Raw genomic sequence first — 56,724 nt, 5'->3', positions numbered from 1 at the left:
AAGGGAATATTGCGCCAGTTCGCGATCCTTGTCGCTGAGTTCTTCAATCAGTTGCCGCAGGGCCTTGAGGGGGGCTTGGGGTTTGTCGGCGATCGTGTCTTTGTCCATCTGAATCGACACTTGCATCACGATGTTGCGCTCGCATTCCGTGACCCACAGGGGCTGACCGATCGGGCGGCAACCTTGGGCCACAATCGGCTCAATCACCACATCGCCGCTGAGGGCCACCCCCACCGCGCCCGATCGATAGGCCCGATAGTCCGCAAAGAGTTGCTTGGTTTCCCGAAAGGAGTCCCCGCTGGCCAAGCCGCCCACGGTCACGGAGCCGGGATAGGCATAGTCCAGCCCTTGCAGCAGGTCGTTCATTTGCACCAACCCCGGATCCGCAAAGACCAAAAAGTTAGGGTTCGTGGCGGGATCTGCCCCGATCGCCTCAATCCAGGGTTGGGGCGGCCCATCCAAATCGGGCAGGGCCTCGCGATCGATGTGAAAGGTTTGGATGGTGACGTTGGGTAACCGAGCGGCCATCACGCAGAGGGCCGGATCATCTTCCACCTCTTCCACCTGTTGCGGATCCAGGTTGCCCACAACGCCGCTGCCCCCACAGCCCGCCATGGCCCGAGCAGGCAGGCGATCGCGCAGCAGGGGCATCAGCCGCGCATATTCGCTGCTGAAGGCCGATGAAATGAAGACCAGCAACAAATCTGGCGGTTGCCCCAAGGTGGCCAAAACACGCTGGCTGACCTCATCAATGGCCGCTTCTAGGGATGGTTGCTTGGAAACGGCGCTGACCCATTTCATTTGGTCACTCATGGGGGTTGTCCTCCTGCGGGCGCGGGTCGATCGCTCGGATCGAGTCGGATCAAGATCCTAACCCGGGAGCCTCTGGCCAAGGGCGATCGTGCAGCGAACTGTTGCAAATGAAGTGAGGAGCCGTTTGGATTTACACGGAGGTGGTTTCCCGGACTAATTTGTCCCAACCCAACTCCTTCAGTGCGCCGTTACGACGCAAGGGGCGCGTCACCAATTCCAAAATGTCGCGAGTGCTGCCAAAGCCGTGAATTTGGGCAAAGGTAAACTCCACCGACCACTTGGTATTAATGCCGCGTGCTTCCAAGGGATTGGCGTGGGCCATGCCGGTAATCACCAAATCCGGCTGCAAATCATAGATGCGCTGAATTTGATTGTAGTTGTCCGGCTTTTCAACAATCCGGGGCAATTTCACCCCCATTTCCTGACAGGTTTTGGTTAACAAATCCAGCTCGGCTCCTTGGTAGCGCTTGTCCATGTAGGGAATGCCAATTTCCGGCACGGTTGCTCCACAACGAATCAGGAACCGCGCCATGGAAACTTCGAGCAAATTGTCACCCATGAAGAAAATCGACTTGCCCCGAATCAGTTGCACATAGTCTTCCACGCTCTGCCAAATTTGTGCTTCCCGCTCGGCCAGTCCTTGGGGTTCAATGCCCAACACTGCACAGATTTTTTCGATCCAAGCGCGAGTGCCATCGGGCCCGATCGGGAAGGGTGCGCCAATCAATTTGCACTTGCGCCGCCGCATGAAGGCCGTGGCGGTGCGCGAGAGGAATGGATTCACCCCGGATGCGTAGTAGCCTTCGGCGAGGGCGGGCAATTCTGTGTAGCGTTTGGCGGGCAACCAGCCGGCTAATTTAATTCCTTGGCGCTTCAGCTCGAGGGTCAATTGCGTGACGATCGGGTCAGGCACTGAGCCAAACAACACCAGCGGTTGATGGTTCACATAGCCCGCTTCGTCTTCTTGGATTTCTTCTTTCTTTTTGCCAAAGTTCAGCAACTTTTGAATGGCGTTGCGATCGTCTGCGGCGGCGGGGGTTTGTTGGGTGGCATCGGGGCAGCGCTGCACCATGGCTGCCAGCACCGTATCTTCCCCTTGGGTAAAGGCATAATCCAGCCCATTGGCGCGGGCCACCACGATCGGGATGCCGATTTCTGCTTCTAGTTTGGGGGCAATTCCTTCCAGATCCATCTTGATGATTTCGGTGGTGCAAGTGCCGATCCAAACAATCACCGACGGGTTGCGATCGCGCTTGATATCTTCACAGAGTCGTTTCAGTTCTGCATAGTCATTCAACTGAGCAGAAATATCCCCTTCCTCGAGTTCCGCCATGGCATAGCGTGGCTCGGCAAAAATCATCACACCCATGGCATTTTGCAAGAAATAGCCACAGGTTTTCGTGCCAATCACTAAGAAGAAACTATCTTCGATTTTTTGATAGAGCCAAGCGACGCAACTGATCGGGCAAAAGGTGTGATAATTGCCCGTTTCGCAGTCGAATTGGAGGGCGGGGGTGTTGGGTTCGATCGTGGCAGTCATCGGCTGTTCCTCACAGGTAAAACGGTTGAGTTTTGGGGGATGAATCGTAGGGATTGTCGTCATTTTTTGGATGCAAGCTGAAACAGTTGCTTTTCCATGCCCCAATCCTCGTAACAAGATGCTCAAGCCCCTTGTCCCCACGATCCGCTAACGGTGGAATCAGGGGTTTGGGCGATTGACGACGAGCCTTACGTTCCTACTTGGATGTTTGGTTGAAATGAAACCCGCTACCCTGACCGCGATCGAACCCTGAATTTCGCGGAATTTCGCTGAACTTAAAAGGTCGATCGCTCCCAAATGGGAATCAGCTCAGCATCGCGGGTGCGGCCATTGCAGTCGGTTTCCTCAAGCTGTTCGATCGGGGGTTGGGCAAACTCGATCGGCGCAGGATCGCTGGCGGGTAACAGGATGGCGGGACGGTTGCGGCGTTCGCGGGCGGCGGCCTTGGCGGCTAGCTCCAATTCCCGATCGGGGTCAAAGTCCAGCCCCAGCGCTTCGATTACCCGATCGGGATCGCTGCTGAGATCCACCAACAGCGGCATCAACTCCGTCACTCGTGGTTCCAGCACCGTCGCCGTCGCCAACAAAAAACTCGACAGGGGGCGGCGGTGGCCCAACTCGCTTTCTGTCCAAATGGCCATGCGGGCTAACCAGGAACGGTTATCGCGGTAATAGTCCAGCCACTTTTGACGGAGCGATCGGCGCAACTGTTCAACGTTCATAGGGCGGAAGATCGGTGGACTTTGGAGATATCAAACCTCGATCGAGCCTACCTGATTAATCCCTATCCGGGCGCAGCGGTTGCAGGGGAATTGTGGGGCCTTGGGCGGAGGGCGCACAGCGGTGCGCCCCTACGTTTTGCCTTGGTTTTGTCGATCGCCCAACCGATCGCCCGTCGCTGGGGGCAAGGGGCTTAAGCCCCTTGTCTGGACTGGGGTTTCGCCCTTACACCATCATCAATTCGGGTTCGGGTTCCGTTGTCTTTGGTGCTTGCGGATTCAGATAGAAGTCCGACAGCATCGAGAACAACTCCCGATCGGGTGATCCATCGGGAACCACGCCTTCCGGCATCGCCAACAGTTGATCGGCAATGTTCAGGTAATAGTCACAAACCGGCAGCAACGACGGGTCAGACTCCGCCATCTCAAACAGCGTTTTGCCCTTCACCCGCGACACGCGAATATCTTCAATCAGCGGCAAAATCTCCAGCACCGGCATCGGCACGGCGCTGACATATTTATCAATCAGATCCCGCTTGGAAGTCCGGTTGCCAATCAAGCCCGCCAGCCGCAGCTTGTGCGTCCGCGCCTTTTCGCGCACCGAAGCCGCAATCCGATTGGCCGCAAACAGCGCATCAAACCCGTTGTCCGTGACGATCACGCAGTAGTCCGCATAGTTCAAGGGAGCCGCAAAGCCGCCGCAAACCACATCGCCCAACACGTCGAACAAAATCACGTCGTACTCATCAAAGGCGTTCAGCTCCCGCAGCAGCTTCACCGTTTCGCCCACCACGTAGCCCCCGCAGCCCGCGCCGGCCGGCGGCCCGCCCGCTTCCACGCAATGCACGCCGCCATAGCCCTTGTGGATCACGTCATCGGGCCAAACGTCTTCGTAGTGATAGCTCTTGGCTTGCAGGGTGTCGATGATCGTGGGGATCAGGTAGCCCGTGAGCGTGAAGGTGCTGTCGTGTTTCGGATCGCAGCCAATTTGCAGCACTTTTTTGCCACGACGGGCGAGGGCTACGGAGATGTTGCAACTGGTGGTGGATTTGCCGATGCCACCTTTGCCATAGACAGCGAGTTTCACGGGGGGAGTCCTCTGGGGAAATCTGGTTGGAACAGGACTGGAGCAGGAATGCAACGGGGATTTAGTCTCGGTCAAGCTCAATCAATCTCGGTCAACCTCGATCAAGCTCAGTCAGGCGGGGTTAATCTCGCTTAGTCTTCGCCAATCTCGGTGAGCTGCCCGAGTCCTGAACCGGCAGACCGAGGGCGATCGAAATGAGCGAGATGGCAAAAATCAAAACCGGAGCATTGAAGCCTGAGCAGAGGGGCCGATCAGGAATGGGATTAATCGCGAATGAAGCTCAGCGGTAACGAAAATCGGGAATGCAGCCAAAAAACTGAGTTGGGGGTGGGCAGCCCTGGAGCGATCGCGGTTGGTTGCCCCACCGATGGCATTATCAGCAGATTTTTCCCGAAAGGAAAGCAAGGCTAATTTTGTCCGGCCGCGTCAGCAGTCTAAGGGCTGACCCTAAATTCAAAAAATGGTTTTAAAGCTGATTAAAATTAAATAAATGCGTTTTTAAGCCAAATTAGTCAAGTTTAGGGTCTAATTTATATAAAAATAAAAACAAAACCAAAACACAACTTCCTAGACCAGCCCAGCCCTTAACTCAAAGCCTGCTCGACTCCCTCATCAGTTTGGGCTTTCCCAAAGGCGGATCCGAGGGCGATCGCACCCCAAAACAGCCGGGCGATCGGGAAATTTGGCGCTGTTTGTTAAGAATTCAATCAAAGCGGGGAGGGTTGGCAGAAAACCAGGCGACGGGATTGATCGATCAGCTCACCCTTAGCAGCGATCCCCGATCGGGAGTTGCACCCACTCGTCAAGGAAGCCAGAATCGATCGGCCGCTGGCGAGTGGTTTGTGGCAAATTGGTGGCAGCATCGAGCCAGTTGTGTTACGCCATCTGGTGTTGCCCAATGGTGCAACGGCCCAAAACGCCTGCTGTTTTTGAAGTCTCTCCGAGTCCTGTTGTTGCCGAGGGTTGCCCGTTATGTCTTTTGAGGTGTTGTTGATCCTGATCCTGGCGCTGATTTTTCTGTTGCAGTGGCTTGATGGACTTGATCGCGATCGACGCAAGGCAATTGAAGTGCGCCAAAAGGCTGAAGCGGATCTCCTCAATATGTTGATGTTGCGTAAATCCTTGGCAGATTTGCTGAAAAAATTGGCGGCGAACCCTGGCGACATGGGCTTGCAACAACAGGTTTTGGCCTCGATGCGAGTGCAGGAGGATGCCAAAGGAACTGGCCTGGGTTATGGCTCCCTGTTGGCGCTTTTTGAGGCGAATTCCGGTGATAAAACCCTGCGCAAAACGGTGCTAGAGGCGGGCCGGATTCACTACGGCAAGATTGCGGGCGGGGTGGCTTCGTTGGATGATGAACGCCGAGTCATGAACGATATTGCCGTTCGATCGTAGGAATGATCGCACGGGTGCTGAAGGTTTCTCCTCCGGGCGATCGCGGGGTGAGTTTTCCCCTTGGAGGTCAAGGCTTTTGGCAGTAATGTTTTTAAAGCTAGTAGGGTGGGCATCGCCCACCACCCTCTAGTCCAAGTAGTATCCAGCCCCAAAGTCACAACTCCCCTCTCCCCAGTAGTGACCGGATTCATTGGGCGATGCGTCGTAGGTGGGCACTGCCCACCCTACAGGCTGAACTCATTCTTGGAACTGCCTCGGGCATCAGCCTCGAAAGTTTTGTTTGGGAAACTGTTTCTTTGATTCGCAAGCCGGGAAACCTAGTCTGAGCTGTTTATGGTTTTGTCAAACCCTGCCCTTAAATTGCCCGCTGCGATCGCCCTTGTCTGCGTCTTGACCGGTTGCGCCCAAAGCAAAGTGGCCCAATGCAAACAATTGGTGACCATTGCCAACTTGGCCAACGAAACGGCCCGGGAAGCCGCCACCGGTAAACCGGAGGCCATGCGCCGTGCTGCTGAATCGTTCGATCGAGCTGCCCAGGATTTGGGCAAGTTGCCGCTCAGTGACACGCAATTAAAAGACCATCGATCGCGCTTGGCGGATATCTACACCGACACCAGCCGCAGCACCCGTGAATTTTTGAACGCCATTCAGCAAAAGGATCGCAACCTGGCTGAAATTGCGGTGCAATCGCTGGAACAGTCCGCCAACAATGAGCGCAACCTGATCCAAACCATTAATCAAACCTGTCAGGTGGCTGAATCTGCCGCCAGCAATCCGACCCAGCCGAGTCCCCCAGCGCCGTGAGATCCGTTCACCGCTGATTACTGCTGATTACCGCTAATTCCCGCTGAGACAACCCACAGAGCGCGGTTTTCTGGAGGTCGATCGCGAGACTCATGGCCCCGCGATCGACCTTTGCATTAAAACCAGTCGTCCTCATCGTCCCAATTGTCGTTGTAGGTCGATCGCCGATCGCGCGGTTGGTTGCTGCCGCCCATGTTGTTGTTGCGGGCTTCCCGTCGATCGCCCGATCGCCCTGACCCATCCCGAGGGGCGGGCCGGCTGGGGCGATCGGCTGGATTCCCATAGCCGCCGCCATAGCCCAAATCGTAGGGATCGCGCGATGCCGGGCGGCTCGGTTCCCGACGGCGATCGCCCTGGCCATTCGGTTCATTCCAACCCCGATCGCCTCGGCCCAGGTCGCCGCCTCGGCCCAAGTCGCCGCCCCGGCCGTAATCATTGCGGCCATAGTCGTTGCGTCCGTAATCATTCCGACCGTAGTTGTAGTCACGATCGTAGCGATCGCCGCCACCTAACACCGCGTCGCGTCCATCCTGGAAGGTGCGCCGGATCGACCCAAAGAAGTTGTCGTCATCTTCTTCGGCATAGCGATCGCGCACGTCCCGATTCAGGTTGTAGATCGCGTCTTGCAAGTCAGCCTGGGTGCGATCGATCTCGATGTCGTCGCTGGCGGCGATCGCCTCGCGCAGGGCCTTGACGGTTTTCTCGATCGCCCGCCGATGCACCTCCACAAACTGCATCCCAAAATCGAGGGTCGCCTCCCGCAGTTGCCGTTCCGCTTGGAAAGTGAGGGCTTCGGCGCGGTTGCGTTTGTCCACCCGATCGCGCTGCGATCGATCCTGGTCGGCAAACTGCTGGGCCTCCTCGATCGCCTGGCGCACCTCCGCCTCATTCAGGGTCGAAGCATCCTGGATAATCACACTTTGCTCGCGGCCCGTGGTCATATCCAGCGCCGTCACCTGCAAAATACCGTTCGCATCGATGTCAAAGGCCACCCGCACTTGGGGCACACCACGCGGCGCGGGCGGCAAGCCCTTGAGGATAAATTTTCCGAGGGATTTGTTGTTGGCCGCCATTTCCCGCTCCCCTTGCAGGATATGGATTTCCACCTGGGTTTGGTTGTTTTCGCTGGTGGAAAACATGTCCGATCGCCGCACGGGAATTGTCGTGTTGCGCGGAATCAGCTTTTTCATCACGCCGCCCGAGGTTTCCAATCCTAAGGACAGGGGCGTAACATCCAGCAGCAAAATATCTTTTACTTCGCCGCCCAGGATGCCCGCCTGGATTGCCGCGCCCACGGCCACCACCTCATCGGGGTTGACGTTTTGGCTCGGTTCCTTGCCCACGAGCGATCGCACCACGTCCTGCACAAAGGGAATTCGTGTGGAGCCGCCCACCAACACCACTTCATCGATCTGCGATGGCCGCAACCCCGCATCCATAAAGGCCCGCTTCAGGGGCGCGCGAATCCGTTCGATCAAGTCCGTGCAAAGGCCCTCAAACTGCGATCGGGTCAGGCGCGTTTCCAAATGCTTGGGCCCGTCTTCCGTGGCGGTGATGAAGGGCAAGTTAATTTCCGTCGCGCCCACGCCGGACAGCTCAATTTTGGCCTTTTCCGCCGCTTCCGTCAGCCGTTGCAGGGATTGGCGATCGCGCCGCAAGTCCAGCCCCTCGGTTTCTAGGAACTGCTCCGCCAGCCAATCCACAATTTTGCGATCGAAATCATTCCCGCCCAACTGCGTGTCGCCGCTGGTGGCCTTCACCTCAAAGACCCCATCGCCCACTTCCAGCAGGGACACATCAAACGTGCCGCCCCCGAGGTCAAACACCAACACCGTTTGGCTACTGGCCCGATCGAGACCATAGGCCAACGCCGCCGCCGTCGGTTCATTAATAATCCGCTTCACATCCAGCCCGGCAATCCGCCCCGCATCGCGCGTGGCCTGCCGCTGGGAATCGTTGAAATAGGCCGGAACCGTAATCACCGCGCCGGTCACGGGCTGACCCAAATAGCGCTCGGCTTCGTCGGCCAGCTTCCGCAAAATCATCGCTGACAGTTCTTCCGCCGGAAAGTCGCGCTGCAACTTGGGGCACACCACCCGCACATTCCCCTCCTCATTGCGCCGAATCGTGTAGGGCACGCGCTTTGAAGAAGGCGACAGCTCATCGTATTTGCGGCCAATGAACCGCTTCAGTCCATAAAAGGTGTTTTGCGGATTCAACACCGTTTGGCGGCGAGCCAGTTGCCCCACCACCTTTTCGCCATCTTTGTTGAACCCAACGACGGACGGGGTGGTTCTCATCCCTTCGGCATTGGCAATGACGACGGGTTTCCCGCCTTCCATGACGGCCACGACGGAGTTGGTCGTACCGAGATCGATGCCAACGACTTTTCCCATTGCTTGGTTGCTTGTCTCTTGTTGCGGCTGCGAGTGGCTGAGGGGGCGATCGGGAGGGCCGTTCAGCCGAGTTGGATGAATGAACCAGCCCAATGACTGGCGCTTGAGATTGAGGGGCCCAGACAAGGGGCTTAAGCCCCTTGCCCCCCGGATCTCAAGGAATTTGCGGGGGACAGACTCAGCGCCCGATCGCGCGTTAAGAATCTTGTCGGCTTCATTCTATCCTGTGGCTTCCCATCCACCGAACCGAGGCACGATCGAAACCGGGATCAACCTTGGCCAAAATCCTTTGCCAGAATGGAGAATGTTAGGCCGCAATGCCAGGAGCGTCGCCCCATGCTGCCATCCTTCCTAGAATCATTGCCCAACGCTGACGAACTCCCCGATTCTTGCGATATTCCCGTGGATAACGAAGACCAGAATTTTATTCCCAACGTCCTCTTGTTCCTGCTGGAATACATTTGGAAGCATCGGGAAGACTGGTTTTTTGCGGTTGATATGGGGGTTTACCACGCCACGGGGCCTCATCCGAAAGTGCCGGTGATTCCCGATGGCTTTTTGAGCCTGGGGGTCGATCGCCGCAAGAATGGTAAGCCGCGCCGTAGCTACATCACCTGGACGGAAAACAACATCCCACCGATTTTGACTTTGGAGGTGGTTTCCTACACACCGGGTGAAGAGTATGACGAAAAAATGGCAATTTACGCCCGACTGGGGGTGTTGTATTACGTGATCTACAATCCCGAATTTTGGCGGCGGGATGGTCACTTGCCCTTAGAGGTTTACAAGCTGGTGGAGGGAACCTATCAACTTCAGGTGGGTGAACCTTGCTGGATGCCGGAAATTGGCTTGGGAATTGGGCGCGATCGGCTGGTGGATGACCCGTTCGATCGGGAAGTCCTGACTTGGTGCGACGCTCAGGGCCGACGCTATCGCAGCGAGGCGGAGGTGGAGCGCGATCGAGCCGCCGCCGAACGCCAACGGGCCGCAACCGAGGCCCAGCGAGCTGACGAGGCCCAGCAACGGGCCGATCGCTTGGCGGAGCGGCTGCGGGAGTTGGGCATTGATCCGGAGGCGGGGGAAGCCGTTGATTAGCCCAAGAGGCGTGAATTTTCTTAAGGGATGGGAAATTCGCGGGGGCAACTGGCTAGACTGAGCGAGAACGGTTTTGAGAGCCAGGGGCACCATGAGTGCGTTTGATTTTCAGCGATCGGGCGATCGCCCCCCCAGATTCAGCAAAGCGCCCAAGCCTCGGGAGTTGGGGTGGTCGGTGTTGGCTCCCTTGGATGATCGCGATCAGCACCCCTGTCCCATTTGTCGCCACGGACAAATTCAGCCGATGCCGATGATGGAGGATGCCTGGGCCTGCGATTTTTGTCGGCATCTGTTCACGCTGGATTTGCAATCTCGGATTTTGCGGGTGGAAGACAGCACCCAGCCCTTGCAGTGGCGTTGGTTGGGGCGATCGTGGCAACCGGTGCGCTACAGCAATGAAGCGCTCACACCGACCATTTGGCTGCTGGCCGTGATTTTGGCGATCGGGCCGGTGGGGTTGATTGGTTTGTCGCAATACCTCTTTCCCCCTTTACCCAGCTCCCGATCGGTGGGATTTGGCCAAGGGTGGTTAATTTCAGCGGCGATCGGGCATTTCATTTTGGCCGCCTGGTTGGTGCTGGAACATTACCAGTGGCCGCTCTATGTGTCGTTGAAGTTGCGCTGGCAAGATTGGCGATCGAACCGCTGATTATCCCAACTGATCATCTCGATTTGACTCGATTTGACTTGATCTGAGTTGATCTGAATCATGCGGATCAAATCGGCGCGATCGGCTGAAGCGCAATCCATGGGCGCGATTAACCAGGCTGGCCCCACCCACGACCTAGGCCACCAATGAACCTTGACAGGTTTGGTCTGCCAATTCCCGTTCCCACTGCTGGGCCTCTTGAATCGCCTGGGCTACCACCGCTTGGCAACTGTGGCCCGTTTCCACCTGCTGGAGCCACTGCTGGGCGGCATTGCCTTCCCGCAAAATGCGCTGCAAGGGTGACAGGAAGCAGCTAAACCCGCGCTCTTTGGCGATCGGGCGTAATTCTGCATAGAGTTGAGCGATCCAATCCCTGGCCTTGATGGTGCGGCCATCCTGCCAATGGCGTAGGGATGCATCCAAGCTGTGGCGAGCGACGGCCATTTCGTTGGCCAGAGTCAACGACAATAAATCGTCATTGCGGGTGGTGGCCGGCAACAGGCTCGCAGTGAGTGGATCTAAGCTGGGATCGTCCATCAATTGGCACAGCCGAGCCTCCAGTAGGGCCGTGATCGCCAGCAGGGCCAATGGGTTAATCACCGGGTCACAAATCCGCATTTCCAATCGATTCAGGTTATAGGGTCGGCAATCGCCGTTGGGCCGCACGGAACTCCAGAGGTGGCGGACATTTTGCATGGTTCCCAGTTCTAATTGCTCTTCCGTCCAGCGAATGAAGTGCGCGTGGCTTTCAAACAGGGGCACTCGATCGGGCGTTTGGGGAAACAGATGCCAGCGGGTGGAATGGAATCCGGTTGGTTCGCCATCCAAGAAAGGAGAGGAAGCACTCAGGGCCAAGTAAAGCGGCGCTTCCACCCGCACCAGCCGACAGGCCCGCATCAACAGTTCTGGATCGGCAATGCCAATGTTGATGTGAACGCTGGCGGTGACGACTTTGGTTCCGTAGGTGCGTTCAATGTAGGCGTGGTAAGGGTTGGCCGGGTCAGATCGGTAGAAGCGATCGCTCCCGCCGAGGGCTAATGTGCCGCCGGGCACTAGGGTGTAGGGGCCCAGGGTTTTCAGGTATTGGCGCAGGCGCAACCGAGGAACGAGCAAATCGCACAGCAACCGCTCATAGCTGCACAGGGGAGCGGTGGTGTATTCCACGTTGCGGCTGTCGGGTTCGCGCACAAAGCCATCGAGGTTGGCGGTAATTCGATCGGACAGGCCCACAATTTGCCCATCGTGGGTTCCGGTATAGATTTCAATTTCAAAGCCTTTGGACAGCATCATAGGGAGTTGTGAAGCAATTGTGCGCGTCGGTCTGCTCTGCCAGCCCGATTTCTATTGTCGCCTGTGGCGCGATCGCCCGAGGGCTGTTCTGCCGTTGCTGGGATTTTTTGGGTCTTGAAAGGGGCGATCGCCCGGCGGCCGTTCTGTCGGGTTCTGGCCTGGTTTTGTTGGATCTGGTTTTGTCTGGCCGGTGGGCGATATGTTGCGCGATCGCCCTTGTGGCGCATCAGTGGCCCAGAAACCGTAGCAGCTCAGAGACCGTAGCACTGGGCGACCTGAGCCGCTGCTCGGTGGATGAGGGCATGGCGATCGACCAGGGCCGCCAAATCATCGCAGTAGCCGCCGCCGATCGTGCAGGCCACGGGATAGCCCGCCGCTACACAGGTAGTCAGCACCTGCATATCCCGCCGAAATAAACCAGAATCGGTGAGGGCGAGCTTGCCCAGCCGATCGCCTCCGTGGGGATCTACCCCCGCATCGTAAATCACCAGATCGGGCCGCACTTGGGCGAGCAAATCTGGCAGGAAGCGATCGAGCGTTTGTAAATAGTCATCATCTTCCATGCCCTCTGGCAATGCCACATCCAAATCGCTGGCCTGTTTGCGGGCGGGAAAATTTGCCTCGCAATGCATGGAAAAGGTGAAGACCTGCGGTTCGTTGCGAAAAATCCAGGCGGTTCCATCCCCTTGATGCACATCCAAGTCCACAATCAAGACCCGATCGACCAAGCCTTCGGCCTGCAAAACCCTGGTGGCGATCGCCAAATCGTTAAAGATGCAAAACCCGGAGCCAAAATCGGGGAAGGCGTGGTGCGTGCCGCCCGCCAAATTGCAAGCCAGCCCATGGCGCAGGGCCAGCCGAGCCGTCAGCACCGTGCCACCAGCCGCCACGCAGGTGCGATTGGCCAAGGCTGGCGACCAGGGCAACCCGATTCGGCGCTGGGCTTTTGGATCCAAAGTGCCTTGGCAATAGGCTTCCACATAGGCGCGATCGTGCACCAGCTCAATCCAGTCCTGGGGCGGCCGATCGGGTTGGTGAAACTGTTCTGGGGTTGCCGTGCCATCGCTGCGTAACCGGTCATAGAGCCTTGCAAACTTTTGCATCGGGAACCGGTGGCCGGGTGGCAACGGCGCGACATAATCGGGGTGATAAACTAGCGGCACATTCATCGCAATCTTGGCTCCGCAATTTTGGCTCCTGGGGCCGGCCTGCGGTGGGTCGCCGGTTCATCGCTGGTTAAAGTTGGGTTAACAAGCCTGGGATGGCGGGTCGATCGACCCGGTTCCCAGCTTGGGGCTATGGGGCTAATCAACGGTTGATTGCTCCGGTTGATGATTCCCCCATGATTGTCCCCAAACGTCTTCCTAGGGTAACGCTCTCGCCTTTGTTGTGCGATTTGGGCGATTCGGATGATTTGGCGATTTGGGTAATCTGGGCGATCGCCCCCCAACGGTTTAATGAACTGAAACTAATGAATTGAAAATAATTGAAAGATTAATTGTTCAATTAGTTCATGGGATTTTGAAACGGGATTTTGTCCGTGCAACCTTTCAGCGCAACTTGGCTTTACGGCAGCAACGATCCGGAGAATGCTGCTTATTTTGAAACGATCCGCCAATGGTGGGTGAGCTTGGCAGGCAAGTCCGTGACCTGGCGACAGCGCTTGCTCGATCGCGCCACGGATCCCCAGACCCTCGATTGGGACGCGGAGCGCTTCGACGATGAATTCACCATCCAAGGGCCAGAAGTGCGGGGCATCACGTTCTATTACAAAAAGCTGGGCAGCGACTTGGAACGCAACAGCACGCCCCAATCCTTGAAGCTGTCAGCCAATGGGCAATATCTCTACATCTATCCCCAATCTCAAAATGATGTGGTGATTCGGGTGGGGCAGCCGGAAGCTCGCTTGGAAACGATCGCCCTCAACAATCCCACCGCCACGGTCAAAACCGGTGGTGGCCAATGCATTCTCACGTTGATCGATCGCCCAGCGGGCCAAGCTGTGGAAGTGACGCTGAATGCAGAATCCCTGCTGGCCCTCAAAAAGCTGTTGCCCTAGATCTTGTGCCGAGATCTTGATCAGCGAGGGGCCCGTGCCATGAGCCAATGCCGCCGAGGGCGATCGCCCCTGCAACAGCTTTGGATCGCCAGTTGGGCGATCGGGTTGGTGGGTTGCGCCAGTGGTCGCACCCTCAGTTTCCCGTTCGATGCGGCCGGAGCCAACCCCAACAGCCTCAACAGCGCCTTTTCGGAAACCAGCCCGGCCGTGGCGGGGCGCTTTTTGGTGTTTGTGTCCGATCGTCGGGGCAGCCAGGATGTGTTGCTCTATGACCTCCAGGAACGACGGGCGATCGAGCTGCCAGAGCTAAACGCCTTTGACACGATCGCCGCCAGCCCCAGCATTTCCAGCGATGGCCGTTGGATTGCCTTTTCTGCCAGTCGCCAAGGCCGCACCGACATTTACCTGTACGATCGCACCACTAACCAGCTCCGCAACCTGACCCAAGCCCTGCAACTAGAAACCCGCAACCCGCAACTGAGCGCCGACGGCAGCCGCATCGCCTTTGAAATTGAACGGAGTGGCCAGTGGGATATCGCAATTTACACCCGCGATGGCCAGCCCATTAATATTCCCTAACTAATTTCCTCTGCCCTGATCTCCTAATAGTCAGCCCATTAATATTCCCTCACTGGTTTTCTGTGTCCTGATTTTCTGATCGCGCAATCTTACCCTTGACTAAAACCAAGCTTCGATGATTGGTTTTTATGAATTCTGACAATGGGCAATTTCTTCTGATTTAAAGAATTTCGTATCTTATTTTTATGATTTAAAGCCTCCAATTGACTTTTCTGGACTAAAAAGATGAATTGATTGGTTCTTGGGTTAAGGATTTTTACAAGAAATTTTAATCTCTATCAAAAATATAAAGCTAATATTTTGATTGCTCCATGAACTGACGAGCAAACTTATAACTGAAATAGTACTGACGAGTTATATAGTTCCTTTATTTCATTCGGAGAAATGGCAATGACGAATGAAAACCAAAGAATTTATAAGGTGGTGGTTAACCATGAGCCGCAGTATTCCATCTGGCCTGTGGATCGAGGAAATCCCTGGGGATGGCGGGATGCAGGCAAAGAGGGGCCGAAGAGTGAATGCCTGAAATATATTCAAGAAGTTGAGTGTGCGGCCATTGGGTATGCAGTCATTTTTGATTCGCCATGTGGCGGTGCCATTCCGTGGCGGGGTTGGCCAGTCGATCTGGTCTGATCGAGAGGTGGCAAGCCTCTGATCTGTCCTAGCTCCGTATTTTTGTGGTATTGGCTAAATCGGCGGTCGGGGGACGATCGTTGATAGCATGGTGGTAGTATTTTGCTCCCTTCATTCGATTTCACGATCGCCCTGCGACCCGATGGCTGAACAATATTTGCTCGATAAGCTGCAATCCGTTGAGCAAACCTTTAATGAGTTAACCCGCCGCCTTGCGGATCCTGATGTGGCCACGGATCCGACAGAATTTCAGCGAGTGGCCAAGGCGCGATCGTCCTTGGAAGAAACGGTGGCGACCTATGACGCATGGAAAACGGCCGTCAGCGACCTGGAAGGGGCCCGCGAAATCCTGAAGGAGTCGGGCGATGACCCGGAGTTGCGGGAAATGGCGCAACTGGAAGTTGAAGAGCTGAACGATCGGGTCGCCCAGTTGGAATATCAACTGAAAATTTTGCTGCTGCCCCGCGACCCCAACGACGACAAAAACATCATGTTGGAAATTCGGGCCGGCACGGGTGGCGATGAGGCCTGTATTTGGGCGGGCGATTTGCTGCGGATGTATTCCCGCTATGCCACCACTCAGGGTTGGAAGGTGGCGTTGGCGAGCGAGTCGCTGTCGGAGGCGGGCGGCTTTAAGGAAGTGATCCTGGAAGTGCAGGGCGATCGGGTTTACAGCAAGCTGAAGTATGAAGCGGGTGTTCACCGGGTGCAGCGCGTGCCGGCCACGGAAGCGGGCGGCCGGGTACATACTTCCACCGCCACGGTGGCGATTATGCCGGAGGTGGATGAAGTGGAAGTTCACATCGACCCGAAGGACATTGAGCTAACCACGGCGCGATCGGGCGGGGCTGGTGGCCAAAACGTGAACAAGGTGGAAACCGCCGCCGACCTGTACCACAAACCGACGGGCATTCGGGTGTTTTGTACGGAGGAGCGATCGCAGCTCAAGAACAAGGAGCGGGCGATGCAAATTTTGCGGGCCAAGCTCTACGAAATGAAGATGCGAGAGCAACAGGAGGCGGTGACTTCTGCCCGGCGATCGCAGGTGGGGAGCGGTTCCCGATCGGAAAAAATTCGCACCTATAACTACAAAGACAATCGCGTGACCGATCACCGTTTGGGCCAAAACTTCACCCTCACGGCGGCCCTCGAAGGTGACATTGACGAGATGATTCAGTCTTGCATCACCCAAGATCAACAGGCCCAATTGGAAGAACTGGCAGCCCAGGTTGGTTAACGTTATCCGCTGTTTGCACCCCTAACCATGTCCTGGCAACGTCCCGACGGTCGATCGCCCGACCAGCTCCGCCCCGTTCAGTTTCAGCGAAATTTCACCAAATATTCTGCCGGGTCTGTGTTGGCCTGTTGTGGTGATACGCAGGTGATTTGCACCGTGTCTGTGCAGTCCGGTGTGCCGCGCTGGCTGGCTGATTCGGGCCAAGGCTGGCTGACGGCGGAATATCGGATGATGCCGGGGGCCACGCCCGATCGCCAGTCGCGGGAAACCTTCAAGCTGTCCGGGCGCACCCAAGAAATTCAGCGGCTAATTGGGCGGAGCCTGCGGGCGGCGGTGGATTTGCGGGGCTTGGGGGAACGTACCCTGACGATTGATGCGGACGTGTTGCAGGCCGATGCGGGCACACGCACCACGGCGATTACGGGTTGCTATGTGGCGCTGGTGGATGCGTTGCAATCGCTGGTGGCCGCTGGGGAGTTGACAACGTTGCCGATCGCCTCGCCAGTCGCTGCTGTTTCCGTGGGGTTGATCGAGGGAGCCGCCTATCTGGATTTGAACTACCCGGAAGATGTGGCCGCCGATGTGGACTTCAACGTGGTGATGAACGGCGAGGGTAATTTAATTGAAGTGCAGGGGACGGCGGAATCGGGCAGCTATAGCCGATCGCAACTGAATGCACTGCTGGATTTAGCCGAACAAGGCATCGGTGAATTGATGACTGCCCAAGCGGCTGCTCTGACCGAATCGCATTCCTAATCAGCTAAAAAGCAGATTGCTCGGCTACTCAAACACTAATGGCTAACTAACGGCAAATCCGTTATATTGACGCATAAATGGCGAGTGATAAGCCAATACGATATCTGTTTTGGGAATGCCTTTTTCTAGGAGTTCATTGGCCACGCCTACTTCTGTTCCATCATATTGAATCCAAATCTTTTCCCCCTTGAGATCGATATGAATTAGAACGCCATAGACTCGTTGTTTCTGAAGCCAACCTGACCGCATAACTTGATAGTGATCACGTTCATGGTCAAATATGGCTGCCATTTCAATCTCGCCATAGGCTGGCTGAATTTGGCTGTGCTCAAGCAAAATTTCTTGAATGACCTGGCGATATTGATCTACTTTATCCATTGAATAATCCTCTTTTCTTCAACGTCATAAACAGCTAAATACAGTTGATACTCTTTGATTCCTTCTTCGACAAATTTAAGTCGAAAAAATTGCTGATAAGCCTGACTGGGAACAGCTAAATATAGAATTCTGTCGGGTTCCTGAACTCGAAGCGCACGACGATAGTTGAGATACTGTCCAACTGCCGTATGAAATTCAGAAATTGCTGAAGGATTTATAAAACTCTTAATCTCAATTGCAATTTTATCGGCATCACGCTGGGCTGCCAACAAGCGCTCTGCACCCAGGTCAATTTGCATTTGCACATCTCCATAATCAATTGGAAAAGGATCATGGGTAATCTGCCATCCTTCTGCAATTAAAGCTGCTTTAACCACGTTATGGAATAGGTCTCTGGCCATTTTGTTGTGATGGTTGAGGCGGAAGTTTTCCGGTGAATGACCGGTGTGATGATGAGTCTGCGCTTGACTGAATTTTAATCGATCGATTGCGGCCAATTGATCGCCTAGTGTTAGGGGCAAGGGGTTTAAACCCCTTGTCTGTTGATGGTGTCGAGGGGCGTGGGTGGATGCTGTGGCTGGCTGGTCAGTGGAACAATAGAAACCTGTTCGTGATCGCTGAGGACTTATGGCGCAGGTTTTGGTGCTGACGAATGATGACGGGTACGATGCGCCGGGGATCGCCGCGCTCGATCGCGCCGTTACGGAATTGCAGTTGGGTTCAGTGCGGTGGGTTGCGCCCGCAGCGGAACAGTCGGGCTGTGGCCACCAGATTACTAACCATCGGGTGCTGGCGGTGCAGGAGCGCGATCGCGGGTTTTCGGTGGCGGGCACACCGGCTGACTGTGTGCGGTTGGCCGTCAGTGAGCTGGTTCCCGAGGTGGGCCTGGTGCTGTCAGGGATTAACGCGGGCGGTAACCTGGGCACGGATGTCTATAACTCGGGTACGGTGGCGGCTGCTCGGGAAGCAACGCTGCAAGGCCGACGGGCGATCGCCCTGTCGCACTGGATTCGACGGCCCTTGGAAATCGATTGGGACTGGGCGGCTCAGCAGGCAGCGCGGGTGTTGCCCCTGTTGCTCGATCGCCCCTGGGAGCCGGGCAGTTTTTGGAATGTGAATTTCCCGCACCTTGACCCCGGCGCTCCCGATCCCGAAATCGTATTTTGTGAGCTGTCTCGTGACCCGGTTCCACCGATCTACCGGCGTACAGAGGAGGGCTATCAGTACAACGGCATCTATGGGGGTCGTCCCTACAAACCCGGAACCGATGTGGCCATTTGCTTTGGTGGCGCGATCGCTGTTACGCAGTTGCGGGTTTAGGGAGCCGATCGCGGGCGATCGCTGGGATCTATCATTCAATCGAATATGGGTCAGATTCCCCGCCGCTCTGCGGTGAAAACAAAAAACTGCAATCTGAATCTTTAGGTTTGGGAACAGATCTACTTCCATACCCCGTCCGCTTGCGGCGGGGTTCTTGATTCCCATGCCCCTTTAGCGATCGATGCAGACGTGTGACAAGGCGATTCAGACACGTCCACCACAGTGATCACTGATGGTTATGTGGTGCTCGCGGATAAACTGGCTAAAACCTGACCTGGCGTTACCTACTGCACCTCAAAAATTGCACTCGCGTCATTCCCGAAAATATCCACTAACCGAATCGCCACAGAGCGTTTACCCTTAGGAATTTCTGGACTGCTAGCCGTCGCAATCACCGTCTCAGTCCGTTTTCCATAACCCCGCATGGCTTGCCACATCGATTTAAATGTCACGCCGTCATAATCCCAATCCACTGCCCAATAATCGATCAGAGCTGCGAAGTTATCCTTAATCACTTTCCTAAGGGCTGCCTGCTGTTTTTCGGGCACAGGAAGAGCCATCAAGACGTAGCGATCGATCGTTACCGTAATCACCCGCTGATCACCCCGATCATCAACAGAATGGCTTACCCGTACATAGGGCTTTTCGTGGAAAATCAATTTTTCCCGTAAACCTTCTAAATCAGCATCGCTTTTTGCTTTTTTCAGGTAGTTATAAATTTCTGGCGGAATGGTCAGCGCCTGAACCTCTACCTTGAATTTTCGTTGTTTTTTGAAGTTCTCTAATTCGTTGCTGAAATTGTAATCATAGTCCCAAGCAAGAATCACTAATTTGGGATAGCCAATACCGTCTAAAATTTCAGCATCCTTAGCCAATTCCATGACCTTTTTCGCAGTGGTCGGGCGATCGGGGTAGCCGACATAAACCAGTTCTGTGCTCCCATCCTCAAGGGTTTTCACGCCGACATCGGCTCGATCGGTGCGGGGTTCGGCTTCGTAGAGTTTGAGGATAATTTTTTGCATTTCCCCAATCTTTGAACCGGACAAATAAATCATATGCCGCTGGTAATTACCGATGTTTTCCAGCAGAAATGGCTTGGCTTGTTGATTAACCAGGGAGTTACGAGAAACCTGAATTCCAACTTTGTCAAGATTACAGCCGATCCAGCGTCTGCCTAATCTTTCAGCGACTCGCATTGTAGTTCCGCTACCACAGAAAAAGTCGGCAACTGCATCACCTTCATTAGATGAGGCTTGAATAATTCTTTCTAGAAGAGTTTCTGGTTTTTGAGTTGGATAACCTAAATTTTCTTCTACTGCTTGAGAATTGATAACATGAATATCTGTCCATAAATTCTGGATTGGCTGACCTTCATATTCATCAAGAAAGGTTTTTCTTCTAATTCTTTGTGATTTATCTGAAGGGAAATATAGCTTGCCTGCTGCATCCCATTCTTCCATGACACTTCTTGAAATTGCCCAACCTTTCGTTGGAGGTTGATAACCTTTATATTCATAGATAAGATTAGGACGATAAGCTGGATTCGTAAGAGGATCTCTACTATACAGTCTTCCATCTCCATCGTCATATATAAAGCGCTGTTTTATATATTCCTGTACTTCTTCTGAATCTTTTGTTTTGATAGGGTTGAAAACATAATCTTCACTTTTAGAAAAAATAAAAATAGTATCAGTTACAGCCCCATAGCTTTTGGAAACATTTGATGCACCACCTCTGCGTTTCCAAGTAATTTCATTGATAAAGTTACTGTTACCAAAAATTTCATCTAGAATTATTTTGATGTAGTGTGAAACGTGCCAATCTAAATGGATATAAATACTTCCCTTGTTACTCAGAAGTCTTTTCATCAACTGAAGCCTTGGATAAATCATATCTAAGAAGGAGTCTATCCCACTTTCCCAAGTATCTGTATAAGCTAGCCGCTCAATAATACTTGCTTCTTTAGTGATTTCTTCTCCTTCAACGGTAAACTGAAACGAATAATCAGCGCTGCTCAAAAACGGCGGATCAATATAAATCAGGTCGATCTTACCCGCATAGCCCTGAGCCAAAAGAGCCTGCATGGCCAACAGATTATCACCCCAAATCAGCCGATTCATTTGGGTTTTATCAATTTCCTGACCACCTAATGGCAACTCACCCATAGCATCAGGAAACAAAGAAGTGACCCCCGCCTGAGGAACCGCAAACAAGGGCAAATTTAAGCTACCTTGAGCCTCCTGAGGATTCGGAATCACAATTTCCGCCGTCTGAAACTCAATATCCCTCGGGTTTGGCGCACGTTTTGGCTTACTGTCCCAAACCAACTTGGCCGAATCTTTTTTCCGTCTTCTCGTATTTTCTTCAGTCATAATCTTAAAGTTGTAATCCTAGTTCACCATATAAACCTGCCACTAAACCTGCCGCCTCTTGCCTCATGATTGGCAACAAAGCTGCAAAAGAAGCGCCTTCATTTACATCAAATACACTTTCCTTTAACACTAGATATTCCCACTCCTGAGGCTGTTCATATAGCTTTGGAGGTGAAACACGCGATGCAGAGTCACACCACACCTTAGCCGCCTGCGCCTTTAACCTTGTACCTGAATCGGTTAATAGGTGGTCGCCCTTTGTTTCAAGCAGAAACATCCTCTCAGCCGTTTTTACCACAAAATCCGGCTCGTATTTCCGTTGAATCCCCCGATCATCGCGCCAGGGAATAATCAAATCATGTTTTCGGTCTAATTTCGCAAACGCCAAGACTTCTGGCGAGGGGTTCAGTAATTTTGTGATGACCTGCCGCTCAAAACCCCCACTTTGAGACTGCACCGCCTGAGATGGATAAATACAGCGCCTAGTCAACACCATGTTCTTCTGACGCATCATCAGCCGCGAAACATCGGATAATTTGCGCCACACTGCCCCCGGCTGAAACTGAATATCCCCCATCGCTTCCTGAACTGCTGATCGTACCTGATTCGCAATAAAATCGACCACCTGCTGATTCTGCAAAACCTGATAATTTGCCGGTTCAGTAAAATCAATCTCTTCAGTAAAGAGACGACGGGTGACATACTCATCTACCAGAGCCGCAATATCTGCACTAAATGCCGTTAAATGCTTCATCTTTCCTGTTTGCGTGATGGTACGTGCCATCTGCTGTAAGAAAAAACTATAGTCAAAATAATCATTTTGTAGGTTCCAGGTCTTAGCCTTCGTTTCCGTCTCCACATGAACATCAGTAATCATTACCTGAGCTGTCATCTGTTTTTGGAGCTTAAAGGGAACCTGGAAATGGCCTAATTTCTCAATTTCAATGTCTGCCAAATTTGGAATCGGAGTCTGATCATAAATTTGAGTCGCCCAAGCTAAATCATACTTAGCGATTCGATCAACTTCTGCATCGACTGTCACCAAATCTCCCGCACTTGTCTGGGCAGAGCTATCACCAGAGGCAATCGAAAAGCCCTGATTTCTTAGGTAGTTTTCATAGAAGTCCTTAAACTTTGGATGCTCTACTAGAAACAGGCAATCAAATGCATTACTCGGCGCTTCTTGATTAAGAAGTTGTTGCCGCGCTTCCGACTTCAGCTCTTGAATTTGGCCATACTCAGGTTTATACCTTGGAAACATCAGCCGCAAACCTCGACCAACGATTTGCTCTAGCAATAAATCTGCTTCACTAGCCCTGAGCATCACGATCACACAGATATTCGTTCGGTCAAACCCCTCACGAACTGACAGAACCGAAATGACTACTTGCAAAGGATTTTGGTCATTGTCGATATCATCTAAACGTTTTTCTGCCTCAGCATACTCAGTTGTCTTGAGATTGGAGTGATAAACCAACATCCGCTCATCGCTATAAAAGCTTCCTTCACTATCAGCTAAAGAGTTAAAATGCTCACCCACCAAATCCGCGACCGCTGTTTCCTCCGCCAAAACCAACATGACAGGCTTACGATCAATGCCTTTGGCGCGAAACTCTTCAGTAAGCTGCTCTAACTTCGATTTACCAATCTCAAGCATGATCTTTTGACCACGCGATAACCCGAGAATTTCACCTCGTTTTTTCCCTTCAGCTTCAGCTCGTTCCGCCTTAAAATCCAGATCAATAAGATTAGCGCCTTGCCGCTGCTCTAAAAATAACTGCTTAACCAGCATATCTCCCGAAGCCTGAGCCAGCGGATAATCATAGACAATATGAGGAAAATAATCTTTTTTGTCACCACTTCCGAAAAACGGAGTTGCACTAAAATCAATTTGCTGAAAAAAGCAGTATTCACTATCAGAATGGTTTGCTAATTGCCTTTGGTGCAGATAGGTCATAAACCGCCGCCAAATCAATTCTTCATCCTTTTGGGTTGTAGGGTTTGGACGTTTATTCGCATGGACATGGTGAGCTTCATCATTCAGCACACACAGATCAGGATATTCCGTTAACAAATCACCAATAATTTCTGCTTTGGGTATTTCTTCCCTTTCTCCCATCAAGTCTTCCCACAGAGATGGATCGTCATTTGAGAATCGGAACTGTTGCCAATTTGTCACCATTACAAAAGCATCATCGGTCAGGGTTAAGTTTTCTCGAAAATCAGTGGGTTCGTATAACTCGAAGAAGAAGCGATCGCGCCACCTTGCACCGGGAGGCATAAATAAAGGCTTATTAATATCTGCATTACCCCCAAGCCTGACCGCATCAAGGATACGCTTCTGGACTTCTTTTCCCGGTGTCACAATCAAAAAGCGTTTGGTGAACATTCCTGGCTTTTCGTCATTGATTGCGTTGAAATACTGCCAAGCCATTAAGGCATTGAGAACCCAAGTTTTACCGCTGCCCGTTGCCATCTTGAGACAGTATTTCGGAAAAGTGATCGGGTTTAGCTCATCCTGTAAAACTTTAGATCGCGCCAGTTTTGAAACTTCCGGGTGATTGGGTGAAAACTCTTCATAGAGTTGGTAAGGATTTTTAATACCCAGAATCTCATGGCAATAAATAATTGTTTCGATCGCTTGCTGCTGACAAGGATGAAAATTGGCCCCATCCCGATCTTCTTCAAACCAATAACTTAAAAGCTCTGCTGTGGTCTGGGTAACTCCATGCCATCCTGTATTTTTCCAGCCTTCTACATCACCCCTTAGTAAGTTTGGGATGATCATTCCAACAGTTTGAACTTTTTTCGTAGGCATAGCAGCATAGATCCAGCGTCTAAATCAGTATCACATTTGCTTTCGATAAAGCTGAATCATTTATCAAAATCTTATTATCTGCTCGGGCAATTCAGTTTCTAGGGCTAAAAAGACTAGGCAGACTGCCTTATTTGTGAAACTGTTTGGCCTGCCCTAGGGGAAAGGGGCTTGCGATTCTGCTGCCAGTCAAAGCAGCCGCTTGGCTCGGGCGAGGGTGACTTAGAGAAGTCAGCTTCTTTGGTGGCTTTCATTCAGCGGGTTTAGCGGCGCGATCGCCATTACACAGTTGCGGGTTTAGGGAGCCGATCGCGGGCGATCGCTAGAATTGAAACAGCTCATCCCCCTGCGAGGCTGCTTATGGTGCTTGCTGTCTCCCGCGATCGGGCCCTGTCGCTGGCTGAGTTTCTCGCATTGCCTGAAACTCAACCGGCCAGCGAATACATCAACGGCCAGGCTCATCAGAAGCCAATGCCACTTTGAATTGAAATGGCTCAGGCAATCCATTGAAAATTAATAGGAAAACGACCTAATTTTTGGATGCTTCTAATTCTGCTTTCATGCGCTCCAAGGTGACGTGCATCTGATCAAACATCATTTGAGGAGTCATCCCAAATTGCGAGAGGTGGGTTTTCAGTTGCTCCACCTGCATTTTGGCCATGAAATCATCTGACAATTCAAATCGCTTCATGAAAATTCGATAGCGATCGAGCACGGTTTCCATCTGTTCGATGTAAAGTCGCTTCCCTTCGCGATCGAACTTGCCGTAGTCACCCCCAAGCTGCACTAGGGATTGATAAGTGCCAAAAATTTCCTTGGCTTCCTGTTGGACAATTTCAGAATCAAAAATGCTCATGTTTTATGCCTGGGTCATTGTTAACACCCATTTGTCTTTGATCTTAGCCGATTCTCCTCTGAGGCAAAACGCCCACCCAGTCGGGAGATCCGAACTTGAACGATCGGACTTTGCGCAGAGAAATTAGGGCAATGAACAGGGGCGATCGAGGGCTGGTTTGCTCGGTCTGCGGTTCAATGGGTGTTCAATGGGTGTAACCGATGTTGCTTTGGCGCGCGCCGCCCCTCGACCCGCCAATTTGCCAACTATCATGAACAATGGGCGCAACATCGCTGCCACCAACTCAGCCAAGGGAGTTCCAGACCGGTGCTGAGTCCCCAGAGTAGCCGAGGCTTGGCAACGGTCAATGCTCTATTGTTCGCCTGTTTTGCCTTGCTTTTTCTATGTTTCGTTGCTGAATCCGTTGTCTAACGAGTAACTTCCATTGCCAGCCAGTTAACTGAGGAGAGAACCATGACGGAAGTGGCAGGAACCTTAACCCGACCACGCAAGCGAACGATGGCCGTGGCCCTGGCCCTCACCTGTTTTGTGGTTCCCTTTGCATCGGGGTTGCACAAGTTCTATTTGCGGCAACGATGGTGGGGCGTGGCTTATTTTCTGTTTTTTTGGACAATGATTCCGCAAATTGCCAGTGCGATCGAGGCAATTTGGTATCTTTCCCAAGACCAAGAAGAGTTCGATCGCAACTTTAATAAAGAGCTACCGGCCACCCAACGAACTGTCACGGTTACTGTGCAACCGGAGCGGGTCAATGCGGTGGGGGATGCCCTGCGAGAATTGGATCGACTTCGCCAAGAGGGATTAATTTCTGAGGCAGAGTTTGAACAAAAGCGCCGTCTGCTACTCGACCAAATTTAGATTGGCTGTCATCAATCTAAGTTTGAAAGATTAAAAGATTTGACCTTGGTTGCTGGGCGAACCATGACCTGATCTCAACTTTTTAGCACTGATTCAGATCTTGATCTAAGTTGGATCAAAATCTAGTAGCCACTCAAGTTTGGCTTGACTGAAATCCAATTAGCTAGAAGCTTCCAGTTAGTTAAATCACCATAATTTTGTTGACTTCTGTGCCTCAGTTCTCTTCTCAGAATCCGTTATTTAGTTGGCTTCAAGCTCCCTTTCAGCCTGCGAACCCGGCTTTGAAAGCAGCTCGCAGCAAAATTGCGCGTGATCCATTTTGTCGGCTCAATTCTGCGTTGGAAGTGGTAGTAGCGGCCGAAATGGGCATTGCAATTGATGCTAATCGCGCCAGCATTGACGATTGGTTACGATTGCCAGGGTTATCGATTCGGCAAGCCACCTTGCTGACTCAATTGAGTGCGAGTGGAGTGGTGTTTTATGGATTAGAAGATTTGGCTGCTGCTTTAGGTGTAACGGTGGCACAGTTGGAGCCTTGGACACCGGTTTTACGGTTTTATTTTTACGATCCGGAGGCGGCTTCTTTTCAACGAACCTTGGATGCTAATCACGCCACAGTTGATGAACTGGAGCGGCTGCCGGGGGTCGATCGCGCCTTAGCAGAAAGAATGATTCGCGATCGTCAAGAGCAGGGTGCTTTCCGCAGTTTAATTGACTTAAAACGCCGCTTGAATTTATCTGGTGAGCTGCTCGGAGAATTAATGCACTATTTGCGGTTTCCAACGTCTTAGATGATACGCATTGCAGAAAATTTAATAAAAACGTTATTGATATCAAATTTTTAAAAGAAAAATGTAACAAATGAGATTAATGAAATGAACTTAATTGATGATTGGCCAAAAACAACGGAAGCCGCCAAAGAAATTCAAAATCAACTGCGCGATCGAGTGATCTTGCAGGATCAATTCTCTGCCCCAAAATTGATTGGGGGAGCTGATGTGGGGTTTGAAGAAAATGGCGTGATCGCCCGTGCAGCCGTTGTGGTTTTGAGCTTTCCTGGCTTGGAGCGACTCGAATTTGCGATCGCTCGAATTCCCACTCCTTTTCCCTATGTGCCGGGATTTTTATCCTTTCGAGAAGTGCCAGTGATTTTGCAAGCTTTTGATCAGCTTCAACAAAAACCAGATCTGGTTTTATGTGATGGTCAAGGCTATGCTCACCCGCGTCGGTTTGGGTTAGCTTGCCACTTGGGATTGTTGTTGAACCTGCCAACTATTGGTGTGGCAAAATCCCACTTGATTGGAACCCACGAGCCGCTAGATTTGGCGAAAGGAAGTTGGCAACCTTTGATCGATCGCGAAGAAACCATTGGTGCAATTGTCCGATCGCGCCACAATTGTCGGCCGCTTTATGTTTCCTCGGGGCATCGAGTGAGTTTACCCACGGCGATCGAGTTGGTTTTGAATTGCACCCCGCGCTACAGACTGCCAGAAACTACCCGCTGGGCCGACGCGATCGCCTCTCAACGGGGGGCTTTCAAGAACACTGAGTCTGGTAAGGTCAACCCATAGCTCAGCAATGGTCAATCAACCCTGATTCGATCCTGACTCAAGATATTACTGCGATACCAATCTGTTGCTTAGGTGTTGTTTTAGACGCTTTTTGCAGTGATGGACTGGCGATGAACGCAAGGGGCTTGCTTAGCGCTTTTTGAATTTCTGAGTCTAAACTTCAAACTAAACCTCAAACCAAACTTCAAACTAAATCTCGAATTTCAGCTCTCGCAAAGTTTGGCGAATTCGCTCCGCTTCCGGTGACTGCTGTTGATCATATAATTCAACGGCTGTCTTGAAGGCTTTCAGGCTTTCGGGCACATTGCCACCTTTCAAGAAAGCTGCGCCTAAATTTTGGTGAAATTCGGGCTTTGCTGGATCGAGTTCAATAGCTTTTTGATAATGCTCGATCGCCTCCAAAGTACGGTTCATTGCTCGTAGGTTTGAACCTAAATTGTAATGGGCGATCGCAAAGTTGGGGTCAATGATCACTGCTTGGCGGTAGCTCTCATAGGCCGCCTGTAGGTTTCCTTTTTGGCGATAAAGATTACCTAAATTGATCAAAGAACCTAATTTCAAAATTGGCAGAACTGGTTGGCGCAAAGCCGCACGATAATGGGCTTGGGCTAAATCGAGGTTCTGTTGTTGATTATAAAAAATTGCCAAATGATAGTGTAGCTCATATAAAACTTCGGTCATTTTCTCTTGTTCTGCCCGCTTGAGACCGGTTTTTAAGAGTGCGATCCCTTGTTCTGGTTCTCCTAAGTCGATGAGCAGGGCCCCCAACTTGCTACAGACGTAGGGATCCTCTGGATTTGCTTTCCAAAAAACTTCCATGGCAGCCTTAGCCCGATCGGCTTTGGAAGCACTGGCAATCCGATCGAGCCGATAACCATCATGATCGATGGCCGGCATTGAAAGAGACACAATTTTCCAGTGGGATTCCTGTTGCAAAAGCCGCACCACACTGTCATCAATAATGGCGTGGTAGGGGCGATCGAACTGAATTTCAGGATGCCGCCGAAACAAACGCGAGACCAAAGAATAGGGAGATTGCACTGCGCCCAATTCTCGACGCACCAAATTCACCACCAAATGCTCTGGATAGCTAACCGCTTCGCGAATCGGTTCGATCGCTTCCGGCAGCAACCACTCATCCGCATCCAATACCAACACCCAATCGCTCTCGATTTGGGCCAAAGCTGCGTTTCGAGCGGCCGCAAAATCATTGCACCAATCGAAAAAAGCCACCCGCGCCCCATGCGATCGGGCCCGCTCAACGGTGTCATCGGTGGAACCCGTATCTAACACTAAAATTTCATCCACACAGTCGCGCACACTGTTGAGGCAGCGATCGATCTGATGGGCTTCATTTTTGACAATGAGCGATAAACAGATACTCATGGCCGAAACACCGAGTGTAAATCTGAAGGGTAGATAATGCCGTTAAAATAACGAGATGATCGTTTGATCTTCGTCAATCTGAGCGCTGATCTGATGCTGATCTGATATTGATCGATTCCGGCTTGAACCAGATCTTAATCAGTCCTTAAATTGCGGTTTGTTCGCAATTCCCAATCACAACCTCCCGCTTTCATACTGGCTAAATCGTTTCCTAAATTGTCTCATCCTATGCCCCAAGACGTTCCACTCGGCTCAGTCATTCAAGGTTCCCTTAGCGAAGGGCTGGAGGTGCGGCTCCATGCCGATGTTTCCGTGGAAGAGATGCGAGTGGGCAAATTTTTGGTGGTGCGGGGGCGGCGATCGCACTTTTTTTGCATGTTAACCGATGTGGCTTTGGGAACCTCCAGCCAACGAATTACGATCGATCCGCCCCATCCCGATGATGATTTTTTGCGCGATGTGCTGGCCGGCAGTGGCACGTTTGGGACGATCGAACTCGCTCCCATGCTGATGTTTGTGCCCCAGGCAGAGATGGACTGGGAAAACCTGCCTTTACCCGATCGCTTGGCTCCAGAATCTGCCCGATCGGCCCGCAAAAACGGCAAAGCCAAGGACAAAAACGGCAACCAAGCATCCAGTAATTTAGCCTCCTTTGCTGCTAACCGCGATGCCAATTTGGAATTGTTACCTGTGAAAACCATTCCTAGTCACTTTTCGCAGGTCTATGAAGCGAGTGATCGGGACTTTCGGATCGTGTTTGGTTGGGAAGACGATCCCCAGCGACGCAATTTTGCGATTGGAATGCCGATCGATACCGATGTGCCCGTTTGCATTGACCTCGATCGGTTCGTGGAGCGCAGTAACGGCGTTTTTGGGAAATCGGGAACCGGGAAATCATTCCTCACCCGTCTGCTGTTGGCGGGCACAATTCGCAAGCAAGTGGCGGTGAACTTAATCTTTGATATGCATTCGGAATATGGCTGGGAAGCCATGCGCGAAGGCAAAGGAATCAACACCGTCAAAGGGTTGCGACAACTTTTCCCGGGGCAAGTGGAAATTTACACCCTGGACGCGGAATCCACCAAGCGCCGAGGCGTGCGCGATGCCCGAGAACTCTACATCAGTTATGACCAAATTGATGTGGAAGATTTGATGCTGGTGAGTGCGGAACTGAATCTTTCCGAAGCCAGCGTTGAAAATGCAATTATTTTGCAAAATGAATTTGGTAAATCTTGGATTTCACGGCTCCTCAGCATGACGAATGAGGAAATTCAGGATTTTTGCGAAACCAAAATGGGCAGCAAATCTTCGATCATGGCGCTGCAACGAAAGTTGAATCGTCTTGATCAAATCAAATACATGAGAAATGCTGGCTCGGATTATATCAAGCAAATTTTGGACTCCCTGGAAGCTGGAAAACACGTCATCATCGAATTTGGTTCCCAATCAAACATGTTGGCTTATATGCTAGCCACCAATATTATTTCTCGTCGAATTCATGGCATTTACGTGCGCAAAGCTGAGCGCTTTTTGCAAACCAAGGATCCCAACGACAAGCCCCGCCAATTGATGATCACGATTGAGGAAGCACACCGCTTCCTAGATCCCGCCACCGCCAAGCAAACTATTTTCGGCACGATCGCCCGTGAAATGCGGAAATATTTTGTCACCTTGCTGGTGGTTGATCAGCGTCCCTCGGGGATTGATAACGAGGTCATGTCGCAAATTGGAACCAGAATTACAGCCCTGTTGAATGACGAAAAAGATATTGAAGCTATCTTTACCGGTGTGGCAGGAGGACAAAGCCTGCGATCGGTTTTGGCCAAGCTGGATTCCAAGCAACAGGCCCTAGTTTTGGGCCATGCCGTGCCCATGCCTGTAGTGGTTAGAACTCGTCCCTATGACGAGAAGTTCTATGCGGAAATTGGCGACACTTTTTGGGAAGAACTGCCCGATGAAATCGCGATCGCGGAAGGGGACAAAGCCAAGGCCGATCTGGGATTTTAAAACGTGCTCATGGAACGTTGATGGGTTGGGTTATGGGGCAGGCGATTGATCGGGCGATCGCCCGCAGGATCTTGAGCACCTGAAACCTGATTGCCCGAACTCTCTACAACAGCCGTGATTTTTCCTCAACCCCCAAGCGACCAGTTATGGCAATGTCCATGGCTACGGCTACGGCTATCAGGGGCGATCGCGCGGGCCCGCAAAGCTTAACAGTGGTGTGACAAAAACTTCGTATGACTGCCATGGCAATGTCGCACCCGCTGGCTATACCTAGACCATGATGCTGATCCTCGGAAGCGGCTGAAGGGGTTTCCAAAACCCCAACCCAGCGCACCAACCAAGCGCAGGGCGGGATACCAATCTTTCAGGTTCGGTTATTGCTCCCCAGTCTGTCGTACCCAATTCCAACTTTTGCGATCACTATGGAAAAAGAGTCGCGCTCAGAAACCTGAAAAAGCCTGATTCTTCATTCAAGTTTGTGGAGTGAATAACAGCCCAATTTCAGTGCTTCGGTATTTGTTTCGACCCTTAACGTTACCGATCGAGCTGAGATCTTGCTTCCGGGAGATTCACCAATGAACTTCAAGGAAACTGAATGCCCATAACTCCCTTCGTGATCACACTCCAATCCTTCTTGAATGGCTGATTTCCAGTGCATTTCTGGCTGATTCTGAACTGGTTTTGATCGATTCTGGCTGATTTTCGGTTAATTTTTGATGGATTTCCGGTTGATTTCTGGTTGGTTGCTGAATTTTCAGTTGTGACCGAATTTGACTAACTGAGTTTTGGCTGACTTTGGTTGCGTTTTTCGTGGTTTTGCGAAATTGTCGCCTAATGGCTCGCCGTAACTCTGCTGGGAACTGTTGCCCAAGGTTAATTTAATGAACTTTTTGCAATCCAAGACCGTCTAATTCTTTGTCCCTTTGAGTGTTGCCAGGTGGGTTTTGGCCGCTCTTGGTTTGTGGACTCTTGACCTTTGGATCTTCAGTGTAGATCCGAATTTGGAATTTGTGGGACTCGTTTCCCAGGGCGTTTTTTGAAACAGACTTGCTCATCAATGAACGCCGATAACGCTGACGAATAACGCCGACCCGCAAGCTCTTGTGCTCGCGTCTTTGTGATTGAAAATAGGATGCTGACCATGCCGACCGCTATGATTCGCCCCCAAACGCAGCGATCCAAGTCGCGAGAAGGTGACAGTGCCGATTTGGTTCGCGCCTATTTGCACGAAATTGGCCGAGTTCCGTTGCTGACTGATGAACAGGAAATTATTCTGGGCAAACAAGTGCAGCAAATGATGCGGCTCTTGGACATCCAAGAGAAGCTGATGGGCGAGTTGGATCGATCGCCCACGGAGCAGGAATGGGCCGCCGCCGCCCAGCTTTCGGTGGAAGATCTGCGCCAGCAGTTGCGGGTGGGCGATCGGGCAAAGAAAAAAATGATTGAAGCCAACCTGCGTCTTGTGGTTTCGATCGCCAAGAAATACCAAAAACGCAACCTAGAACTCTTAGACCTGATCCAAGAAGGTAGCTTGGGTTTGGAGCGTGGGGTGGAAAAGTTTGACCCCATGATGGGCTACAAATTTTCAACCTATGCCTACTGGTGGATTCGCCAAGCGATCACGCGGGCGATCGCCCAGCAATCACGCGCCATTCGCCTGCCGATTCACATCACCGAAAAGCTGAATAAGGTGAAGCGGGTGCAGCGGGAATTGACCCAAAAACTGGGTCGATCGCCCAAGCTCTCGGAAGTGGCGGCCGAGCTGGAATTGGAACCGGCCCAAGTGCGAGAATTCATGCTGATTTCGCGGCAACCGGTTTCCCTGGAGTTGCGAGTGGGCGACAACCAAGACACGGAGCTTCAGGATTTGCTGGAAGATGAAGGCGATCTGCCGGAAGATTACGCCAGCCGCGAGGCCCTGCGCTTGGATTTGCAAGCCCTGTTGGCGGAGCTGACTCCTCAACAACGGGATGTGATTACCCTGCGTTTTGGCCTCGAAGATGGTCGGGAACTGTCTTTGGCCAAGGTGGGCGATCGACTCAACATCAGCCGTGAGCGGGTGCGTCAGTTGGAACACCAAGCCCTGAAGCAACTGCGCCGTCGCACCGATGTGCGGGAATATTTGGCGAGCTAACGGCTGCCTTAATCCGCCTGCAACAAACTGATTGCAACAAACCGATTGCAACAAACCAATTGCGACCGACTAATTTCAACAAACGAATTGCAACAAAAAGCGGCGTTCCCGATCGGGTCGCCGCTTTCCAGTTCTAGTTGCGTCGTTTTAGTGCATCCGAGGAAACGGAAAATCTGTCGTGAGGCAAGCCGCGTCTCCCAAAACGCGATTGCATCAGGAATTCAATCTTCGCAGTGTGGTATCCGGTCGGATTTGCTTCGACCTGATTGTAGCTGAAGATACGAAAAATTTTGTAACATTTTTTTGCAAAATCTGGCAAAGATTCTGTAAAGAATTTGCAAAATCTCAAAATACCTGCTGCATTCCTCGCGCCTCCCAAAGCACCGGTAACGGCGATGGCCCTTGAAAGATGACTCTCCAACTCTCCCGATCGCTCCTGGAGCAACTGTGTCGAGCAGCGGAAGCGGCTTTGCCCTATGAATGTTGCGGCCTGTTGCTGGGCCGGCAAGTGCGCACCCCAGTTGAATTACCGATTGAATTACCGGCTGAATCACCGGTTGAATTACCGATTGAGTCACCAGTCGGCCCAAGGGATCCAGCCCCCGCAGGTTCCATGGGGGCGATCGAGGCGATCGCGGCGATTGTCTATGAGCTGTGGCCCGCCAATAACGATTGGGAGCAACTCACCGATGAACCCTTTCGTACCTTGGATCCGATCCCCGCTGGCGAAACCAGTCCTGAGCGTCGCTATGCGATCGCCCCGGCCACGATGTTGGGGGCCATGCGGGCCGGTCGTGCCCGTAACCTTGATATCATTGGGGTTTATCATTCACACCCGCAACATCCGGCCGTTCCATCCGAGTTCGATCGTGCCTGTGCTTGGCCTGACTACTCGTACCTGATCCTGTCGGTAAAAGGCGATCAAACCGTGGACTGGCAAAGCTGGCGACTCAATCTCGATCGCCAGTTTCAGCCCGAGTCGATCGTTCTTTGTGGATCCTGATTGTTGATCTCAACTGCCCCTGGCGCGCCCGGTTGCTTAGCCACTGCGATTCGTTGATTCCCCCCAAGGCCGATCGCCCCCCAAGGTGATGCCTAGATGGGAAACCCCTCACAGCGATCGAAGGCGCGATCGCCCCCCGCGATCGGGCATCGAACCCAAACCACCTCGCAACCTATGCTGAATATCGATACCAGCAACACACAACTCCTAAAAGAAGAGTACGAACGCTACTCTCGACACCTCATCCTGCCCGAAGTGGGACTGGAAGGCCAAAAGCGTCTGAAAGCCGCCAGCGTGCTCTGCATTGGCAGCGGCGGTTTGGGTTCGCCCCTGCTGCTCTACCTCGCCGCCGCCGGCATTGGCCGGATTGGCTTGGTGGACTTTGACGTGGTGGACTACTCCAACCTGCAACGCCAAGTTATCCACGGCACATCCTGGGTTGGCAAACCCAAAATCGAATCCGCCAAAAATCGGATCCTCGAAATTAACCCCTACTGCCAAGTGGATTTGTACGAGGCGCGGCTCAGTTCTGAAAACGCCCTCGACATCTTCCGCCCCTACGACATCGTGGTAGACGGAACGGACAACTTCCCCACCCGCTACCTGGTGAACGACGCTTGCGTTCTGCTCGACAAGCCCAACGTTTACGGTTCCATCTTCCGGTTCGAGGGCCAAGCCACCGTCTTTAATTACGAAGGCGGCCCCAACTATCGCGACCTCTATCCCGAACCCCCGCCGCCGGGCATGGTTCCCTCCTGCGCCGAAGGGGGGGTGTTGGGAATTTTGCCGGGGATCATTGGCGTAATCCAAGCCACGGAAACCGTCAAAATCATCTTGGGCAAGGGCACGACCCTGAATGGTCGCCTGTTGCTGTACAACGCCTTGGATATGAAGTTTCGGGAACTGAAGTTGCGGCCCAACCCCGAACGTCCCGTCATTGAAAAGTTGATTGACTATCAACAATTCTGTGGGTTACCGCCCGTGGGCCAAGCCGAAGAAAAACCCGACGTGACCGAAATGAGCGTCACGGACTTGAAATCGTTGATCGACAGCGGCGAAGACTTCCTGCTGTTGGATGTGCGCAACCCCAACGAGTTTGAAATTGGCCGCATTCCGGGATCGGTGTTGGTGCCGTTGCCAGATATCGAAAGTGGCAGCGGGGTTGGGAAGGTGAAAGATCTGCTCAAGGGCCGCAAGTTGGTGGTTCACTGCAAGATGGGCGGGCGATCGGCCAAGGCCCTCGGGATCCTGCAAAAGTCTGGCATTGACGGCATCAACGTCAAGGGCGGGATCAATGCTTGGAGCCAAGAAGTGGATCCTTCGGTTCCCCAATACTAGTTCTTGATCCCAGCTCGAAATCCCAGCTTGTAATCCCACTGAGTTGTGCGGATTTGGTTGGCGCAGATCTGGTTGACGCAAACTTGGTTGGCGCAAACTTGGTTGGTGAAAATCTGGTTGGTGCAAAGCGGCGGTTAATCTTCATGAAGAGGACCGCCGCTTTTGCATGGCTCAGTTTCCTGAGATCCTTGGGCAGAGGGCGATCGCCCGTTCCGGGACATGGGGTCGCCTAGACTTTTCAACCCCTTTGGATACAATGGAAATTGAACGGTTCAGTAAAAATTCCTAACTTCCATCGCTCGATTCGTCCATCGAGGGTGCGATCGTTCGGTGCTTTGGCCCTCCGGTCAGCATTGCCCAATCCCTTAACTTTCTTGGGCTAATTGGCTGTCCCTGCCTCAGTTCCGCTCGGTATTTCTGGTCGTCCAAATGCTCTGTCTCCAGTTGTGATGGCCCCCACAGTTCGCCAAGAAAAACATCAGTGGCGCAAGCTGAGTTTCCCTTCAACGCTGCATTTGTGCCCTGTTCTGGATTTGTTAGTGGAAGATGTCCCGGAGCCTTGGCGCTTTGAAGTGCGCCTTGGGTTACAGGAGGCTTTGGTCAATGCGGTGAAGCATGGTAATGGCCTTGATCCGGGAAAACGAGTGTGTGTTCACTTTTCTGCTCGCAGCCACCGCTACTGGTGGATGATTTCCGATCGGGGGGGAGGATTTAAGCCCCCTTGTTGTTGCCATGCGCCGCCGTTGCCACCCGTGGCCATGGATGCGGATCTGGATGATGTGACCATGGATTTGGATGCGGTGGAAGACCTGCTGCCGGGTAACGAGGGGGAATGCGGCCGCGGTTTGTTCATCCTGCATCAAGTGTTCGATCGGGTGGAGTGGCAAGAAGGCGGCCGCGTGTTGCATCTGTACAAGGAAACGGATCCGATCCGGGTCTCGAAACGGCAGCGATTGGCCCAAGCGGCCCAAGGTTTGCGGGCCAGTTTGCGAGAACGCTATGTGGCGCTAGTGCGTTAGCGACCATGATCCGGGCAGGGCGGGGCGCTCACGGTGCGATCGAGCCATCCCGCCGCCTGCTGCAAATGCTCTAGGGCCATTTGGGGTTGGTCGCGCAACAGGGCCACCAAGGCCGCCGCCGCCTGTTCCCGGGCCCGGATCGATCGATTGCCCTTTTGTCGATGCCAATCCCCGTTGCCCAGCGCCAAACGCGATGCGAGCACCTGCGCCAGTTCTAAATCGGTCAGCTCTTGACAGGACTTGGCTTCCAGGGGGTTGGTAATCGGCTGGTGGGCAAAAAGGGAAGGTTTCATGGGTTGCTCGATCGCCCAATTGAAGCTGGGGGCAAGAAATCAAGAAATATTGCCTTCAGTGTGGCGACCTTTCCCAAAAAAATCAAATCTAATTACTGATTCAAACCATTGGATCCAAACCATTTGTCCAAGCTACCAGAGACAGGGGGCTTAGGGCCTGTCGTCAAATCGCCCAAAACCCTGATGATCTCATTCTCCCAACCGATCAGTCGTAGGGGCGGGGTCTCCCCGCCCAGTCCCCGCCCAGTCCCCGCCCAGTCCCCGCCCAGTCCCCGCGATCCTTGGGTGTTCCCAGGGGTGGACAGGGTTGTAGCGATCGCCCGGGTTAGGGTTGGGAGACCCAACCCCTACGGCGATGGAAATATGGAAAAGGCGATATCCCCTAAGCCCCTTGCCCCCTGATCGCGAAATGATCGGCAATTTCGAGGTGACGATCGGCTCAGGTTGCTGGTTGCGCAATTATGATTCCACGATCGTTAATTCACCATCCCGAAAATGGCCGCGAAACTTCCCTTCAAATTGCACCAGAAAAGGAAAGTTGGCGCTGACGGGGCGGCCCTGGTGCTCGGTGACGATCGCAATGATTTCCCCTTCCTTGCCTTCCAAGTTGTAGGGTTTGCCCCGATGCGCCGGGTAGTGGTAGACCTCTACGGTGGTGCTGACACGCACGCGATCGCCGACTTTCATAACCTCTGACAGCTCGCTAATAAACTTGGGTGGTTGAGCACGATCTGGAATGCCCAGAACGCAGGATTACCTACGTGGCGTTCGGTTCCAGTCGCGATTTTGGTCGTGATTCTGGATTTTCCCACACAAACCGCAGCGGAAACGGGCGATTAAGAGATCAATAACTGGCCATCAAAAAAAATGGCCATCAAAAAACTAGCCATCAAAAAATTCACGGGCTAAGGGCCGGGAACGGGGAGTTCTTCGGTGGTGGTGTTGGGCGCAGGCGTGCCCGGCTGTGTGGGCCTGGTGGGTGCGGAGGGTGGGCGGTTGGGATCAGGTCGATCGCCCCCGGAGGGACGCAGGGTGAGGGCCAGGGCGATCGCCCCCAAAATGACCAAGGCGATCGCGCCCAGCCCTATCCACTGGGGTTTGCTCAGGCCCGGGTGCGATCGGCGGCGACGCTGGGAACGGGGAGGACGGCTGGTGGTTTGCAACAGGGCTTGGGACGCTTCGGACATTTCCGATTCCCAGGTGGCCGGAGCCAAGGCCACGGCTTCGGGGGCCGCCGTCCAGGGATCGGGAATGCCCACGTTCAGGGGACTGAGACGACAAAGCAGGGCCACAGCGGTGGTGTTGTCGCTGCCATTGGTGGCGACGGCGGCGGCTACCCAGGCCTTGAGGGTTTCGTTGAGCGATCGCGTGCCGGTCACAATTCCCAATCCATATTCCCGCCAGCTTTGTTCCACCCAACCCTGATCGCTGAACCCATCGGAACAAAGCAACAGCAGCCCATCCTCATCCACAATCCAGCGCTGAACATGGGGTTGCAGACTGTCTGCTTCCTTCGCTCCCAAGGCCTGGGCGATCGCGCTGCCATTGGGTTGGTTCAGGGCTTCGCGATAGGAACGGAAACCGGTTTCTGCTTCGCGGCCCGCCAGGTCGTCATCCACCGTCAAGGGAATGCAGCCGCCCATGGAAATCCAATAGGCTCGGCAGTCGCCCACGTGAGCAATGTAGAGATCGCGGGCAATGGTGGTTTGCTCCACGAAGGGGGGCCGCAGGGGTTGGGGCAGGGCAATTGCCAGGGCGGCGGTGGTGGCCATCCGCTGGCGGGCTTCCCGGCCTTGGCTGTCGTTTTGGGTGGCAATCAGATTGTTGGCCACCCGCAGCATGGCCCGAATCTGTTCCGTGGCGATCGGGGCTTCGATCGATTCGCCACTTGTAATCGCCTCGGAAATCAAAGCTTGGGCCTGCAATTGCAACGACTGCATGGCCATTTGGCTGGCCACTTCGCCCCGTTCGCGCCCACCCAACCCATCGCAAACAATCGCCACGCCGGGATCGATCGCCCCCACGGGCGGTAAGGGCGAAAAGGTGTCGGGATAGCAGGTGTCCTCGTTGTTCGATCGCTGGCGGCCCGGATCCGTCAGGCCCGCTGCGATCACCGTCAAATCGTATTGGGCTTGGGTTTCTTGGATCAGGCGATCGAGCAGGGTGGCCGCTCCGGCCGGATTCAACGCGCCTTGGCGAACTTGGGTACACCAGTCCTGAAGCCGAACCCCCAGCAGGGCATCATTTTCCGTCGAGACCTGTGGCAACCAACCGGTGAGCCAAGCAAACCACAAATCCCCCAACCGCCGGAAATTCCCTTCCTGATCGGCCTCATCGGCCATCAACTCCCGTAGCCACAAACACCCCCCCTGAATCCGCACGTTTTGCAACGAAAGCAGGCTGGCCGTCACCCCTTCCGCTGCCAAGGCGGGCCATAGGTCTAACAGTTGCCGCAACCAGTGGAGCCGCCGCAGATTCCGGGCCCCGCCCCAAGCCTCATTAATGCTCGGGTAAGGTTGCCCCTGATCGTTCAGGGGAGCGTTTTCCAGCAGGATCGTATCGGGTGACTGATCACCCATCAAGCAAAGACCATAAAACTGAGGCAAGTGGCGGGCCCAACGATGGAGCCGCAGATAGGGCAGGGCCCGATCGGGCAGTTGGGGCGGCACATCGGGCGATCGGGCCGGTTCCGTCTCCAGCCACACGGACGGTGCTTGCACGTAATAGCGCCCGGCCACCATGCTGCCCACCGGAATTGCTGCCGCCACTTCTCCCACGGCCCACAGGTAGCGATAGAGCAGCGGTGTTTGGCACTCGCTACAGCGCTCCCGCCCGATCGCATTGCGAGGTTGGGCACAACTTGGATTTACGCAGTAGATGGGCGGCTCAAGTCCGTTCATTGCTGGCAAGCACAGTAGCGGATACCGCTCGATTGTATCCCTGGAATCTTCCGGATCCCGCCGATCCACGGATCCCAATTGATGAATCACCTGGATGACTTCATTAACAGGACAGCCCAAAACCCGAAAGCTAGAATGGCCTCAGACCGGTCGGCTCTTGCCACCCCTCCCTTCTGAACAGCCGGTTCCTATGTCCTTAACCACCCTTTGGATCCTGCTCGGTGCAGGGTTGTGTTTAGCAGAACTGTTTGTGCCCACGGCCTTTGTGGCGGCGGTGATGGGAGTCAGTGCGCTGGTGGTGGCTCTGGTGTCGGTGGTGTTGCCCAGTGCGCCCCTGCAAGTGGGGCTGTGGTTGGGGTTGTCGGTGGTGATGATTCGGGCGGCCCGGCAATGGCTCGATCGCCCCGCCCCGAAGCAACATTGGGACGCGATCGAGGGGCAAACCCTCACCGCAATCGCCCCCGGACAACCCGGCCGCGTCCTCTATGAAGGACAATCCTGGGCCGCCCGTTGCCAAGACACCAGCCAAGCGATCGCCCCGCAAACCCCTGTGTATATCGTTGGCCGCCAGGGGACAACCCTGTGGGTGCTACCGATCGAGCATTGGCCAGACAACCTAGAACCAGAGGCATAATGAGCACTTTCCTGATCCTTGCCCTCGCCCTGGGCGGCACAGCCCTCTCGGGCATCAAAATCATCAACCAGGGTGATGAAGCCTTGGTGGAGCAGTTGGGAAAATACAAGGGAAAACGCCTGGAACCGGGCATTAACTACGTGATTCCCGTGCTGGAGCGTGTGGCCTATCGGCAAACCTTGCGGGAACGGGTGATTGATATTCCGCCCCAGCAATGCATCACCAGGGACAACGTGAGCATTACGGCCGATGCCGTGGTCTATTGGCGAGTGGTGGATCTCGAGAAATCCTTTTATAAGGTTGAAAATCTGCAAATGGCCATGACGAATTTGGTGTTGACCCAAATTCGATCGGAAATGGGCAAGTTGGAACTGGATGAAACCTTCACCGCCCGGGAACGGGTTAACGAAGTTCTGCTTCAGGATCTGGACATTGCCACGGATCCTTGGGGTGTGAAGGTAACCCGGGTGGAACTACGCGACATCATTCCCTCCAAGGCCGTGCAGGAATCGATGGAGTTGCAAATGTCCGCCGAGCGGCGCAAACGGGCGGCCATTCTCACCTCGGAAGGGGAGCGGGAATCGGCGGTGAACTCCGCCCGCGGCCAAGCGGAGGCCCAAGTGCTGGAGGCGGAAGCTCGGCAAAAGGCGGCTATTTTGGCGGCGGAGGGGGAACGTCAGGCGATCGTGCTGAAGGCTCGGGCTGACCAAGAGCGGCAGGTGCTGCAAGCCCAGGCCACGGCGCAGGCCCTGAAAATTGTGGCCCAGTCACTTCAGCAAGATCCCAAGGCAGCGGAGGCCCTGCAATTTCTGATCGCCCAAAGCTATTTGGCGACGGGCCAGGCGATCGGCAGCAGCAACAGCAGCAAGGTGATGTTCATGGATCCGCGCAATATTTTGTCCACCCTCGAAAGCCTGAAGACATTGACGGGCGATTAAGCATAGGGGGCGATCGGGCGGCGGCTCCAATGCGCGATCGAGCCAATCCCTCAGCCCTTATCACTTATCAACGGTTCATCAACTTGCGCCAGTGGTCTCAGGCGCTTGGGCAATCTTCCGGCCCTGCGCTTAAATGGGGGCGGGACTTGCGGCGCTCGGCCTTGGATCGATCGGAATGGATCGGGATCGGTCAGGATCGATCGGGACTGGATGGATTCTGGGTTTGGATCTGGACTCGGATCGAGTCGATCGAGCCGTTGCGACCATTTCCCAATCAGCTTCCCCGGGACTCAGCGAGGCATTGACCCAACCATGAAGTACGGAATCGACATTGGCCACAACGCCCCTCCCGACACGGGGGCACGCGGCATCCGGTTTGAAGACGAGCTGACCATGGCCGTTGGCACAAGGGTGATCAACAAGTTGCGGGCCTTGGGGCATACGGTGGTGAATTGCTCACCGCGTAGCGCCTCCAGCGTCACCAACTCCCTTTGGCAGCGCTGTAATGTGGCAAATCTCAACCGGGTTGATACGTTTGTGTCGATTCACTTCAACTCCTTCAACACGGTGGTGAGTGGTACGGAAGTTTTTGCGGCCAGCGCCACGGGCGAACGGTTGGCGGCTCCCGTGCTGCGCGAAATTGTGGCCCTGGGGTTCAACAGCCGTGGAGTCAAAAATGGCGCACATTTATACGTGATTCGCAACACGTCTGCGCCGGCCATCCTGGTGGAATGCTGTTTTTGCGATTCTCGTCGGGATATGGATTTGTTTGATCCCGAAAAGATGGCTAACGCGATCGTGAAGGGGTTAACGGGACAATTACCCAAGCCGGAGCCAACCCCACCCCCAGCGCAGTCCAGCGCCCAGGTTTTGGAATTGCAGCGCACCTTGAACCGGCTCCGAATTTTGGATCGCAACAACCAGCGCCTAGCCGAAGATGGGTTCATTGGCCCGTCCACCACATCGGCCACCCAACGATTGCAGGCGATTTTGGGTTTGGTGACGGATGGGGTGGCGGGCGATCGCACCTGGGTGAACATTCGGCAAATTTTGGCCAAGCCGATTTTGCGGCCCAACCAAACCTCCGGCCCCGCTGTGCGCTACTTGCAATTTCGGGTGGGTGTGGCGATCGATGGCATCTATGGCCCCGGAACTCTGGATGCGGTGCGCCGTTTCCAAACCCAAAACCGCCTGACGGTGGATGGCATTGTGGGGCCGCAGGCTTGGGCTGCCCTGATTGGCTAGCGGAATGGGCCTCAAGGCCTGAGTAATCACGATCGCCCGCTCATGCACTAGAAAACACAAAGAGGCCGATCAATTGCCCATGAATAGCAATCGATCGGCCTGGCTAAGGGCTTGGGTTTCCCAACCTTTGCTCGGTTGTTGAGCAGTCGCCGAGACTGAATCCCAGCATTCAAGCCCGAAACTTCAAAATTGCAACTTCAAGACCGGCCCTCGATTCAGCGGCCGGCTTGGGGCCGGCCACGATTGAAACCTTTGTGGCAGCTAAACCTTGGTGCGATCGGTCAAAATTTCAAAGCCATCCTCCGTCACCAGCACCGTATGCTCCCACTGGGCTGACCAGGAGCGATCGACCGTTACGGCCGTCCACTTGTCACTCAAAATTTTGGTTTTCTTGGAACCCGCATTCAAAATCGGCTCGATCGCCAGGGTCATCCCCGCCCGCAACCGTACATTCGGCAGCTCACGGGTTCGGAAATTAAACACCGCCGGTTCTTCGTGCAGGTTGCGCCCCACGCCGTGACCGGTGAAATCTTCCACCACCGAGTAGCCATTGGCCTTCACCACGTCCTCGATCGCCCCGGCAATGTCCAGCAGCGTTCCACCGGGCTTCACCTGATGAATTCCGGCAAACAAGGCTTCTTCAGCAACTCGTGCTAGGCGATCGGCCTCCGGAGAGACCTGCCCCACCCGCACCGTCACACAGGAATCGCCATGGAACCCGTTGAAATAGGCTCCCGTGTCCACCTTCACAAGGTCACCACTTTGGATCGTCTTTTTCGAGTTGGGAATTCCATGCACCACTTCATTATTAATGGAGGCGCAAATGGAAGCCGGGAACCCGTGATAGCCCTTGAAGCTGGGCACGGCTCCCATTTCGCGAATTCGCTTTTCTGCGTGGCGATCGAGGTCAGCCGTGGTCATGCCCGGTTCTGCCAACTCCAGAATTTCCTTCAGCACCGTTGCCACGATCGCCGAAGCCTGCCGCATGATCTCGATCTCGCGCTTCGATTTGATTTCAATACCCCGGCGATTTTTTTGAATGCGCGGGCCCGTTTGCGAGTCGGCAGGCTTGGACTTGGGCAGCAGGTCGGCAAAAACGTTCATGGTGTTAGCAGGTGGTGTTAGCGATCGAAGCGACAGTGGGGAAGGCAATGTCCCTCTAGAGCTTATCAAAAAACTTTACAAGCCTGGGGGACTCTGGCCGGGGCTGGGTAACAGCCGGGTGCTTGCCCAACCGCAAGCGGCGATCGCCCGTCAAAGCCCCGGGGAGGCCAAGGCTCCCTACTGAATCAGAATTTCGCCGGTCATGCCCGCCGCCTGGTGGCCAGGCACGGTGCAACGGAGGGTATATTTGCCCGATCGCACCGGCACAAACACCCAATCGGCCACCGTGTTAGGGCGCAATTCCAACTCACGAATCGCGCCCTTAACTTCCACATTGCCCGCATCGACCTTCTGCGACCAAATGGCATCGGCAAAATCTTTGGCCGTGAAATAGTGTTTGGTGGGGCTGTTGTTGCTCAGGCGCAGTTTGTAGCGCTGGCCGGCCTCGAAGGTCAGTTGATTGGGCACAAAGCGCAATTCTCCAGAGGTGGTTCCCAGTTCCACGGCCACTTCCACGGGGGTTTGCTGACTTAAGGCCACGGCCGGAGCGGCCCAAGCCGGTGCGCACCCAATTCCCGTCAGCCACAGCCCAGCAATCAGCAATGGCATCAGGATCGATATCAGGATCGATCGCCCGATCGCTCGTTTGGCTGTTTTGAACCCCAGTTGCGTCTTAGCAAGTAAGGTTGTCCTTGTTGACGCATGGGAATCGATCGAAAAAAATGTCAATTTCCGTAAGTTCTGAATTTTCATACTCCTAATTTCCCAATTCTCGAAAAGGTGATTCAATCAAACTGGGTTACTTCGTCATTTTCTTGATCTTTGATTAATCAACAAATCAATAACCCATTCAATGATTGAGAAACAGTCAAAAACATCTTTCAAAACAAGACAAAAAGGCCCGAAGCTCGATTTTGGTAATGAATTGGATCGATTACCCCACAGCCCTAATTGTCCTAAATCTAGTGTAGGACGGGTTGGTGGCTTCACAAATGGTGAATCACTGCACAGGAGTGCGGTTACTGACTAAAAAACAAGATTGGAAAACCACGTGCGAGATCGATATTGGTGGATCGATCTCGCCAGGGTAAGGCATACTCAAAGTGACCCTTGACCATGCCACTTCTCCCGAACAGCCGCCCTGTGCTCTGAACAGTCTGCAAGAGCACAGCGTTTGTTGTCTAATTCCTGATGTAATGGAGGAGATTTGCATGATTGGCGGTAATCGACGGACTGTTGCGCTCATTGCCCTGGGTGATGCTGATGCTGCCAAAAGCGACTGGTAAGCTCCCGTTATCGCCCTGGTTCGACTGCGATCGACTCAATTTGGGTGCAGCCCGATTTCCTCTCCCTGGACTCTCGCGTTTTGACCCCTTGGCCCTATGAGCGATATTCCCTCCATCCTCCAAGACCTCGCACGGGAGTTAGAACGCGACCCAGAAATTGTTCGCATTAAAAAACTGCTGCTGTTGGCTTGTACGGGCCACTGGGAAGGCGATAACCAGAAAATTGCCCTGCTCGATACGGGGCGGTTGCTGCAACGGCTGCAATCCTTGTCGCCCACGATGAATCATCTAACGACTCGGTTAAACCGGGCAGCAGCTCACCTGAATAAGCCTCAGGTGTATGGGGTAATTGCCAGTCGCATTAGCCAGCGGTTGGGAAATCTTTGTCATGATCCGGACGGAGAAGCCACCCTCACCAGCACGGAACCGCGTTTGCCGGTGGAGTCTGGAGACGAGCGGACGGTGCTGTCTTTCCAAGGCCCCAGCCAAAGCGCAGAACCGGCGATTGTGGCTCGGGATCCATCCCAGGACACCATGACCAACCGGCCGGTGGTGAATTTGGCGGCCTACGATTGGTTTGCGGTGCGATTTGAATTATTGCGGGCCACCAACCCGTTGCGGGTGAAGATTCTCAGCTTTTTCACGCTGGATCCCCAAACTAGTTTCAATGCCTATACTTGGGCTTCTATTAAGTCGGAATTGCTCGATCGCCTGTTGTATCGGCTCTGCGAAGCTTGTCCAACCCTGGATGATTTGGAAGAACGCTTGCAAAGCACGGTGAATCGTTTCCCGGAAGTGGAAGAATATGCCCAGGCTGCGGAGTCAATGATTCGCGTGCTCGATCGAGCCATCTATTCAGCGGATCCGGAACCAAAACCCCTGGCCCAAGAATCCTTTGGCGCGACGGGACGTTTTCCGGGCTTTGAAATGTTTGGCGAGGCGGCGGAAAAAACGCAACTTAGCTCTGGCTTACCCATGGAAGCTGAGGATGAGGATGATGAGACAGAACGATCGATGTTTGCGATCGAAAATGTCTTTACCCGATCGCATCCCTAGGCACACTGAGGCTGACCTGAGCAATCGCCCTTGGCCCAGCTCCGCGCGCGGCCTGCAAAATTCCCTGTCTTCTTTCCTGGAAGCCCAACAGACCCATGGACGCACAAGCCATCTTGCAACGCTACAAAGCAGGTGAGACCAACTTCAGTGGCCTCAACCTGAGCGGCTGCAAACTGATTCGCGCGGATCTTGTGGGTGTGAATTTCACCGGGGCCGACCTCAGCCACGCCAATTTGATTTTGTCTTACCTCAATCGGGCGGTGCTGCGAGGGGCCAACTTAACCCACATCAAACTGAGCGGGGCCAACCTCGATCGCGCCAACCTGAGTGCGGCAAACTTGCGGGATGCGGACTTGCATGGGGCCCGGCTGGAAGCGGCCGATCTGCGCAATGTGAACCTTTCCCTGTCGATTTTGACCGATGCCAACCTGGTGGAGGCGGATTTGCGCAACGCCAACCTCAGCGGCATCAATGCCCGAGGGGCCTGCCTGCGGGGGGCCAATCTGCGCGAAGAAAAGCGGGTCTATCAAGGGGCCAACCTCCGGGGAGCCGATTTGAGCTTTGCAGACCTGCAAGGGGCGGATTTGTCTGGGGCGGATCTGACCCGTGCGAATTTGACGGGGGCCAATTTGCGGGAAACCGTCCTGCGCGGGGTGAACCTGATGGAAGCCAACCTGAGCGGAGCCATTTTGTGTAATGCGGCCCTCAGCGACAGCAACTTGGAGCGGGCCACGCTACTTCAGGCAAATCTCACGAGTGTGCGGGCCGAGCGAACCATTTTCAATGAATGTAATCTCAACGGCAGTGTTTGTCAGATGGCGCTGTTTGCGGATGCTAAATTTGCCCACGCCAAGATGTTGCAGTCGGATTTTTCCTATGCACGCTTAACTCGGGCTGATTTGCGCCGGGCGGATCTGACTCGATCGAACCTGTCCCAGGCGGATTTGGTGGACTCGTTCTTGACGCGCACCAATTTGCGAGATGCCAACATGACCAAGGTGCTGTTAAATCGGGCGGAAATGAGCAGTGCAAACCTCAACGGCGCAAACTTGACCAACGCCACCATGCCCGACGGCCAAATTTATTATCAAAACTACTAAAATCCCTCAACCGACGACAGGCCCTAGGCCACCTGAGCCAGGGCCGATCGCAGCGCGTCCAAATAGCCCCCCACGTTGTAAGTGTTGAGGCGGTAGCTCACCGGGTGGGCAATGAGGCGGGCTGTGCTTTCAAACAACACCTCAATTTCCACCAAGCCGTTCTCCTTGAGGGTGCGCCCCGTGGCCACCAAGTCCACGATCGCCTCAGACATGCCCGTGATGGGCCCCAATTCCACTGAGCCGTAAAGGGGCACAATCTCCACCGGTAAATCCAACGACTGGAAATATTCGCGGGCACAGCGCACAAACTTGGAAGCAATACGGCTATGGGCCGGCAGATCGATCGCCCGCTGATAGGGCCCATCCGCCTGGACTGCCACCGACATGCGACAGCCTCCAAAGCCCAAGTCCAGCACGTTGGCAACGTTGGGCGCTTTTTCCCGCAGCACGTCGTAGCCCACAATGCCCAACTGCGCTTGGCCGCATTCCACATAAACCGGCACATCGCCATTGCGCACCAGCATGGCCCGCGCCGTGCCGGTGGGGTCGGTCACTTGCAGTTGGCGGTTGCTTTTGTCGAGCAGAACGCTGAAGTCTAGGCCCGCAGCGGCTAGCAATTGCACGCTATCGGCCAGAAGGGAGCCTTTGGGAATGGCGATGGTCAGCACAGGGCGATCGGGGGGTGGGATGGGGCAAGGTTTCGCCCGCCTATTGTATAGATCTATTTCCCGCGTGGCGCATCTTTTGTTTGGGTGTTTGTGTTTGCTTGGGTGTTTATTTGGGTGTTCATGTCCTTTGGGCTTCATTGCGGCCCAAGCTGGCGCTAACGTCGCTGACTCGATCGACCGCTGGGCAACAGGGGAAACAGACCCGCCACCACCACGCCCGCCCCAAAGCCCGTTGCCAACAGAAAACCAAAGGGCATTTGCACGGTGCGAGATCCAAACCACTGCATGGAAACAAGGGTGGCGTTTTGGACGGAAATGAGAGCGATTCCGATCGTTCCTGTGGCCACAATCAGAGCGATCGTCAGATTGGCTAGTTTGCCCATTTTTTACCTGATTTTTGACCTATCGTTTGGACTGAATTTGGTATTTGCCATCGGGTGATTAAACAATTGCTTGAATTGCTTTCAATTAAACAATTGCTTAAAAAAACTGCCCGAAAAGCTACCAATCTGCCTTAAAAACTACCAAGTGCTGAAGGGGCGATCGGCTAAGGCAGAATTTCGATAGCGGGGATCATGAGACACTTCTTCACCAATCCAGTCTGGTAATTGCACCGGTTGATCGGGGCGATCGAGTTCAATTTCCGCCACGATGAGTCCTGCATTGCTGCCAAAAAATTCATCGATTTCCCAGCAACCTTCCGCACAGGGTAACCGATAGCGAACTTTGTCGATCGGGGGTGAAACACAGAGTGTTGCCAACATTTCCGTGGCATCAATAACGGGAATTTCGTATTCGTATTCCGATCGCGCCAGACCATCGGTTTGGCCTTTGATGGTTAGAAATGCCCGATCGCCCGCAATGCGTGCCCGCACGGTGCGCACGGGATCCGACCACAGATAGCCCTGTTGGTAGCGTTTGCCCGGCTGGACAAGATCGCGCCAACGGTTCGATCGCACCAAAAATTTCCGCTCAATCTCGATCGCCATGGGAAGTAGCTGCTGATCAGGATATTGAGTCTGAATATTCAGCCTGGAGTGTTTAGTCTTGAATGTTCAGTTTGGAACCGGTTTGGAACCAGTTTGGAATATTCAGAACTGGGGCTTCAGATCTCCTCTAAATTTTCGAGGATCTCTTCAACCGTTTGGGTTTATTTTTAAGTTTATTGTTAGTTTGCTGTTCCTGAAGGAACGGGATGGAGCTAAGCGGATTCGAACCGCTGACCCCTTCAATGCCATTGAAGTGCTCTACCAACTGAGCTATAGCCCCGTTCAGCGAAGTTAATAATCGCCTAAAAGTTTGGATTCGTCAACCCAATCGACCAAATTTTTTTCGGCGGGATTGGGATCAGGTGCGCTAAGGTAGCACTGCTTCTGTAAAGAAGCATTACGAAATTAATCCTCCCGTCGATCGCGCCAGTCCGACTAGCCAATGGCACGAGCCATCGAGTCTTTCGGGGCGATCGGCTCCGGCAGAACTGCTCCACAGCTTTAACTGCTCCCATCAACTGATCGACCCATGAATAACCTTTCAGTTCCTCCAACGGCGTCCTTTGGGTTGCCGATCGGCTTGGATCGATCGCCCCAAAGGCGGTCTCGATCGGGTCGCTGTAATCACCGCCCTGGCCTTTTTGCAAAGCTTGGGTTTGAAACCGAGCCTGAAACGAATTCCCGCGTCAGGCTCGGTTTCATGCCCGTGACGCGGGGGCAACGACAATTTGGCCCACAGTCGATCCGGCGGCGGTGGCTCAGTGGCCTCTGTGGCTTGGCCCTGTTGGCCAGCGGTTGCCAAAACGCCATTCCCCCCAGCGATGCCCAACCGGCCCCGCCGGGAGCCGCTGATCGAGCGGGGCCGCCTTCGGTGGATGTGGCCTTGGCCAAAACCGCCACTCAGCAAACCACCCAGGACTATAGCGGGACGACTCAGCCCTTTCGAGAAGTGGCCGTGCGATCGCGGGTGGAAGGCTACGTGCTAGACATGCGATCGGACGTGGGACAACCGGTGCGCCAAGGACAATTGTTGGCGCGGGTGGATGCACGGTTGTTGACCTCCGAGGCCGTGGAAGCCCAAGCGGAGGTTTCTGCTCGGGAGCTGGAAGTGGCCAGCAGCCAAGCCCAAATTGGCGAAGCCCAGGCCCGAGTGGGCGAAGCAGAACTGCAACTGCAACAGGCTAAGTCTGATCTCGATCGCCTGGAGCGATTGTTTCGGGAAGGGGCGATCGCGGAGCAAAGTGTGGAAAATGCCCGCACGGCCGTGGGAACTGCCGCCAAAGCCCTCCAGGCCGCCCGCCAACAGGTGAAAACCCGCCAGCAAACCGTGGCCGTAGCCCGGCGCAGGGTGGCCGCCCAACAGGCGATCGCCGATCAGGCTCGCCAACGTCAGGATTTTGCCCTGGTGCGATCGCCCCTCAGCGGTCGTGTGTTGGCCAAGCTGTTGGAACCCGGCAGCCTGGCCCAACCGGGCAGCGAAATTATCCGCATTGGTGACTTTAGCCAGCTCAAGATTTTGGTGCGCCTGTCCGATCGGTCCCTGGCGGGTGTGCGGCTGGGGCAAGGGGCCCGGGTGCGGCTGGATGCCTTGCCGGGTCAAGAATTTATCGGGCGGGTCACGGCCATTTCTCCCTTGGGCGACGCGGTGGCTCGGCAAGTGCCCGTAGAAATCACTATCCCCAACCCTGATGGGCGCTTGGGTAGCGGGCTGTTGGCCCGGGTGAGCTTTGCCCAGGCGGCCGCCGCCCGAGTCACCATTCCCGAGCGGGCCTTGGCGGTGGCCGATCTGGCCGATCGCGCTCCCGGTGGGCCGGGGGGGCGAGGGGGGCGTTCTGCCGAAGCTGGGCAATCCGCCGCCAACGCGCCTGTTCCCACCCAAGGCACGGTGTTTGTGGTGCAAGGGGAAGGAGAAGCCGTAACCGTTGCGCCAAGGTTGGTGCAGTTGGGATCCCGGTTTGATGGCCAGGTGCAGGTGCTCTCGGGTCTGCAACCGGGCGATCGCTATGTCCTGCGCAGTAGCGGCCCCCTGGCCGCGGGCGATCGGGTGCGACTGAGTGCAATTTCTGAACCCGCGAGGTAAGGCAAATGTTTGATTCGCGGCCCACGGGCTTTAGTCTCAGCGCCCTGTCGATTCGTCGTCACATCGCCACCCTGATGTTGGCAGTGGCGGCGATCGTCCTCGGGGGCTTCTTCGTCAGCACCATGCAAGTGGACTTGCTGCCCTCCATCACCTATCCCCGGATTGGTTTACGGGCCGATGCACCGGGCGTGTCACCGGAAGTGGCGATCGATGAAATTACCCGTCCGCTGGAGGAGGCCCTTTCAGCCACCGAAGGCGTGGTGCAGGTGTATTCCCAAACGCGAGAGGGCAGCATCAGTCTAGATTTATATTTCCAGCCGGGCGGCAACTTAGATCAAGCCCTGAATGATGCAACGGCGGCCTTTAACCGGGCCCGGGGCCGACTGCCGGACGCGGTGGAAAATGCGCGGCTGTTTAAATTTGACCCTTCCCAGTTACCGGTTTATGAGTTGGCGGTGACCTCCCCTGCCCAATCCCCTGCTCAGTTGCGGGTGTTTGCCGATGAGGAACTCTCGCGCGAGCTGAATGTGGTGGATGGGGTGGCCTCGGTGGATGTGTCCGGCGGGGTGGAAGAAGAGGTGCGGGTCACGCTGGATCTGCAACGGCTCCAGGCGATCGGGCTGGATCTGCAAACGGTGTTGGATGGCTTGAGCGATCGAAACCAAGATATTTCCGGTGGCCGAATCTATGCCCCCGATGGGGAACCCTTGACCCGGGCCACGGGCCGGTTTCGCAGTGCGGCTGAGTTAGCCCAATTGCCCTTTGTGGTGCGGAATGGCAACGGCAGCGCCCCCACCCAAACCGTAACCCTCAGCGACTTTGCCACGGTGGTGGATGGCACGGCGGAGCAGCGGGTGGAAGTGCGCTTGAATGGTCAGCCGTCGGTGAAGCTGAGTGTGCAAAAGCAGCCCGATGCCAACTCGATCGCCGTGGTGGCCGCCGTCAAACAGCGGCTTCAGGAACTGGCGGCCAATGGCACGATTCCGGCAGATGTGACCCTGTTGCCTACCCTAGATGAGTCGGTGTTTATTCAAAACGCTGTCTCCAACGTGATTTCCTCGGGCTTGATGGGGACAGGGTTGGCGGCCTTTGCGGTCTTTGTCTTTTTGGGATCCCTGCGCCAAACCCTGATTGTGTCGATTTCGATTCCGCTGGCCACCCTGGCGGCGGTGATTTTGATGCGGTTTTGGGGCCTGACGATCAACGTTTTCAGCTTGGGTGGTTTGGCCCTCGGTGTGGGGATTGTGGTGGACAACTCGATCGTGATGATGGAAGCGATCGTGGAAGGAACCCGCGCCAATGGCCGAGAGGTGGAGCCAGCGGAAGTGGTCGATCGGGCGATCGCCAGCAGCCAAGCGGTGGAGTCGGCCCTGTTGGCTTCCACAAGCACCAACTTGGTGGCCGTGTTGCCCTTTTTGTTCATTGGCGGGTTCATTGCCCTGCTGTTTAATGAACTGATTTTGACCATTAGCTTTGCGGTGGCGGCCTCAATTTTGGTGGCGGCCACGGTGGTTCCAGCCATGGCGGCGCGGTTGCTGGCGGTGCGTTGGTCGAGCGGTGTGGGTCGTTGGTGGCCCCTGCGAGCGTTCGATCGCTGGATGGATGGGGTGATGGTCAACTATGGCCGGCTACTGGGCGGGCTAATGCGGGTGCGGCTGTTGGTGGTGTTGGTCATTGCCACGGCCCTCACGGTCAGCAGCCTGTCCGTGATTGGTTACATTCCCCAAGAAATCCTGCCGCGCATTGCCACGGGCCAGGCGCAATTGGTGGCGATCTTTCCACCCAGCACCACCCTGGAAACCAATCGCCAGGTGATGGAACGGGTTGACCAAATCCTGCGCCAACAGCCGGAAACGGAATACGCCTTCACCACGATCGGGGGATCCCTCTTTGGCAGCAACACCAACGAAAATCCCCTGCGCAGCACCAGCACCATCACCCTGAAACCGGGAGCCAATGTGGAAGCCTATGTGGAGCGGGTGAATCGGCAACTGCAAAAGCTGAATTTGGTGGATATTCGCCTGCGGTTGCGGCCCGGGGAAGTGCGGGGCTTGATTTTGAATAACTCGCCCGTGCGGGGGGCTGAGTTGGATGTGATTTTGCAGGGGAATGATCCGGCGGCCCTGGCACGGGCCGGGCGGCAGGTGTTGACGGCCCTTGATGAGCAAGCCACGCTGGCGGCCTTCCGGCCCGATGGCGATCGCCCGCAGCCGGAGGTGCAAATTCGCCCGGATCCCACCCGCTTGGCCGATCTGGATCTGGACATCACGGACATTGGCCGGGCGATCGAAACGGCGATTCAAGGTTCCGTGCCCACCCAATTGCAGCGGGGGAACCGGTTGGTTGATGTGCGCGTGCGGCTTGATCGCGCTGCCATCAGCAACCCCTCCCAACTGCTAGACCTGCCCCTGTTTGCCGGGGCCGATCGGCTCGTGCGTCTGGGCGAAGTGGCCAGCCTCGACAGCGCCCAAGCTCCCAGTGAAATTCAGCGGATTAACCAGCGATCGGTGTTTTTGGTGGCCGGGAACCTGAATCCCGGAGCCAGCCTCAGCGATGCCCTGGCGGAAGTGGATCAAATCCTCAGCAAGCTGGAGTTGCCTGCGGGGGTGACCCGGTTGCCCAGCCCCGCCGCCGAAAGCAATCGCCAAATCCAAGGAGCCTTGCCCCTGTTGGGTGGTTTGGCGGCCTTCCTGGTGTTTGTGGTGATGGCGGTGCAATACAACTCCCTAATTGACCCGCTGGTGATCATGTTTGCGATTCCCCTGGCGGTGGCCGGCGGGATTCTCGGTCTCTATTGGACCCAAACGGCGATCGGGGCCACGGTGGTGGTGGGCGCGGTGCTGTTGGTGGGGATCGTGGTGAACAACGCCATCATCATGGTGGAGCTGGCGAACCAACTGCGCGAACAATACCAACTCACCCGCAAAGCCGCGATCGTCCAGGCCGCACCCCAGCGGCTCCGCCCGATCCTGATGACCACGATCACCACGGTTTTGGGGATGTTGCCCATGGCCCTGGGCATGGGGGCTGGCGGAGAATTTCTGCAACCATTGGGGATTGTGGTGTTTTCGGGGTTGTCTCTGGCCACGTTGCTGACCCTGTTCTTGATCCCCTGCCTTTATGTGTTGATGCATGAGTGGGTGACTTGGCCGGCGGCCTTGCTGAACCGCCGACCCCGGGCGATCGCCCCGGTGCTGGAAGGGCCCCTGGATGGCGAGCCAGAATTGGATCCGGTGACGGTTCCGATCGAACCGTCCGAAGCCGCCACAGCCGGAGATCGGCCGCCGGACTACACCCGTTAAACTCAGAGACCAACGGCGATTGCAACAGCATTCTCTGGAGATCTCGTCTATGCCCACTTCCCTGCGCCGATCGCCCCCACTGCGATTTGGCCAGGCCCAGTCGATCGGGGCCGCGGCCGCGGCGGCCCTGATTGTGCTTGTGGCAACCAGTGTGTTGGTCGGTTCCGAAAACCGCCAATTTCGCAGCCAGGAACGGGCCACGGTACTCAGCAAACTCAGCACGGTTCGCGCCAAGCTCGAAGGCTATATCAACTCCCAATTGCTGCTGGCCGAGTCTCTGGCGGCCTATGTGGCGGCCAATCCCCAAGTGACTCAGGCGGAATTTGCCCGCATGGGTACGGTGCTGCTGGAAAAAAACAACGGCATCCGCAGCGTCAACTTGGCTAAAAACTCCGTCATTAGCCATATCTACCCCTTGCAGGGGAATGAGCTGGCCCTGGGATTGAACTTGGTGGCCAAACCGGAGCAACGGGCCGCCGTGGAACGTGCCATTCAACAAAAGCGCTCCACCATTGCCGGCCCCGTGAAGTTGGTGCAAGGGGGAGTCGCTTTCATTAACCGCACCCCGGCTTTTGTGGTGGATCAACCGGGCTTGAACGCGTCACCGACCTACTGGGGCCTGGCCAGTGTGGTGGTGGACGAAATGGCGATCTATGAAGCGGCGGATTTGCCAAAGGTGAGCCAGCAATTGGCGCTTACCATTCGGGGCAAGGATGGCCTGGGAGAGCGGGGCGATGTGTTTTGGGGCCAGGCTCAGGTTTTTCAACAGGATCCGGTGTTGGTGGGGGTGGCGATTCCCAATGGCACTTGGCAGTTGGCGGCGATTCCCCGATCGGGCTGGCGCGATCGCTCCCCGGTCGCGGGGGTGATTTGGCTGCTGGGCGGTGCGCTGTCGATCGGGGTGGGGGCAGTGGTTTGGAAGCTGATGGGCGAACCGACCCGCCTGCAACGGGCCGTTGACCAAGCCACGGCGGAGTTGCAAACGGCCTTGCAGGATTTGCGCCAGGAAATGGACAACCGCCAGCAGGTGGAAGCGGCCTTGAGCAACAGTCAATTAGCCTTAACCAAAACCCAAGCGGAGTTAGAAATTGCCCATCGCTTACACAAAATGTTGCTGCCACCCAAGAGCGAACTGGCGGCGATCGAATCGTTAGAAATTGCCAGCTTCACGGCGGCCGCGGCGGAAGTGAGCGGTGATTATTACGATGTGATTTGTCAGGGCGATCACATCAAAATTGGCATCGGTGATGTGACGGGCCATGGCCTAGAAAGCGGCCTCTTAATGCTGATGATTCAGATGGCGGCTCGCACCCTGTTGGCGGCCTGTGAGCATAATTCGGCCCGCTTTTTAAACACAATTAACCGTGCAATTTATGAAAACCTACAGCGCATGAACTTGCACAAACATGCCACCCTGGCGCTGTTGGATTATCAAGGGGGGCGGCTGTGTTTAACGGGGCAGCATGAGGAGGTGATTGTGGTTCGATCGAGCGGTGCGATCGAACGATTTGACACGATGGATTTGGGTTTCCCGATCGGGATTGAGCCAGATATTGCCCATTGGGTGCAGAAAGCCACCCTGGAACTACAAGCGGGTGATGTGGTGGTGCTTTACACGGATGGTATCACGGAAGCCCAGGGCGATCGGCAGACAGCCTATGGATTAGAGCGGCTTTGTTGGGTGGCTTGTCAACAGCGCGATCGCCCAGCAGCGGAAATTATCGAGGCGATTGTTGCGGATTTACGAAGTCATCTCAATCACCAGCAGCCTGAGGATGATATGACCCTGTTGGTGCTGAAACAACGCTAGGATTCCTGTGAATAATCCAAACCTGAAATTCAGTCCTAAAAATCCACGCCGCGCTTCAGATCCATGCCTTTTTCCGCATAGTGCTTGTGGCAAATCATCTCCGAATAAACGCTGGCTAGGTTGAAATAAGCCGGTGGATTCAAACAACGGCCGGTGATGATGATTTCGGTATCTTTGGGTTTGCGTAATAGGTCGCGGGCGATCGCTTCCCCATCCAGCAATTCCAAATCAACGGTGGGGTTTAGCTCATCCAGAACGATCGTTTTATATAACCCCGAGGCGATCGCCGCGCGGGCTAGTTCCCAGCCGCGCTCCGCTTCGATGTAGTCCAGTTCCTGTTGTTGGCCGCGCCAGACGATCGCGTCGCGCCCAAACCGCAGATGATCCACCAGGCTGGGATAGCTCTGTTGCAGGGCGGCGATCGCGGCATCTTCGGTGTAGCCGCTGCCCCCTTTCAGCCATTGGGCAATCAGCACCCGGTGGGAACTGTCCCGGCCAATGCCCCGCCCGATCGCCTGGAGCGCTTTGCCGAGGGCGCTGGTGGATTTGCCCTTGCCCGCGCCCGTGTAAATTTCAATGCCTTCAATGCCTTCCAAGTTCAGGTTGGGATCCAATTCCCGAGGGCGCATTTCCGAGTGCAAATCGGCAATATCCAGCAGGGCCGTGGGGGCGCTGCGGCCTGTGGCAATAATTTCCAACTCCGATGGCTTGTTTTTCAGGGTGCTGATCACTTCATCGAGATCCAGCAACCCCAAGTCCAACACGGGGTTAATTTCATCCAACACGACGACGGAATATAGCCCCGAGGCGATCGCCCCTTTGGCCACATCCCAACCCCGCTGGGCTTCCAGGCGATCGAACTTGGTCACGCCTTCGGGCCCGAAATATTCCGATCGCCCTGTGCGTACCTGGTCAATCAGGTGGGGAAAGCCGCGCTGCAAGGCCGCGATCGCCGCGTCTTCGTCGTAGGGGCGATCGGGCCCCTTCAAAAACCGCAACAGTAAAACTCGGGTTTGCCAGTCGCTGTGGATGCCCAAGCCAATTGATCGCAACACAACGCCCAAGGCCGCTTGCGATTTGCCCTTACCCGCGCCATCGTAGACGTGGATTTGCCCCAATTCCCGATCGTCGCGGGTCTGGGCTGTGCGAATACCAATGCCGTTTCGTGGTGCGGTTCTCATGCCGATGCTACAAACGTTGCTGAAGGTTA

General features: G+C 54.6%; 53 protein-coding genes, 1 tRNA gene and 1 pseudogene (1 of these 55 cut by a window edge). 31 read left to right on the top strand and 24 right to left on the bottom strand.

The features are described from left to right. The 3 genes from H6F46_RS09645 to H6F46_RS09635 form a co-directional block, all read right to left on the bottom strand. A protein-coding gene (locus tag H6F46_RS09645) for an FIST N-terminal domain-containing protein (RefSeq protein ID WP_234406964.1) crosses the window boundary here: on the bottom strand, positions 1–813 show its 5' portion. The gene continues 435 nt to the left of window position 1, outside the view; 813 of the gene's 1,248 nt are visible here — the first part of the coding sequence; its start codon is at positions 811–813; its stop codon lies beyond the left edge, outside the window. 130 nt (positions 814–943) lie between these two features. Next, positions 944–2,353 (bottom strand): ferredoxin:protochlorophyllide reductase (ATP-dependent) subunit N, encoded by a 1,410-nt coding sequence (locus H6F46_RS09640; protein WP_190354604.1) that lies wholly within the window; start codon positions 2,351–2,353, stop codon positions 944–946. 275 nt (positions 2,354–2,628) lie between these two features. After that, positions 2,629–3,075 carry a DUF5331 domain-containing protein gene (locus H6F46_RS09635; protein ID WP_190354603.1) on the bottom strand — a complete coding sequence of 149 codons (447 nt, stop codon included), beginning with the start codon at positions 3,073–3,075 and terminating at the stop codon, positions 2,629–2,631. A 21-nt stretch (positions 3,076–3,096) separates the two neighbouring features. On the opposite strand from H6F46_RS09635, the gene H6F46_RS09630 reads away from it, so the two are divergent. Continuing rightward, complete coding sequence (locus H6F46_RS09630; RefSeq protein WP_158234458.1) at positions 3,097–3,270, top strand: hypothetical protein; 174 nt, start codon at positions 3,097–3,099, stop codon at positions 3,268–3,270. Between the two features lie 28 nt (positions 3,271–3,298). On the opposite strand, the gene bchL is transcribed toward H6F46_RS09630, so the two are convergent. After that, the gene (gene bchL / locus H6F46_RS09625) at positions 3,299–4,159 is read right to left on the bottom strand and encodes a ferredoxin:protochlorophyllide reductase (ATP-dependent) iron-sulfur ATP-binding protein (RefSeq protein ID WP_190354602.1); all 861 of its coding nucleotides are present in this window, start codon (positions 4,157–4,159) and stop codon (positions 3,299–3,301) included. Between the two features lie 617 nt (positions 4,160–4,776). Here bchL and H6F46_RS09620 point away from each other — a divergent pair. From H6F46_RS09620 to H6F46_RS09610, 3 genes are all read left to right on the top strand, one after another. Further along, positions 4,777–5,142: a hypothetical protein gene (locus H6F46_RS09620; RefSeq protein ID WP_190354601.1), complete on the top strand. Its 366-nt coding sequence runs from the start codon at positions 4,777–4,779 to the stop codon at positions 5,140–5,142. Further along, the gene (locus H6F46_RS09615) at positions 5,132–5,554 is read left to right on the top strand and encodes a hypothetical protein (protein WP_099533685.1); all 423 of its coding nucleotides are present in this window, start codon (positions 5,132–5,134) and stop codon (positions 5,552–5,554) included. The genes H6F46_RS09620 and H6F46_RS09615 overlap by 11 nt, the downstream gene beginning before the upstream one ends. Positions 5,555–5,887: 333 nt before the next feature. Continuing rightward, entirely contained in the window at positions 5,888–6,358 is a 471-nt protein-coding gene (locus H6F46_RS09610) for a hypothetical protein (protein ID WP_190354600.1), read from the top strand. Between the two features lie 7 nt (positions 6,359–6,365). Here the strand turns inward: H6F46_RS09610 and H6F46_RS19570 are convergent, their stop codons facing one another. Together H6F46_RS19570 and dnaK are read right to left on the bottom strand one after the other, a co-directional pair. Further along, entirely contained in the window at positions 6,366–6,494 is a 129-nt protein-coding gene (locus H6F46_RS19570; RefSeq protein ID WP_255508951.1) for a hypothetical protein, read from the bottom strand. Continuing rightward, positions 6,475–8,754 carry a molecular chaperone DnaK gene (gene dnaK / locus H6F46_RS09605; protein WP_190354599.1) on the bottom strand — a complete coding sequence of 760 codons (2,280 nt, stop codon included), beginning with the start codon at positions 8,752–8,754 and terminating at the stop codon, positions 6,475–6,477. The genes H6F46_RS19570 and dnaK overlap by 20 nt, the downstream gene beginning before the upstream one ends. A 336-nt stretch (positions 8,755–9,090) precedes the next feature. Here dnaK and H6F46_RS09600 point away from each other — a divergent pair, with 336 nt between their 5' ends. Both H6F46_RS09600 and H6F46_RS09595 read left to right on the top strand, forming a co-directional pair. Further along, positions 9,091–9,849, top strand: a complete 759-nt coding sequence (locus H6F46_RS09600; RefSeq protein ID WP_190354598.1) for a Uma2 family endonuclease — start codon at positions 9,091–9,093, stop codon at positions 9,847–9,849. 91 nt (positions 9,850–9,940) lie between these two features. Continuing rightward, on the top strand, positions 9,941–10,498 hold the full coding sequence (locus H6F46_RS09595) for a hypothetical protein (RefSeq protein WP_190354597.1): 558 nt from the start codon (positions 9,941–9,943) through the stop codon (positions 10,496–10,498). A 135-nt stretch (positions 10,499–10,633) separates the two neighbouring features. On the opposite strand, the gene gshA is transcribed toward H6F46_RS09595, so the two are convergent. Continuing rightward, positions 10,634–11,788, bottom strand: coding sequence for a glutamate--cysteine ligase (gshA, locus tag H6F46_RS09590; RefSeq protein ID WP_190354596.1), 1,155 nt, complete (start codon positions 11,786–11,788; stop codon positions 10,634–10,636). A gap of 251 nt (positions 11,789–12,039) precedes the next feature. After that, complete coding sequence (locus H6F46_RS09585; protein WP_099533671.1) at positions 12,040–12,957, bottom strand: histone deacetylase; 918 nt, start codon at positions 12,955–12,957, stop codon at positions 12,040–12,042. Between the two features lie 92 nt (positions 12,958–13,049). Here H6F46_RS09585 and H6F46_RS09580 point away from each other — a divergent pair, with 92 nt between their 5' ends. The 6 genes from H6F46_RS09580 (at position 13,050) to rph (ending at position 17,052) form a co-directional block, all read left to right on the top strand. Continuing rightward, positions 13,050–13,268, top strand: coding sequence for a hypothetical protein (locus H6F46_RS09580; protein ID WP_190354595.1), 219 nt, complete (start codon positions 13,050–13,052; stop codon positions 13,266–13,268). A gap of 60 nt (positions 13,269–13,328) precedes the next feature. After that, the gene (locus H6F46_RS09575) at positions 13,329–13,847 is read left to right on the top strand and encodes a hypothetical protein (protein ID WP_099533668.1); all 519 of its coding nucleotides are present in this window, start codon (positions 13,329–13,331) and stop codon (positions 13,845–13,847) included. Positions 13,848–13,886: 39 nt separating this feature from the next. Further along, positions 13,887–14,426, top strand: coding sequence for a TolB family protein (locus tag H6F46_RS09570; RefSeq protein ID WP_099533666.1), 540 nt, complete (start codon positions 13,887–13,889; stop codon positions 14,424–14,426). Between the two features lie 384 nt (positions 14,427–14,810). Further along, positions 14,811–15,059, top strand: a complete 249-nt coding sequence (locus H6F46_RS09565; RefSeq protein ID WP_190354594.1) for an MbtH family NRPS accessory protein — start codon at positions 14,811–14,813, stop codon at positions 15,057–15,059. 142 nt (positions 15,060–15,201) lie between these two features. Further along, positions 15,202–16,296, top strand: coding sequence for a peptide chain release factor 1 (prfA, locus tag H6F46_RS09560; protein ID WP_099533664.1), 1,095 nt, complete (start codon positions 15,202–15,204; stop codon positions 16,294–16,296). A gap of 27 nt (positions 16,297–16,323) precedes the next feature. After that, positions 16,324–17,052 carry a ribonuclease PH gene (gene rph, locus H6F46_RS09555; protein ID WP_190354593.1) on the top strand — a complete coding sequence of 243 codons (729 nt, stop codon included), beginning with the start codon at positions 16,324–16,326 and terminating at the stop codon, positions 17,050–17,052. A gap of 42 nt (positions 17,053–17,094) precedes the next feature. Here rph and H6F46_RS09550 read toward each other — a convergent pair whose 3' ends face one another. Both H6F46_RS09550 and H6F46_RS09545 read right to left on the bottom strand, forming a co-directional pair. Continuing rightward, positions 17,095–17,430, bottom strand: a complete 336-nt coding sequence (locus H6F46_RS09550; RefSeq protein ID WP_190354592.1) for a XisI protein — start codon at positions 17,428–17,430, stop codon at positions 17,095–17,097. Continuing rightward, positions 17,418–17,951 (bottom strand): element excision factor XisH family protein, encoded by a 534-nt coding sequence (locus tag H6F46_RS09545; RefSeq protein WP_347278304.1) that lies wholly within the window; start codon positions 17,949–17,951, stop codon positions 17,418–17,420. The genes H6F46_RS09550 and H6F46_RS09545 overlap by 13 nt, the downstream gene beginning before the upstream one ends. A 106-nt stretch (positions 17,952–18,057) precedes the next feature. Here H6F46_RS09545 and surE point away from each other — a divergent pair, with 106 nt between their 5' ends. After that, positions 18,058–18,750, top strand: a complete 693-nt coding sequence (surE, locus tag H6F46_RS09540) for a 5'/3'-nucleotidase SurE (protein ID WP_190354591.1) — start codon at positions 18,058–18,060, stop codon at positions 18,748–18,750. Positions 18,751–19,034: 284 nt separating this feature from the next. Here surE and H6F46_RS09535 read toward each other — a convergent pair whose 3' ends face one another. Beyond that, on the bottom strand, positions 19,035–21,122 hold the full coding sequence (locus H6F46_RS09535) for a site-specific DNA-methyltransferase (protein ID WP_190354590.1): 2,088 nt from the start codon (positions 21,120–21,122) through the stop codon (positions 19,035–19,037). Positions 21,123–21,126: 4 nt separating this feature from the next. Continuing rightward, positions 21,127–23,940 (bottom strand): DEAD/DEAH box helicase, encoded by a 2,814-nt coding sequence (locus tag H6F46_RS09530; RefSeq protein WP_190354589.1) that lies wholly within the window; start codon positions 23,938–23,940, stop codon positions 21,127–21,129. A 357-nt stretch (positions 23,941–24,297) separates the two neighbouring features. On the opposite strand from H6F46_RS09530, the pseudogene H6F46_RS19320 reads away from it, so the two are divergent. Beyond that, positions 24,298–24,414: pseudogene (locus H6F46_RS19320) on the top strand (Uma2 family endonuclease); the annotation flags it as partial. Positions 24,415–24,466: 52 nt separating this feature from the next. On the opposite strand, the gene H6F46_RS09525 reads toward H6F46_RS19320, so the two are convergent. Next, on the bottom strand, positions 24,467–24,793 hold the full coding sequence (locus tag H6F46_RS09525; protein ID WP_190354588.1) for a DUF1825 family protein: 327 nt from the start codon (positions 24,791–24,793) through the stop codon (positions 24,467–24,469). A 453-nt stretch (positions 24,794–25,246) separates the two neighbouring features. Here H6F46_RS09525 and H6F46_RS09520 point away from each other — a divergent pair, with 453 nt between their 5' ends. From H6F46_RS09520 to nfi, 3 genes are all read left to right on the top strand, one after another. Next, entirely contained in the window at positions 25,247–25,651 is a 405-nt protein-coding gene (locus tag H6F46_RS09520; RefSeq protein ID WP_190354587.1) for an NINE protein, read from the top strand. 362 nt (positions 25,652–26,013) lie between these two features. Then, positions 26,014–26,442, top strand: a complete 429-nt coding sequence (locus tag H6F46_RS09515; protein ID WP_190354586.1) for a ComEA family DNA-binding protein — start codon at positions 26,014–26,016, stop codon at positions 26,440–26,442. 84 nt (positions 26,443–26,526) lie between these two features. Next, positions 26,527–27,222 (top strand): deoxyribonuclease V, encoded by a 696-nt coding sequence (gene nfi, locus H6F46_RS09510; RefSeq protein ID WP_190354585.1) that lies wholly within the window; start codon positions 26,527–26,529, stop codon positions 27,220–27,222. A 189-nt stretch (positions 27,223–27,411) separates the two neighbouring features. Here the strand turns inward: nfi and H6F46_RS09505 are convergent, their stop codons facing one another. Next, the gene (locus H6F46_RS09505; protein ID WP_099533650.1) at positions 27,412–28,608 is read right to left on the bottom strand and encodes a tetratricopeptide repeat protein; all 1,197 of its coding nucleotides are present in this window, start codon (positions 28,606–28,608) and stop codon (positions 27,412–27,414) included. A gap of 228 nt (positions 28,609–28,836) precedes the next feature. Here H6F46_RS09505 and H6F46_RS09500 point away from each other — a divergent pair, with 228 nt between their 5' ends. From H6F46_RS09500 to H6F46_RS09475, 6 genes are all read left to right on the top strand, one after another. Beyond that, positions 28,837–30,615 carry a helicase HerA domain-containing protein gene (locus H6F46_RS09500; protein ID WP_190354584.1) on the top strand — a complete coding sequence of 593 codons (1,779 nt, stop codon included), beginning with the start codon at positions 28,837–28,839 and terminating at the stop codon, positions 30,613–30,615. 1,141 nt (positions 30,616–31,756) lie between these two features. Then, on the top strand, positions 31,757–32,749 hold the full coding sequence (locus H6F46_RS09495; protein WP_099533740.1) for an RNA polymerase sigma factor, RpoD/SigA family: 993 nt from the start codon (positions 31,757–31,759) through the stop codon (positions 32,747–32,749). A 409-nt stretch (positions 32,750–33,158) separates the two neighbouring features. Then, entirely contained in the window at positions 33,159–33,752 is a 594-nt protein-coding gene (locus H6F46_RS09490) for a M67 family metallopeptidase (protein ID WP_190354583.1), read from the top strand. Between the two features lie 174 nt (positions 33,753–33,926). Continuing rightward, positions 33,927–35,090 carry a molybdopterin-synthase adenylyltransferase MoeB gene (gene moeB / locus H6F46_RS09485; protein ID WP_190354678.1) on the top strand — a complete coding sequence of 388 codons (1,164 nt, stop codon included), beginning with the start codon at positions 33,927–33,929 and terminating at the stop codon, positions 35,088–35,090. Beyond that, on the top strand, positions 35,051–35,323 hold the full coding sequence (locus tag H6F46_RS19835) for a pentapeptide repeat-containing protein (protein WP_199291486.1): 273 nt from the start codon (positions 35,051–35,053) through the stop codon (positions 35,321–35,323). The genes moeB and H6F46_RS19835 overlap by 40 nt, the downstream gene beginning before the upstream one ends. Positions 35,324–35,539: 216 nt before the next feature. Then, positions 35,540–36,109, top strand: a complete 570-nt coding sequence (locus tag H6F46_RS09475) for an ATP-binding protein (RefSeq protein WP_190354582.1) — start codon at positions 35,540–35,542, stop codon at positions 36,107–36,109. Here H6F46_RS09475 and H6F46_RS09470 read toward each other — a convergent pair. The 3 genes from H6F46_RS09470 to H6F46_RS09460 form a co-directional block, all read right to left on the bottom strand. Next, positions 36,106–36,402: a DUF6439 family protein gene (locus tag H6F46_RS09470; protein WP_199291485.1), complete on the bottom strand. Its 297-nt coding sequence runs from the start codon at positions 36,400–36,402 to the stop codon at positions 36,106–36,108. The two genes, H6F46_RS09475 and H6F46_RS09470, sit on opposite strands and share 4 nt — an antisense overlap. A 459-nt stretch (positions 36,403–36,861) precedes the next feature. Next, a complete protein-coding gene (locus H6F46_RS09465) occupies positions 36,862–37,089 on the bottom strand; it encodes a ferredoxin-thioredoxin reductase variable chain (protein ID WP_190354581.1) in 228 nt (75 codons plus the stop codon). 218 nt (positions 37,090–37,307) lie between these two features. Continuing rightward, positions 37,308–39,302 carry a PP2C family serine/threonine-protein phosphatase gene (locus tag H6F46_RS09460; RefSeq protein ID WP_190354580.1) on the bottom strand — a complete coding sequence of 665 codons (1,995 nt, stop codon included), beginning with the start codon at positions 39,300–39,302 and terminating at the stop codon, positions 37,308–37,310. Between the two features lie 190 nt (positions 39,303–39,492). Here H6F46_RS09460 and H6F46_RS09455 point away from each other — a divergent pair, with 190 nt between their 5' ends. The 3 genes from H6F46_RS09455 (at position 39,493) to H6F46_RS19135 (ending at position 42,119) form a co-directional block, all read left to right on the top strand. After that, a complete protein-coding gene (locus H6F46_RS09455) occupies positions 39,493–39,936 on the top strand; it encodes an NfeD family protein (protein ID WP_190354579.1) in 444 nt (147 codons plus the stop codon). Beyond that, complete coding sequence (locus H6F46_RS09450; protein ID WP_199291484.1) at positions 39,936–40,874, top strand: SPFH domain-containing protein; 939 nt, start codon at positions 39,936–39,938, stop codon at positions 40,872–40,874. Before H6F46_RS09455 ends, H6F46_RS09450 begins: the two co-directional genes overlap by 1 nt. Before the next feature lie 312 nt (positions 40,875–41,186). Further along, complete coding sequence (locus tag H6F46_RS19135) at positions 41,187–42,119, top strand: N-acetylmuramoyl-L-alanine amidase (RefSeq protein WP_190354578.1); 933 nt, start codon at positions 41,187–41,189, stop codon at positions 42,117–42,119. 261 nt (positions 42,120–42,380) lie between these two features. Here H6F46_RS19135 and map read toward each other — a convergent pair whose 3' ends face one another. Further along, positions 42,381–43,223: a type I methionyl aminopeptidase gene (gene map, locus H6F46_RS09440; RefSeq protein ID WP_099535267.1), complete on the bottom strand. Its 843-nt coding sequence runs from the start codon at positions 43,221–43,223 to the stop codon at positions 42,381–42,383. A gap of 177 nt (positions 43,224–43,400) precedes the next feature. Beyond that, complete coding sequence (locus H6F46_RS09435; RefSeq protein ID WP_190354577.1) at positions 43,401–43,832, bottom strand: plastocyanin/azurin family copper-binding protein; 432 nt, start codon at positions 43,830–43,832, stop codon at positions 43,401–43,403. A 773-nt stretch (positions 43,833–44,605) separates the two neighbouring features. Here H6F46_RS09435 and H6F46_RS09430 point away from each other — a divergent pair. Both H6F46_RS09430 and H6F46_RS09425 read left to right on the top strand, forming a co-directional pair. Then, positions 44,606–45,565, top strand: coding sequence for a hypothetical protein (locus H6F46_RS09430; RefSeq protein WP_099535259.1), 960 nt, complete (start codon positions 44,606–44,608; stop codon positions 45,563–45,565). 95 nt (positions 45,566–45,660) lie between these two features. Next, complete coding sequence (locus H6F46_RS09425; RefSeq protein ID WP_190354576.1) at positions 45,661–46,665, top strand: pentapeptide repeat-containing protein; 1,005 nt, start codon at positions 45,661–45,663, stop codon at positions 46,663–46,665. Between the two features lie 23 nt (positions 46,666–46,688). Here the strand turns inward: H6F46_RS09425 and hisG are convergent, their stop codons facing one another. The 4 genes from hisG to H6F46_RS09405 form a co-directional block, all read right to left on the bottom strand. Next, positions 46,689–47,333: an ATP phosphoribosyltransferase gene (gene hisG, locus H6F46_RS09420; RefSeq protein WP_099535255.1), complete on the bottom strand. Its 645-nt coding sequence runs from the start codon at positions 47,331–47,333 to the stop codon at positions 46,689–46,691. Positions 47,334–47,488: 155 nt separating this feature from the next. Beyond that, entirely contained in the window at positions 47,489–47,716 is a 228-nt protein-coding gene (locus tag H6F46_RS09415) for a DUF1049 domain-containing protein (RefSeq protein WP_190354575.1), read from the bottom strand. Between the two features lie 138 nt (positions 47,717–47,854). Beyond that, positions 47,855–48,322: a CYTH domain-containing protein gene (locus H6F46_RS09410; RefSeq protein WP_099535251.1), complete on the bottom strand. Its 468-nt coding sequence runs from the start codon at positions 48,320–48,322 to the stop codon at positions 47,855–47,857. A 207-nt stretch (positions 48,323–48,529) separates the two neighbouring features. After that, positions 48,530–48,602 (bottom strand) — tRNA-Ala (locus H6F46_RS09405). A 420-nt stretch (positions 48,603–49,022) separates the two neighbouring features. Here H6F46_RS09405 and H6F46_RS09400 point away from each other — a divergent pair. Genes H6F46_RS09400 through H6F46_RS09390 form a run of 3 tightly spaced genes read left to right on the top strand, consistent with a single transcriptional unit; the run spans position 49,023 to position 55,514 of the window. Continuing rightward, on the top strand, positions 49,023–50,402 hold the full coding sequence (locus H6F46_RS09400) for an efflux RND transporter periplasmic adaptor subunit (RefSeq protein WP_190354574.1): 1,380 nt from the start codon (positions 49,023–49,025) through the stop codon (positions 50,400–50,402). A 5-nt stretch (positions 50,403–50,407) separates the two neighbouring features. After that, positions 50,408–53,704 carry an efflux RND transporter permease subunit gene (locus H6F46_RS09395; RefSeq protein ID WP_190354573.1) on the top strand — a complete coding sequence of 1,099 codons (3,297 nt, stop codon included), beginning with the start codon at positions 50,408–50,410 and terminating at the stop codon, positions 53,702–53,704. Between the two features lie 49 nt (positions 53,705–53,753). After that, positions 53,754–55,514: a SpoIIE family protein phosphatase gene (locus H6F46_RS09390; protein WP_099535244.1), complete on the top strand. Its 1,761-nt coding sequence runs from the start codon at positions 53,754–53,756 to the stop codon at positions 55,512–55,514. Between the two features lie 35 nt (positions 55,515–55,549). Here H6F46_RS09390 and H6F46_RS09385 read toward each other — a convergent pair whose 3' ends face one another. Further along, on the bottom strand, positions 55,550–56,695 hold the full coding sequence (locus H6F46_RS09385) for a cob(I)yrinic acid a,c-diamide adenosyltransferase (RefSeq protein ID WP_099535242.1): 1,146 nt from the start codon (positions 56,693–56,695) through the stop codon (positions 55,550–55,552). Between the last annotated feature and the right edge of the window lie 29 nt (positions 56,696–56,724).

This window comes from Limnothrix sp. FACHB-1083 (assembly GCF_014696485.1).
GTDB lineage: Bacteria > Cyanobacteriota > Cyanobacteriia > CACIAM-69d > CACIAM-69d > CACIAM-69d.
This window is presented reverse-complemented; position numbering and strand designations above follow the sequence as displayed.

Bases quoted from the DNA above. Each gene is read 5' to 3' on its own strand.
- gshA (WP_190354596.1), bottom strand. From the start codon at position 11,788: ATGATGCTGTCCAAAGGCTTTGAAATTGAAATCTATACCGGAACCCAC.
- H6F46_RS09515 (WP_190354586.1), top strand. From the start codon at position 26,014: ATGGGCATTGCAATTGATGCTAATCGCGCCAGCATTGACGATTGGTTA.
- H6F46_RS09565 (WP_190354594.1), top strand. From the start codon at position 14,811: ATGGCAATGACGAATGAAAACCAAAGAATTTATAAGGTGGTGGTTAAC.
- H6F46_RS09470 (WP_199291485.1), bottom strand. From the start codon at position 36,402: ATGAAACCTTCCCTTTTTGCCCACCAGCCGATTACCAACCCCCTGGAA.
- surE (WP_190354591.1), top strand. From the start codon at position 18,058: ATGGCGCAGGTTTTGGTGCTGACGAATGATGACGGGTACGATGCGCCG.
- H6F46_RS09520 (WP_190354587.1), top strand. From the start codon at position 25,247: ATGACGGAAGTGGCAGGAACCTTAACCCGACCACGCAAGCGAACGATG.
- H6F46_RS09450 (WP_199291484.1), top strand. From the start codon at position 39,936: ATGAGCACTTTCCTGATCCTTGCCCTCGCCCTGGGCGGCACAGCCCTC.
- H6F46_RS09600 (WP_190354598.1), top strand. From the start codon at position 9,091: ATGCTGCCATCCTTCCTAGAATCATTGCCCAACGCTGACGAACTCCCC.
- H6F46_RS09535 (WP_190354590.1), bottom strand. From the start codon at position 21,122: ATGACTGAAGAAAATACGAGAAGACGGAAAAAAGATTCGGCCAAGTTG.
- moeB (WP_190354678.1), top strand. From the start codon at position 33,927: ATGCTGAATATCGATACCAGCAACACACAACTCCTAAAAGAAGAGTAC.
- H6F46_RS09585 (WP_099533671.1), bottom strand. From the start codon at position 12,957: ATGAATGTGCCGCTAGTTTATCACCCCGATTATGTCGCGCCGTTGCCA.
- nfi (WP_190354585.1), top strand. From the start codon at position 26,527: ATGAACTTAATTGATGATTGGCCAAAAACAACGGAAGCCGCCAAAGAA.
- rph (WP_190354593.1), top strand. From the start codon at position 16,324: ATGTCCTGGCAACGTCCCGACGGTCGATCGCCCGACCAGCTCCGCCCC.
- H6F46_RS09425 (WP_190354576.1), top strand. From the start codon at position 45,661: ATGGACGCACAAGCCATCTTGCAACGCTACAAAGCAGGTGAGACCAAC.
- H6F46_RS09505 (WP_099533650.1), bottom strand. From the start codon at position 28,608: ATGAGTATCTGTTTATCGCTCATTGTCAAAAATGAAGCCCATCAGATC.
- H6F46_RS19570 (WP_255508951.1), bottom strand. From the start codon at position 6,494: ATGAGGACGACTGGTTTTAATGCAAAGGTCGATCGCGGGGCCATGAGT.
- H6F46_RS09410 (WP_099535251.1), bottom strand. From the start codon at position 48,322: ATGGCGATCGAGATTGAGCGGAAATTTTTGGTGCGATCGAACCGTTGG.
- H6F46_RS09385 (WP_099535242.1), bottom strand. From the start codon at position 56,695: ATGAGAACCGCACCACGAAACGGCATTGGTATTCGCACAGCCCAGACC.
- H6F46_RS09455 (WP_190354579.1), top strand. From the start codon at position 39,493: ATGTCCTTAACCACCCTTTGGATCCTGCTCGGTGCAGGGTTGTGTTTA.
- H6F46_RS09435 (WP_190354577.1), bottom strand. From the start codon at position 43,832: ATGCCATTGCTGATTGCTGGGCTGTGGCTGACGGGAATTGGGTGCGCA.
- H6F46_RS09465 (WP_190354581.1), bottom strand. From the start codon at position 37,089: ATGAAAGTCGGCGATCGCGTGCGTGTCAGCACCACCGTAGAGGTCTAC.
- H6F46_RS09390 (WP_099535244.1), top strand. From the start codon at position 53,754: ATGCCCACTTCCCTGCGCCGATCGCCCCCACTGCGATTTGGCCAGGCC.
- prfA (WP_099533664.1), top strand. From the start codon at position 15,202: ATGGCTGAACAATATTTGCTCGATAAGCTGCAATCCGTTGAGCAAACC.
- H6F46_RS09635 (WP_190354603.1), bottom strand. From the start codon at position 3,075: ATGAACGTTGAACAGTTGCGCCGATCGCTCCGTCAAAAGTGGCTGGAC.
- H6F46_RS09475 (WP_190354582.1), top strand. From the start codon at position 35,540: ATGGCCCCCACAGTTCGCCAAGAAAAACATCAGTGGCGCAAGCTGAGT.
- H6F46_RS09615 (WP_099533685.1), top strand. From the start codon at position 5,132: ATGTCTTTTGAGGTGTTGTTGATCCTGATCCTGGCGCTGATTTTTCTG.
- H6F46_RS09400 (WP_190354574.1), top strand. From the start codon at position 49,023: ATGCCCGTGACGCGGGGGCAACGACAATTTGGCCCACAGTCGATCCGG.
- H6F46_RS09525 (WP_190354588.1), bottom strand. From the start codon at position 24,793: ATGAGCATTTTTGATTCTGAAATTGTCCAACAGGAAGCCAAGGAAATT.
- H6F46_RS09550 (WP_190354592.1), bottom strand. From the start codon at position 17,430: ATGGATAAAGTAGATCAATATCGCCAGGTCATTCAAGAAATTTTGCTT.
- H6F46_RS09460 (WP_190354580.1), bottom strand. From the start codon at position 39,302: ATGAACGGACTTGAGCCGCCCATCTACTGCGTAAATCCAAGTTGTGCC.
- H6F46_RS09500 (WP_190354584.1), top strand. From the start codon at position 28,837: ATGCCCCAAGACGTTCCACTCGGCTCAGTCATTCAAGGTTCCCTTAGC.
- H6F46_RS09490 (WP_190354583.1), top strand. From the start codon at position 33,159: ATGACTCTCCAACTCTCCCGATCGCTCCTGGAGCAACTGTGTCGAGCA.
- H6F46_RS09570 (WP_099533666.1), top strand. From the start codon at position 13,887: ATGAGCCAATGCCGCCGAGGGCGATCGCCCCTGCAACAGCTTTGGATC.
- H6F46_RS09415 (WP_190354575.1), bottom strand. From the start codon at position 47,716: ATGGGCAAACTAGCCAATCTGACGATCGCTCTGATTGTGGCCACAGGA.
- H6F46_RS09495 (WP_099533740.1), top strand. From the start codon at position 31,757: ATGCCGACCGCTATGATTCGCCCCCAAACGCAGCGATCCAAGTCGCGA.
- H6F46_RS19135 (WP_190354578.1), top strand. From the start codon at position 41,187: ATGAAGTACGGAATCGACATTGGCCACAACGCCCCTCCCGACACGGGG.
- H6F46_RS09640 (WP_190354604.1), bottom strand. From the start codon at position 2,353: ATGACTGCCACGATCGAACCCAACACCCCCGCCCTCCAATTCGACTGC.
- dnaK (WP_190354599.1), bottom strand. From the start codon at position 8,754: ATGGGAAAAGTCGTTGGCATCGATCTCGGTACGACCAACTCCGTCGTG.
- H6F46_RS09610 (WP_190354600.1), top strand. From the start codon at position 5,888: ATGGTTTTGTCAAACCCTGCCCTTAAATTGCCCGCTGCGATCGCCCTT.
- H6F46_RS09595 (WP_190354597.1), top strand. From the start codon at position 9,941: ATGAGTGCGTTTGATTTTCAGCGATCGGGCGATCGCCCCCCCAGATTC.
- H6F46_RS09530 (WP_190354589.1), bottom strand. From the start codon at position 23,940: ATGCCTACGAAAAAAGTTCAAACTGTTGGAATGATCATCCCAAACTTA.
- H6F46_RS09580 (WP_190354595.1), top strand. From the start codon at position 13,050: ATGGCGGGTCGATCGACCCGGTTCCCAGCTTGGGGCTATGGGGCTAAT.
- H6F46_RS09430 (WP_099535259.1), top strand. From the start codon at position 44,606: ATGAGCGATATTCCCTCCATCCTCCAAGACCTCGCACGGGAGTTAGAA.
- map (WP_099535267.1), bottom strand. From the start codon at position 43,223: ATGAACGTTTTTGCCGACCTGCTGCCCAAGTCCAAGCCTGCCGACTCG.
- H6F46_RS09395 (WP_190354573.1), top strand. From the start codon at position 50,408: ATGTTTGATTCGCGGCCCACGGGCTTTAGTCTCAGCGCCCTGTCGATT.